General features: G+C 33.6%; 44 protein-coding genes and 1 other RNA gene (1 of these 45 only partly in view). 33 read left to right on the top strand and 12 right to left on the bottom strand.

Going from position 1 to position 57,671, the window contains the following annotated elements:
* The first annotated feature begins 48 nt into the window (after positions 1-48).
* The 12 genes from DFQ06_RS19265 (at position 49) to DFQ06_RS19210 (ending at position 19,790) form a co-directional block, all read left to right on the top strand.
* Positions 49-1,581 carry a sulfatase family protein gene (locus DFQ06_RS19265; protein WP_133969479.1) on the top strand — a complete coding sequence of 511 codons (1,533 nt, stop codon included), beginning with the start codon at positions 49-51 and terminating at the stop codon, positions 1,579-1,581.
* Between the two features lie 35 nt (positions 1,582-1,616).
* Entirely contained in the window at positions 1,617-3,047 is a 1,431-nt protein-coding gene (locus DFQ06_RS19260) for an arylsulfatase (protein WP_133969477.1), read from the top strand.
* 234 nt (positions 3,048-3,281) lie between these two features.
* On the top strand, positions 3,282-4,889 hold the full coding sequence (locus tag DFQ06_RS19255; RefSeq protein WP_133969475.1) for a T9SS type A sorting domain-containing protein: 1,608 nt from the start codon (positions 3,282-3,284) through the stop codon (positions 4,887-4,889).
* 92 nt (positions 4,890-4,981) lie between these two features.
* Positions 4,982-6,586 carry a sulfatase family protein gene (locus tag DFQ06_RS19250; protein WP_133969473.1) on the top strand — a complete coding sequence of 535 codons (1,605 nt, stop codon included), beginning with the start codon at positions 4,982-4,984 and terminating at the stop codon, positions 6,584-6,586.
* Between the two features lie 27 nt (positions 6,587-6,613).
* Positions 6,614-8,515 (top strand): glycoside hydrolase family 97 protein, encoded by a 1,902-nt coding sequence (locus tag DFQ06_RS19245; RefSeq protein ID WP_206672784.1) that lies wholly within the window; start codon positions 6,614-6,616, stop codon positions 8,513-8,515.
* A 32-nt stretch (positions 8,516-8,547) separates the two neighbouring features.
* Positions 8,548-10,047 (top strand): sialate O-acetylesterase, encoded by a 1,500-nt coding sequence (locus DFQ06_RS19240; protein ID WP_133969471.1) that lies wholly within the window; start codon positions 8,548-8,550, stop codon positions 10,045-10,047.
* Positions 10,048-10,378: 331 nt separating this feature from the next.
* Positions 10,379-11,353 carry a family 43 glycosylhydrolase gene (locus DFQ06_RS19650; protein WP_206672783.1) on the top strand — a complete coding sequence of 325 codons (975 nt, stop codon included), beginning with the start codon at positions 10,379-10,381 and terminating at the stop codon, positions 11,351-11,353.
* A gap of 73 nt (positions 11,354-11,426) precedes the next feature.
* Positions 11,427-13,970 (top strand): glycoside hydrolase family 2 protein, encoded by a 2,544-nt coding sequence (locus DFQ06_RS19230; protein WP_159140111.1) that lies wholly within the window; start codon positions 11,427-11,429, stop codon positions 13,968-13,970.
* Positions 13,971-14,080: 110 nt separating this feature from the next.
* Entirely contained in the window at positions 14,081-15,061 is a 981-nt protein-coding gene (locus DFQ06_RS19225; RefSeq protein WP_206672782.1) for a glycoside hydrolase family protein, read from the top strand.
* A gap of 153 nt (positions 15,062-15,214) precedes the next feature.
* Positions 15,215-16,249, top strand: coding sequence for a family 43 glycosylhydrolase (locus DFQ06_RS19220; protein WP_133969466.1), 1,035 nt, complete (start codon positions 15,215-15,217; stop codon positions 16,247-16,249).
* 72 nt (positions 16,250-16,321) lie between these two features.
* The gene (locus DFQ06_RS19215; RefSeq protein WP_133969464.1) at positions 16,322-18,619 is read left to right on the top strand and encodes a glycoside hydrolase family 95 protein; all 2,298 of its coding nucleotides are present in this window, start codon (positions 16,322-16,324) and stop codon (positions 18,617-18,619) included.
* A 49-nt stretch (positions 18,620-18,668) separates the two neighbouring features.
* Positions 18,669-19,790, top strand: coding sequence for a glycoside hydrolase family protein (locus DFQ06_RS19210; protein WP_133969462.1), 1,122 nt, complete (start codon positions 18,669-18,671; stop codon positions 19,788-19,790).
* A gap of 94 nt (positions 19,791-19,884) precedes the next feature.
* Here the strand turns inward: DFQ06_RS19210 and DFQ06_RS19205 are convergent, their stop codons facing one another.
* Positions 19,885-21,123: a leucine-rich repeat protein gene (locus tag DFQ06_RS19205; protein ID WP_133969460.1), complete on the bottom strand. Its 1,239-nt coding sequence runs from the start codon at positions 21,121-21,123 to the stop codon at positions 19,885-19,887.
* Positions 21,124-21,670: 547 nt separating this feature from the next.
* Between DFQ06_RS19205 and DFQ06_RS19200 the strand changes: the two genes are divergently transcribed.
* The 6 genes from DFQ06_RS19200 (at position 21,671) to DFQ06_RS19175 (ending at position 26,292) form a co-directional block, all read left to right on the top strand.
* A complete protein-coding gene (locus DFQ06_RS19200; protein WP_133969458.1) occupies positions 21,671-23,269 on the top strand; it encodes a reverse transcriptase domain-containing protein in 1,599 nt (532 codons plus the stop codon).
* Positions 23,270-23,421: 152 nt separating this feature from the next.
* Complete coding sequence (locus DFQ06_RS19195) at positions 23,422-23,985, top strand: hypothetical protein (protein ID WP_133969456.1); 564 nt, start codon at positions 23,422-23,424, stop codon at positions 23,983-23,985.
* Positions 23,960-24,517 carry a hypothetical protein gene (locus DFQ06_RS19190; protein ID WP_133969454.1) on the top strand — a complete coding sequence of 186 codons (558 nt, stop codon included), beginning with the start codon at positions 23,960-23,962 and terminating at the stop codon, positions 24,515-24,517. Before DFQ06_RS19195 ends, DFQ06_RS19190 begins: the two co-directional genes overlap by 26 nt.
* A 272-nt stretch (positions 24,518-24,789) precedes the next feature.
* Positions 24,790-25,278 (top strand): hypothetical protein, encoded by a 489-nt coding sequence (locus tag DFQ06_RS19185; protein WP_133969452.1) that lies wholly within the window; start codon positions 24,790-24,792, stop codon positions 25,276-25,278.
* A 27-nt stretch (positions 25,279-25,305) separates the two neighbouring features.
* The gene (locus DFQ06_RS19180; RefSeq protein WP_133969450.1) at positions 25,306-25,905 is read left to right on the top strand and encodes a WG repeat-containing protein; all 600 of its coding nucleotides are present in this window, start codon (positions 25,306-25,308) and stop codon (positions 25,903-25,905) included.
* Positions 25,906-25,920: 15 nt separating this feature from the next.
* Positions 25,921-26,292: a hypothetical protein gene (locus DFQ06_RS19175; protein ID WP_133969448.1), complete on the top strand. Its 372-nt coding sequence runs from the start codon at positions 25,921-25,923 to the stop codon at positions 26,290-26,292.
* A 56-nt stretch (positions 26,293-26,348) separates the two neighbouring features.
* Here DFQ06_RS19175 and DFQ06_RS19170 read toward each other — a convergent pair whose 3' ends face one another.
* A complete protein-coding gene (locus tag DFQ06_RS19170; protein ID WP_042499411.1) occupies positions 26,349-26,936 on the bottom strand; it encodes an RNA polymerase sigma factor in 588 nt (195 codons plus the stop codon).
* A 94-nt stretch (positions 26,937-27,030) separates the two neighbouring features.
* On the opposite strand from DFQ06_RS19170, the gene DFQ06_RS19165 reads away from it, so the two are divergent.
* The 12 genes from DFQ06_RS19165 to DFQ06_RS19110 all read left to right on the top strand — a co-directional run bounded on the left by DFQ06_RS19165 (position 27,031) and on the right by DFQ06_RS19110 (position 48,725).
* Entirely contained in the window at positions 27,031-28,185 is a 1,155-nt protein-coding gene (locus DFQ06_RS19165; RefSeq protein ID WP_133969446.1) for a FecR family protein, read from the top strand.
* Positions 28,186-28,375: 190 nt separating this feature from the next.
* Positions 28,376-31,882, top strand: coding sequence for a SusC/RagA family TonB-linked outer membrane protein (locus tag DFQ06_RS19160; protein ID WP_159140110.1), 3,507 nt, complete (start codon positions 28,376-28,378; stop codon positions 31,880-31,882).
* Positions 31,883-31,895: 13 nt separating this feature from the next.
* Entirely contained in the window at positions 31,896-33,239 is a 1,344-nt protein-coding gene (locus DFQ06_RS19155) for a RagB/SusD family nutrient uptake outer membrane protein (RefSeq protein ID WP_042505953.1), read from the top strand.
* A gap of 91 nt (positions 33,240-33,330) precedes the next feature.
* Complete coding sequence (locus DFQ06_RS19150) at positions 33,331-36,150, top strand: M16 family metallopeptidase (protein ID WP_133969442.1); 2,820 nt, start codon at positions 33,331-33,333, stop codon at positions 36,148-36,150.
* A gap of 171 nt (positions 36,151-36,321) precedes the next feature.
* Positions 36,322-36,945 carry a class I SAM-dependent DNA methyltransferase gene (locus tag DFQ06_RS19145; protein ID WP_074939840.1) on the top strand — a complete coding sequence of 208 codons (624 nt, stop codon included), beginning with the start codon at positions 36,322-36,324 and terminating at the stop codon, positions 36,943-36,945.
* Between the two features lie 259 nt (positions 36,946-37,204).
* The gene (locus tag DFQ06_RS19140; RefSeq protein WP_133969440.1) at positions 37,205-37,975 is read left to right on the top strand and encodes a LytR/AlgR family response regulator transcription factor; all 771 of its coding nucleotides are present in this window, start codon (positions 37,205-37,207) and stop codon (positions 37,973-37,975) included.
* Position 37,976: 1 nt separating this feature from the next.
* The gene (locus DFQ06_RS19135; protein ID WP_133969438.1) at positions 37,977-39,620 is read left to right on the top strand and encodes a sensor histidine kinase; all 1,644 of its coding nucleotides are present in this window, start codon (positions 37,977-37,979) and stop codon (positions 39,618-39,620) included.
* A 90-nt stretch (positions 39,621-39,710) separates the two neighbouring features.
* A complete protein-coding gene (locus DFQ06_RS19130) occupies positions 39,711-42,266 on the top strand; it encodes a zinc-dependent metalloprotease (protein ID WP_133969436.1) in 2,556 nt (851 codons plus the stop codon).
* A gap of 3 nt (positions 42,267-42,269) precedes the next feature.
* Positions 42,270-45,563: a SusC/RagA family TonB-linked outer membrane protein gene (locus DFQ06_RS19125; protein ID WP_133969434.1), complete on the top strand. Its 3,294-nt coding sequence runs from the start codon at positions 42,270-42,272 to the stop codon at positions 45,561-45,563.
* A gap of 10 nt (positions 45,564-45,573) precedes the next feature.
* A complete protein-coding gene (locus DFQ06_RS19120; RefSeq protein ID WP_133969432.1) occupies positions 45,574-46,890 on the top strand; it encodes a RagB/SusD family nutrient uptake outer membrane protein in 1,317 nt (438 codons plus the stop codon).
* Positions 46,891-46,977: 87 nt separating this feature from the next.
* Positions 46,978-48,003, top strand: coding sequence for a hypothetical protein (locus DFQ06_RS19115; RefSeq protein WP_042505947.1), 1,026 nt, complete (start codon positions 46,978-46,980; stop codon positions 48,001-48,003).
* Positions 48,004-48,083: 80 nt separating this feature from the next.
* Positions 48,084-48,725, top strand: coding sequence for a M48 family metalloprotease (locus DFQ06_RS19110; RefSeq protein ID WP_133969430.1), 642 nt, complete (start codon positions 48,084-48,086; stop codon positions 48,723-48,725).
* Positions 48,726-48,812: 87 nt separating this feature from the next.
* On the opposite strand, the gene ssrA is transcribed toward DFQ06_RS19110, so the two are convergent.
* Positions 48,813-49,207: a transfer-messenger RNA gene (gene ssrA / locus DFQ06_RS19105) on the bottom strand.
* Positions 49,208-49,490: 283 nt separating this feature from the next.
* Here ssrA and DFQ06_RS19100 point away from each other — a divergent pair.
* Positions 49,491-50,693 carry an NAD(P)-dependent oxidoreductase gene (locus DFQ06_RS19100; protein WP_133969428.1) on the top strand — a complete coding sequence of 401 codons (1,203 nt, stop codon included), beginning with the start codon at positions 49,491-49,493 and terminating at the stop codon, positions 50,691-50,693.
* A gap of 29 nt (positions 50,694-50,722) precedes the next feature.
* Positions 50,723-51,505, top strand: coding sequence for an SDR family NAD(P)-dependent oxidoreductase (locus tag DFQ06_RS19095; protein WP_133969426.1), 783 nt, complete (start codon positions 50,723-50,725; stop codon positions 51,503-51,505).
* A gap of 13 nt (positions 51,506-51,518) precedes the next feature.
* On the opposite strand, the gene DFQ06_RS19090 is transcribed toward DFQ06_RS19095, so the two are convergent.
* From DFQ06_RS19090 to DFQ06_RS19060, 7 genes are all read right to left on the bottom strand, one after another.
* Positions 51,519-52,190 carry a DUF1361 domain-containing protein gene (locus tag DFQ06_RS19090; RefSeq protein WP_133969424.1) on the bottom strand — a complete coding sequence of 224 codons (672 nt, stop codon included), beginning with the start codon at positions 52,188-52,190 and terminating at the stop codon, positions 51,519-51,521.
* Positions 52,177-52,563, bottom strand: coding sequence for a ribosomal maturation YjgA family protein (locus DFQ06_RS19085; RefSeq protein WP_133969422.1), 387 nt, complete (start codon positions 52,561-52,563; stop codon positions 52,177-52,179). The genes DFQ06_RS19090 and DFQ06_RS19085 overlap by 14 nt, the downstream gene beginning before the upstream one ends.
* A 4-nt stretch (positions 52,564-52,567) precedes the next feature.
* On the bottom strand, positions 52,568-52,870 hold the full coding sequence (locus DFQ06_RS19080) for a hypothetical protein (protein ID WP_042499362.1): 303 nt from the start codon (positions 52,868-52,870) through the stop codon (positions 52,568-52,570).
* A gap of 74 nt (positions 52,871-52,944) precedes the next feature.
* Positions 52,945-54,321 carry a cell envelope integrity protein CreD gene (creD, locus tag DFQ06_RS19075; RefSeq protein ID WP_042505938.1) on the bottom strand — a complete coding sequence of 459 codons (1,377 nt, stop codon included), beginning with the start codon at positions 54,319-54,321 and terminating at the stop codon, positions 52,945-52,947.
* Positions 54,322-54,398: 77 nt separating this feature from the next.
* Positions 54,399-54,692: a winged helix-turn-helix domain-containing protein gene (locus DFQ06_RS19070; RefSeq protein WP_042499358.1), complete on the bottom strand. Its 294-nt coding sequence runs from the start codon at positions 54,690-54,692 to the stop codon at positions 54,399-54,401.
* A 4-nt stretch (positions 54,693-54,696) separates the two neighbouring features.
* The gene (locus DFQ06_RS19065) at positions 54,697-55,032 is read right to left on the bottom strand and encodes a hypothetical protein (RefSeq protein WP_133969420.1); all 336 of its coding nucleotides are present in this window, start codon (positions 55,030-55,032) and stop codon (positions 54,697-54,699) included.
* A complete protein-coding gene (locus DFQ06_RS19060; protein WP_042499356.1) occupies positions 55,029-55,637 on the bottom strand; it encodes a hypothetical protein in 609 nt (202 codons plus the stop codon). The genes DFQ06_RS19065 and DFQ06_RS19060 overlap by 4 nt, the downstream gene beginning before the upstream one ends.
* 87 nt (positions 55,638-55,724) lie before the next feature.
* Between DFQ06_RS19060 and DFQ06_RS19055 the strand changes: the two genes are divergently transcribed.
* A complete protein-coding gene (locus DFQ06_RS19055; RefSeq protein WP_133969418.1) occupies positions 55,725-56,105 on the top strand; it encodes a DUF1801 domain-containing protein in 381 nt (126 codons plus the stop codon).
* 241 nt (positions 56,106-56,346) lie between these two features.
* On the opposite strand, the gene DFQ06_RS19050 is transcribed toward DFQ06_RS19055, so the two are convergent.
* Positions 56,347-57,201: a hypothetical protein gene (locus DFQ06_RS19050; RefSeq protein WP_074939878.1), complete on the bottom strand. Its 855-nt coding sequence runs from the start codon at positions 57,199-57,201 to the stop codon at positions 56,347-56,349.
* A 21-nt stretch (positions 57,202-57,222) separates the two neighbouring features.
* Positions 57,223-57,671 carry the 3' portion of a 3-deoxy-8-phosphooctulonate synthase gene (gene kdsA, locus DFQ06_RS19045; RefSeq protein WP_042499353.1) on the bottom strand. It continues 370 nt past the right edge of the window, so the window shows 449 of its 819 coding nt (coding positions 371-819); its start codon lies beyond the right edge, outside the window; the stop codon is at positions 57,223-57,225.

The raw sequence follows: 57,671 nt of genomic DNA, 5'->3' as shown, positions 1-57,671 counted from the left end.
TTCTTCACTTTAAAGTGAAGTTTTTATATAAAAGCTAAATTAAATAGAATGATAAAAAAGATAATACCCGTTTTAATATTCACCGCTACTTTAGTGTTTGCAGTTGTTAGTTGTAAAAGCAATACTCGGAAACCGGTAGTTAAGAACGATGTTGAAAAGCCGAAACCAAATATTGTTGTTATTTATTTGGACGATTTGGGGTATGGCGATTTAAGTTGTTATGGAGCTACAGAATTGCAAACACCCAATATAGATGCTTTGGCAGATGGTGGTGTAAAATTTACCAACGGTTACGCTTCGTCGGCCACTTGTACACCAAGTCGTTATGCATTATTAACAGGGATGTATCCATGGAAAAATAAGGACGCTAAAATATTACCAGGCGATGCTCCTTTATTAATTAGTACTGCGCAAACTACTTTGCCAAAAACGCTCGCTAAAGCAGGTTATCAAACCGCCATTATAGGTAAGTGGCACTTAGGTTTAGGTTCTGGAAATGTAGATTGGAATACAACTATTAAACCTAGCCCTAATGAGGTAGGTTTCGATGAATCGTATATTTTGGCAGCGACTCAAGATCGTGTGCCAACGGTATATATTGAGAATGGGAATGTGGTAAATCTTGATAAAAACGACCCGATAGAGGTTAATTATAAAAAGAATTTTGAAGGTGAACCTACTGCTAAAACAAATCCGGAACTGACCACCATGAAATGGCATCACGGACATAATAATAGTATTGTAAACGGGATTCCTAGAATTGGGTATATGAAAGGTGGTGAAGCTGCTAAGTGGAGTGATATTGATATGGCCGATCATTTCTTAGGTAAAGCACAAGACTATGTAAAAACACATAAGGGGAATCCGTTTTTTCTATACTACGCTATGCAACAACCACATGTGCCTAGAACTCCACATCCACGCTTTGTTGGTAAATCGGGCATGGGACCAAGAGGAGATGTTATTCTAGAAGCCGATTGGTGTATTGGTGAATTTATTAAGACTTTAGAAGAAGAAGGCGTTTTAGAAAATACTTTAATTGTTTTTTCTAGTGATAATGGGCCTGTGTTAAACGATGGGTATTATGATGATGCTGTTGAAAAACTTGGAAATCATGACCCAAAAGGAGGTTTGCGAGGTGGTAAATACAGTTTGTTTGAAGCGGGTACTCGCGTGCCCTTTATTACGTATTGGAAAAATGATATTAAGCCTAATGTCTCCGATGCTATTGTTTGTCAAATGGATTTAATGGCTTCTTTAGGAAATCTGGTTGGAGTTGATGAAAACACTACGGATAGCAAAAATTTATTAAGGGCATTATTAGGTGAAGCAGCGCAGGGACGTGAGCATTTAATTATTGAAGCGAAATCTAATACAGCTTTACGAAGTGGCGATTGGATTTTGATTCCTCCGTACAAAGGTGCTTCAATGAATAAGAAAGTAGGGACAGAAACAGGTGTGTCTTTAGAGTACAAACTTTTTAATGTTGTGAAAGATAAAGGGCAACAAAATAATTTAGCTGAAGTAAATCCTCAAAAATTGCAAGAGTTAATTCAGGTTTTTGAACAATTAAAACAATAACAAGTTTATTTCAGAATAAAGAAATCTAGAATATTATGCTTAATAAAACACATGCCGTAATTCTTATTCTCAATTTGTTGATTTTCAGTTGTAAAACTTCAGAAACAATAAAATCGGCAGCAAAGCCGAATATTATTTTTATAATGGCCGACGATTTGGGGTATGGCGACATTGGACCTTATGGGCAAACTAAAATTAAAACACCAAACCTCGATGAGTTAGCAGCTCAAGGTATGGTATTTACTAATCATTACGCAGGTTCTACAGTTTGCATGCCATCGCGAGCTAGTTTGTTAACGGGTTACGATCAAGGTCATGCTAGTGTTAGAGGAAATCCTGTTTGGACAGAAAGTGGTACTCCTGTAAATCTTAAACGTAATGAAATAACAGTTGCTACCGAACTTAAAAAAGCGGGTTATAAAACAGCTGTTATTGGTAAATGGGGACTTTCTGAAGGTGTAGATAAAGAAAATATGCCATCGGAACATGGTTTTGATTATTTTTTAGGATACAAAGAGCATCGTCATGCGCACCATTATTACTGGGACACTCTGTACCGTAATAGTGAAGCTTTTATTTTAAAGGATAATAATTTTGCTTTAAAACAAGGTAAATATACGCATGATGTTTTTGTGAATGAGGCTTTAAGTTACGTGGAAAACGAAAAGGAAAATCCGTTTTTTCTGTGTTTAGCTTTAACCATTCCTCATTTAGAATTAACGGTTCCCGAAGAATCAAAGAAACCTTATCAAAATTTAGGTTGGCCAGAACGTAAAATGAATACAAAAGGGCATTATAAAAATGACAAGGAAGGCAATACAACTTACGCCGGTATGGTATCTCGAATGGATAGAGATTTAGGCAAGTTGTTTGATAAATTGAAAGAATTAGGAATAGAAGATAATACCATTATTTTCTTTACAAGTGATAACGGACCTGAATACGAAAAAAAGGATCGGTTTTTTAATAGTAACGGCGATTTAAAAGGAGGAAAGCGAGATTTGTATGAAGGCGGTATTCGCATTCCGTTTATAGCTAAATATCCTGGAAAAATACCTGCAGGTTCAACAAGTACTCACGTGTCTGCTTTTTGGGATTTCTTACCAACAGTTTGTGAGTTCGTCGGCGTTAGACCAACTAATATAGATATTAACGGTATCTCTTTTGCGCCTGAATTACTAGGAAATAGCAAAGCACAACAAAAACACGATTATTTGTATTGGGAGTTTAACGAGAAGCAAGGCCCTATTCAAGCTATTCGTCAAAACAATTGGAAATTGGTTTGGAAACTTGAAGGTAGTCCTGAGTTGTATAATCTTTCAACAGATATAGGTGAAACGAAAAATCTTGCCTTAGAAGAAGCGGAGAAATTAAATGAAATGCTTGCGCTTCTAAAAACAGCTAGAACAGAACATGCAGAATTTCCTTTAATAACACGAAAAGTGGCGCTTCAAAAGAGGAAATAGATAACTTCATTATTTGTTTTTTGAACATGTTTATTTAAACTGTGGGTATTTTAAATAGCCTATTTATCTTCATTCACACTCATATTGCAACATATTGGTTCCTTAATTGAGAATTTTAAAATGCTAAAAGACCTTAGATTTGGTTTTAGAGGAAAGTGTTTATTTCATTCATATTAATTCTTTTTGAAATAGGCCTTTTCATTCAACTAAATAAACCAAACTAAACTTTAAATTATGAGATTAAAAAATTACTCAAAAAACATTAAAACGTTATGCATTGCTTTATTGATTTGCTGTTCGAGTTTTACGGTGTTTAGCCAAACTATTTACACCAACGATATGGAGTATGTGTTAGGTGATGTAAAACAAGTTTTTATTACCAATAAGGTTTTAACAGAAGCACATGCCGATAATTTATTGAAAGCATTTACCGAAATGAAAGTAAACGGAATTCGTATTCCGCTTTTTGGTAGAGATACAAATGGTGTAGATCTTAACCCGAATAAACCTATGTTCGATTATTTTTATACACAAGCGTTAGCACAAGGTTTTTTAATTTTTGCAAATCCAGCACAAGGTGGAGGCGGAGCGCGTGTAGCTAATAATATGCTTAATGGTACTGTGCCATCGGTTAACGGTGTGCAAGCGGCAACCGATGAGTTAATTGCAAGAGTTTTAGAGTTTTCATCAGAATATCCTGACTGTACATGGCTAAACCCTTTTAATGAAGATGGACGCGCAACTAGCAGTACTTGGAGCGTAGATCAAATACATGAAATTTATTCAACACTTCATAATAATGTAAATGGCGCAGAGCTTATAGGGCCTTGTACTTGGGGGCTTCCTGCAGCTATCGATATGTTTAATAATACCAATATAGAAGATTATATTACGGTGGCTGCATCTCATAATTTAGGCTTTAATCATGGGCAATGGTCTACGTTTATCAACTTAGCAAAAGCGAGAAACTTACCAGTTTGGGATTCTGAAGTAAACCATAATGATGCTAAAGGCACAGGAACGCGTTTGGAGAAGGCCATAGAAAATAAGGTTGATGGTTTAGTTTTATATAATGCTGCCAATGCTGTAAACTTAAATAATGGTACTTTAACCAATGCCGTTTATACTTGGATGGATTTGTATTTAAAAGATGAGGCGCAACCTGTTAATATCGCTCCAACAGGTATCGCTACGCAATCTTCTACCAATCCTTCATTTAATAAAGGACCTGAATTAGCAATAGATGGCGATACCAATGGAAACTTTGGGGGAGGTTCTGTAACCGTTACAAATGGGGAAGCAAATCCATGGTGGCAAGTCGATTTTGGTTCAGATAAAAGTATCGGAGATATTAAAGTTTTTAATAGAACAGATGGTTGTTGTAAGGCAAGAATGTCCAATTTTACAGTGTCTGTTATAAACAGTAATAACGAAACGGTGTATAGTAAAACCTATGCCGACTATCCAGACCAATATATTATCGCAGAAACAGGAGGCGTTCTAGGTCAAATTGTTCGAATAGATTTAGATAACGGAACCAATGCATTAACATTAGCCGAGGTAGAGGTTTATGCTTCGGAAATTACATTATCAACTACAACTATAGATAATGTTGAGGTTAAAATTTATCCAAACCCAGTGTCAGAAAAATTAATGATATCTGCACCTAATACTTCGTTTAAAAACTACACATTATATACTGTTAACGGACAGATTGTTTTAACTAACGAAATAAATACTAAAGATGTTGAGGTTAATGTAAGTACCCTTTCTAAAGGTCTATATTTATTAAAATTAGATGGCCTTAATGGTTCTAAAATGTTAAAAGTGGTTAAGGATTAACTTTCGATACATAATTTTTTACCTTAGCGGGTATATACAGCGTTTTCAACTTATTTAATTTAAAAATAGTACGATTAAAAGATTCTAATACAATGATAAAAACGTCAAGCACACTCTTAGTTTTAACCTCTGTTTTATGTCTTGTTTTTTCAAGTTTTTCAGATGAAACAAAACAGCAGAATAAAATAAGTTCTGATACGGAGTTAATGAAACCTAAAAAGCCGAACATCATCTATATTCTAGCAGATGATTTAGGTTATGGAGATTTAGAATGCTTTAATCCTAACGGAAAAATACCAACGCCAAACCTTAATAATATGGCGAACAATGGTGTTATGTTTACAGATGCACATACGTCATCTGCTGTTTGTACACCAACACGATATGGTATTCTTACGGGACGTTATAATTGGAGGAGTCGTTTAAAAAGTGGTGTGCTTGGTGGGTATTCTAAATCGTTGATAAAAGAAGATCGTGTTACTGTAGCAACCATGTTAAAAACACAAGGCTACAGTACGGCTTACATTGGTAAATGGCACATGGGCTGGGACTGGTCTTTTGTAAATGAAGAAACAGAAGCCACGCTTAGAAAACTACATACTAATCCAAAAGTAGATTTTTCGGTACCCATTAAAAATGGACCGTCAACACATGGATTTGATTATTCATTTGGGTTTTGCGGATCTTTAGATATGGCGCCTTATGTATTTGTTGAAAATGATATACCAACTATGGAACCTACAAAAACTACTATTTCGGTAGACGAAAAAGGTGTTTGGAGAAAAGGACCAACGTCCGACGATTTTGTTCACGCTAATATTTTGCAAGATCTAACAGATAGAGCTGTAAGTTATATTGAAGAAAAATCGACTGAGAAAGATCCGTTTTTCTTATATTTTCCTTTGCCTGCACCGCATACACCTATTTTACCAACTACAGAGTTTTTAGGAAAAAGTAATACCAATATGTATGGCGATTTTGTAATGCAGGTTGATGATGTGGTTCGCCAAATACGAGAAGCATTAAAAAAGCAAGGCATTTCAGAAAATACATTAATTGTATTTACTAGTGATAATGGGTGTTCGCCAAAAGCAGATTTTGAAGAATTGGCAAAAGTAAAACACGACCCCAGTTATGTGTTTAGAGGCATGAAAGCCGATATTTACGAAGGCGGACATCATGTGCCACTTATTGTAGAATGGCCAAGCAAAGGTTTAAAAAACTCTAAAACAGATAGAACTATTTCTACTGTCGATTTTTTTGCAACTTGTGCCGAGGTTTCTGGCTATAACATTAAAGACACCGAAGCGGAAGATAGCTATAGTATGCTACCTTTAATTGTAGGAGCTAATCAAGATGATATTAGAGAATATACAGTATATCATTCCATAAACGGGTCGTTTGCTATAAAACAAGGCGATTGGAAGTTGTGTTTAACCAACGGTTCTGCAGGGTGGAGTTACCCACGACCAAACGAAATAAAAAGTCAGAAATTAGATTTACCCGAGATGCAACTTTTCAATTTAAAAAATGATATTGAAGAAACTAAAAACTTAATAGCAGAGCACCCGGAAAAAGCTGTCGAGTTAAAAGTTGCGCTTAAAAAAATAATATTAGATGGTAGAAGTACAGCAGGGGAAAAACAGCAAAACGAAGGCATGGAAGGCTGGAAACAAATTGAAAGTATAATTAATTAAGACGAAAATTAAATTAAAATCTACAAAATGAAACAAGTTTCTCTAACGTTTTCAATGCTTCTGTTTATTGCGTTTTTCAATGCTTGCAGCGTTAAATCAAATATCAATGTAAGCTCTCCTGATAAAAAGGTAGAGTTAACTTTTGAGAATAATGAGGAAGGTTTAACATATCAATTAAACCGGAATAACGAGGTCTTGGTAGGTGTGTCTAGTATTTCGATACTGCCTAACATTCCTGTAAAAATATTAAATACAGAAATTAACTCAGTCGATACCAAATGGAATCCGGTTTGGGGGCAGTTTAGTGAAATTAGAGATTTTTATAATGAAATTGTAATTCATATTGAAGTTGACGGAAAAACAGGGAAATTACTCTCTCGTGTTTATAACGATGGTGTTGGTTTTAGGTTTGAACTGGATGATGTTACCGCAGAAGATCAATTAGATTTTTATGCTGAATATAATTTAGCTAGTAACGATGTGTTTTATTATACAGTCGGAGAACATCCTCCTGTTGGTCCTGTTGCTATAGGTAGTTTATCTGATGAGCAAGCAAAATTGTCAAAAATGTTGCTTCCTGTTGTTGTCGAAAAATCGAATAAAAATCATTTATCTTTTTTAGAATCCGATCTGTATTCATCTAAAGGTTTTAGTACCATGACGATGAATTTTAATAAAAAATCGGGAACTTTAGTATCTAGTAGTAAACCAAAATATATAAGCGAAAAAGTGGTTACGCCATGGAAAGTTATTTTGTTTGGAGACTCGGCAGGCGATTTAGTAACCAGTACCGTTACTGTAAATTTGGCGGCACCTTGTGAAATAGAAAACACCGATTGGATTAAGCCTGGTAAAACCATGTGGGATTGGCGTGTGCATGGCTATACGGCGCCCGATGGTTTTGTGTATGGTATTAATACAGAAAGCTACAAACGTTTTATAGATTTTGCAGATAAAAAAGGTATTGAGTATTTTTTAATTGATGCGTCTTGGTATAAACGTGCTACTAAAGGGCATTTTGAGTTAACTCCTGAGTTAGATTTAGAAGCTGTTATAGCTTACGCTGAAGATAAAGATGTTGAACTTATTTTGTATTACGATCGTAAATTTGGCGAATATGGAGATAAGGAGTTGTTTCCTTATTTTCAATCTTTAGGTATGCATGGTATTAAATATGGTTTTATGGGGAACAATGTTCAGTTTTCTCGTGATGCTATTAGTCAAAGTGCTGCTAGTGAATTACTAATCGATTTCCATGATAGTCCAGTGCCTTTTACGGGTGTTAGGCGTACATTTCCCAACGCTATTACCCGCGAATATTGCCATGCACAGCAAGATTCTCGTAAAGCGTTTACTCCCGAAACTTTTATTAAATTGGCTTTAGTTAATGCTATACAAGGGCCTTTGGATATGAATAATGGTAATTTTGATATCACCGGAATTAATGCTGGAAAACGACAAAAAGGCCCAAAGAAATTAAACTCTTATTTATCTACAGTGGTGTCTGAGGTAGCTAGAACTCTAGTTGTTTTTAGTGGTTTAGTTTGTATTCCCGATGCTCCAGAAGCTTATGAGGCTAAAGCCGATTTATTCGAGTTTATCCAAAAAATGCCTGTTGGTAAATGGGATGAGTCTCGAATTCTGAATTCAAAAATGGGAGAATATATTACTACAGCACGACGATCTAAAAACGATTGGTTTGTTGGTAGTGTTATGAATCAAAAAGGAGGCGTTTTAGATATTGACTTAAACTTTCTTGAAGAAGGAAAAATCTATGAGGTTACCTTTTACGAGGATACACCCGAAACCGATTGTAAAACAAACCCCGAAGCTTACCAAATAAGAAAGGCTAAAGTGAAAAAAGGAGATGTTATTAAAGCTAATATGGCTCCGGGTGGTGGACATTGTATGTGGATAAAATCAGAATAAAAAAGTATATTTAACGCTGAAACCTATTCCAGATGAAAAACCAATCCTCCTATTTATTGCTATGCGCTTTTACATTGTTATCAATGAGTTTATTTGCGCAAAAAATAAGAATTACAGAAGCTCCCGAAGATTATCAGTTATATGCTCGCGATAGCAGTAATACCGCTGAGGTTTTAATCTCTGGTAATATTAAGGGAACTCCAGATTTTAAAGAGTTTTCATTAAAAGTATTTAAAGATAATGTGCTTTATAATACACAAAAGGATAGTCTAGTTGATAAGCAGTTTTCAGTTTCAACTGAAATAAATTCGGGCTTACACGAGTATCGATTTGAGTTTTATATCAAAAAAAATAATGTCGATAGCCTATACTTTTCTGCCGATCATGTAGTCTGTGGAGATGCTTATATTATAACTGGGCAATCTAACTCTCATGCAAGTAGTAGCTTGTCGACTTACAGTAATCCATATTGCAGAAGTTTTGGGGTTAAAACAGGTTACGAAACTTACAACGACGACGATAGAAAAGTACGTTGGGGTATGGCTACAGGAAATTTAGAAGGTCTTGATGGTGTTGGAGGATGGTTTAAAAAGAACCCATTTGGTGTTGGTGCTTGGGGTATGGAATTAATGCGGTTAATTGTCGAAAAACATCAGGTGCCTGTTTGTATTATTAACGGTGGTAGCGGTTCATCTTCAATAGAAAAAAACATGTTATATCCAGAGCAACCATCTTTAGAAACTAGCTTTGGGCGTTTAGCATATCGTGTCGATCAAGCGGGTTTGAAAGATAAAATTAAAGCCATTTTTTGGCATCAAGGAGAGTCTAACTCGGTAAGTGTGGAAAGTTATCAAGGATATGCAGCTAATTTTGATGTGCTTTTGAATGATTGGAAACGTGTTTATACAAGTTTAGAAAAAGTTTATTTATTTCAAATTCATCCCGGTTGTGGTCGTAATCCAGAGAGTTATCTTTCTGAAATGCGTGAAGTTCAAAATAAAATAGATAAAAAGTACGAGATGGTAAATATTATGTCCACACTAGGTGTTACAGGTCATGATGGTTGTCACTTTTCTTACGATGGTTATTTAGAATTTGCCAAACGTATTTATCCTTTAGTGGCGCGGGATTATTATAACGAAAAGTTCGATTTCACGATAACACCTCCAAAATTATTAAGTGCGAATTATACAGGTTCTAAAAAGATTATACTAAACTTCGATCAGTCTATACTTCTAGAAGAAAAGCGTGAAGTAAATGGCGTGGTTCATTATTTAAAAGATCAGTTTTTTGCTTCGGAAGATTCAAATTTAGAACAAATGCCTCTTGAAGTTAAAAGAGTGGACGTTAAAGATAATTCACTTATTCTTACATTGAAAAAAGCATCTAATTATAAATTTATAACCTACCTACCAAGTAAGTTTTACGTAGGCACTCGCGATATTTATAATGGTCCGTGGCTATCTGGAAGAGAAAATAATATTGGTGCTTTAAGTTTTGATAGAAGGCCAATTACTCAACTTAAAGATTAAAATCTACTAAAATAATCTTCATTTATAGAGTAATAATTGTTGTCGTTTCTACAGCTTTCATGTTATGGTTAGGTCGTTCCTTATGGAATTTGGCTTAAATCATGAGGTTTTTTGTATGTTTATGATTATTAGTTTGTTGTGTTTATGTTGGAGTTGTTTTTATGTATTCAAATTCAACATTTATACCCCCTAATTGATAATTATAAGTTTTTGTTTTATAATAACTTTGGTAATTGCCGAACATAGACACATAACTGAATAGATCTGTGCGTATGTTTTCAAACAAAACAAACTAAAAGAAAATCCATAACTGTCTTTATAACTTTTACTAATGAAAAATATTTTTGTAATTATAATAATGCTGTTTTTAGGAATGGGTACTGTTTTTTCTCAATCGAACTTTAAATCGGTAACAGCATCATATTCTCCTATTGAAGCATTAGGTTTTGAAGAGGGCATAAAACGAGGCGACCCAAGTGATGTTATAAAGGTAGGGTCTTTGTATTATGTTTGGTATTGGAAAGTAGGAGATCATGTTAGATGGGCAACATGGTATGCAACCTCACCAGATGGATTTGTTTGGACAGAAAAAGGAGAAGTTTTACCTCCGGGAAAAGATGGCAGTTGGGATGATGAAGGTTGTTTTACACCTGGTATTTTAGTTGCTAACAATAAATATTATCTTTTTTATTCGGGAGTTAATAATCCGTATAGAACTAAGGATCTTGAAAAATCGAAAACAAGAATAGGCATAGCTGTTTCCGATTCTCCTGATGGTCCTTGGGTAAAACTTCCAACTAATCCGATAATGGTTCCTAGTGATAATGTTACTGAGTTTGATAGTCACAGAATTGACGATGCTAGTATAATTGTCCGTGACGGAAAGTATTGGTTATACTACAAAGGTCGCCAATGGGGTAAATCGCCACGTGAAACTAAAATGGGTGTTGCTATAGCCGATAATCCTGAAGGACCATATGTGAAATACGAAAACAACCCTGTTGTAAAAGGCGGTCATGAAGTATTAGTTTGGCCTCAAGGCAAAGGTGTTGCCACACTTATAGGGAAAGAAGGACCTGAGGATGTACGTAAATCTATTATGTATGCCGAAGATGGATTTAATTTTAAAAAGACACACGATTTTACAAATAAAAATGTACCGCTTGCACCTGGAGCATATCGTCCTGAAGCGTTTACTGATAATGGTAATGGTAAGTTGATAGAATGGGGCGTGCAGAGAGTTATTAATAAAAAGGGACAGTTTCTTGAAAGATTCGATTTAAAGGAGGTTCTGGGAAATCCTTAGTAAAAAGATAAAGTGTTTTATCAATCGGAGATATAATTTGAATTTTTACGAAGTTAAAATGATAAAAAGTTTAATGGATTTTAAAGTACCTATTTTAATAAGAATCTTATGTTTTATAGTCACAAGTTTTAGTTATGCCCAAAGCAATGAGAACATATCATTAAACGGTAAATGGTCCTTTAAAACCGATCCGTATGCGCAAGGAGAATCTTCTCAATGGTTTGCAAAAGATGTAAATACGGGGTCTTGGGGTACTATGGCTGTTCCTGGTAATTGGGATTTGGTAAACGAATATTCTGAATATGTTGGAGATGCGTGGTACACTAGAACTTTTACTGTTAAAGAAATACAAAGCACAGAGCAATTACGTTTGGTGTTTCAATCTGTGTACAACAATTCCAAAGTTTGGGTAAACGGGCATTTAGTTGGAGAACATGATTTTGGCTTCTTACCTTTTCATTTTAATATTTCAGAATATATAAACCCTGAAAAAGAAAATAGGTTAACCGTATTGGTTAATAACGTTTTTAAAAGCGGCGCTATGTGGAATTGGGGTGGTATCAGAAGGCCAGTTTGGTTAGAGTTAACATCTAAAACACGTATTGAGTTTCAACATATAGATGCCGTGCCCAACTTAAAAAAAGGAACGGCTCAATTAGATGTGAAAATTGTGAGTAGCAATGCTAGTAATACGCCTAGAAACGTACTATTTAATATAGACATTAAAAGTAACGGAAAGATTGTAGCTAAAGGTGAGGTGAAAACAATAGTTCCTGCCAATAGCAATAAACATATTGTAAAATGGGCTTATCACTTACCAAAATCTAAAGTGAATTTATGGCATTTTGATTTCCCTAATTTATATGAATCTACGGTTACCTTATCCGAAAACAAGGAAATTTTACATACAAATTCGGATAGATTTGGTATTCGAAAATTAGAAATAAAGGGTTTAAAACTACTATTAAATGGAGAAAGTATAAGGCCGGTTGGGTTCAATGTAGTGCCAGAAGATCGATTTACAGGCAATACATTACCTATAGAACGTATTAAAGAAGATGTTGATTTAATGAAAAGTTTGGGAGCCAATATGGCTAGATTGAGTCATGTAAATTTACCCAAAGAATACATCGATTATTTGGATGAAAAAGGAATTATGATTTTTGAAGAAGTTGGGCTTTGGGGAAAAGATATTTTAGTAGATCCAGAACATCCAAAACCAAAAGAATGGTTACAGCGAATTATCGAAAATAATTATAATCATCCAGCAGTTATAGGCTGGAGTGTAGGTAATGAATTGGGTATGGCATCTAAAAACCCAAAAGTAGATGCTTATATAAAGGGTGCTATAGAGATGGCTGAAAAATTAGATCCAAATAGAATAGCTGTTTCCGTGTCTAATTCGGCTAATAATTCGCCTAAAGAAGCAACAATGTACGCAGATTTAGCAATGCTAAATGGATATCAGAATTGGGGTAAAAAGGCAGATGGAACCTGGAAAAACCATAAGAAACCAATTTTTATGTCTGAGTTTGGATATGAATTAAATTCTGAAGATCCGAGTTTAGGTGATGTTCCTGCTGAAAAAATATTGAATCAATTACGAAATAAAGAATATGTTTTGGGTGCTTCCTTATGGACGTTTAATGATTATAGAAGTACATATCATGGTAAAGACGGATGGAAAACGCCTCCTTCTCAAAACAGAGCTTGGGGAATTGTAACTTCTTTTAGAGACAAGAAAAAAGGCTTTTATAGCGTTCAAAAGGAATTTAGTCCCATAAAAAACCTGACAGTATCCAATATAAACACCGCAGAAAGACATGCAAAAGTCACTATTCAACCAAGAGAAAAGTTAGATATTCCCGCAAATATATTGAGAGGTTATAAAGTACAGTACACGCTTTTTGATTCGGATTTTAAACCTGTAGAAACAAAAACAGAAAATATTAAAACTATTTTTCCTGGAGATGATACATTTGATGTTTTCCTTGAGTGGAGTGCTAAAGACAACTTAAGCATGATAGAAGTTAGTTTCTTAGATCCGCAAGGTTACAAAGTTTACACAGATGTTGTTAAGTTTCAAGTTCCGAAACAGCCTGTTATAACATTTGCAAATACAGCTAACAATGGTATTCGTGTTTTTTTCGAAAAAAGTAAAGATGCCGAGGCGTATTATGTTCGATATGAGAAAGACGGTTTGATTTTCAATACTAAGAAAACAACAAATAATTTTATTGATATTGAGGACAAAAAAATAAAGCAAGGTGATGTTTGGCAATATCAACTTATTGCTGTCAATAATAAAGGAGAAAGCGTACCCTCAGAAGTAAAAGAACTCATAAAAGATGAAGATGAACTTCCACCAATTATTTGGAATACAAAACACACCGAAAATGGTGTTTTTATTGCTTATAGTGTAAGCCCTTATGATTATTTATATGAAGTCCTTTATGGTACCAATCCTAATAAGTATAATCAAAAATTAACAACCAAAGTGAAAGGAGTGCTTAACATTCCTAATATTAAAAAAGGAATTCCTATTTATTACAAAATGCGAGTTATCAAACAATGGGGATTTGCTAGCGAATGGACACAAGAATTAAAGAGTGAATAAAAGCTTTAAGTAAAATGAATTATAATAAAAAAGTAAAAATGAAAACACAACAAATATTATTAACTGCATTGCTATTTGTTTTTCTTAGCTGTAACACCCAGGCTCAAAAAATGAAAATAGAGTATGTTGGCAATGCTGCAGCAAAAAAAGATATGCATGTTTGGGGATCTTCGCCAGTACAAGATAAAAATGGTAAAACACATTTATTTGCTGCGCAATGGTCTACCGCTTCGCAACCCGGAAATTTTAGCGGTTGGTTTAAAGATTGCGAAATTGGGCATTACGTGGGCGATAGTCCAGAAGGGCCTTTTGAGTATGTAGGTATCGCTGTGCCAGACAAAGATGGTTTGTTTAATTCGCCACACAACCCAACGGTTAGTAATATTGATGGGCAATATCAGCTTTGTTTTATTGTTAACGAAAACAACGATTTAAAAACACAACGTATTATAATGTATGTTGCCGATGATTTAAATGATACTTGGCGACCAGCAAAAGGAGCCGAAGCCGACTGTACTATTTTACGCCAAACTAAAAACCCCGAAGTGTGGAATTATACAGCAAGGTTAGGCGTTTCTAATCCATCATTAATTAAATACAATGGCAAATATTTTTTATATCACAAATCTGTGGTTAGAAAAGAACCTAAGGGCTATGTGTATTCTTATGGTGTTGTGGTTGCCGATAATGTTGAAGGTCCATATATACATCAACCAACAAGGGTAACCGAAGAAAAAATGCCTCTTGAAGATGCTTATGCATTTACAATGAAAGATTCTGTATACATGATTAGTCGTGATTTTAGAGCATCTTTAGGAAATAGCGGAGGTGGTTTATTATGGAAATCGGGCGATGGTTTTTCGTTTCCAGCTGAAAAAACAGAACGATCTTATGAAGATTTACAACACTATGTAGGAGAAGAATATCTAAAAGATGCCGTGTCATACCGAGGTAAAAAAGATGGCCATTTAGAGCGTGCACAAATCCTTTTTATAGACGATAAACCAGCCTATTTATATTTAGCAACAGGAGTTCAGGTAAAGCCAGGTTATGGCAGCAGTTCTCATGTTTTTAAAATAAGTTTTGAGTAAAACTAGTACAAAGCAGTAAGCTTAAGTTTACGTGTTTTTTTGATGCGTTTACACGGAAAGGTTTCGGAACTGTTAATTTCAAAGTAGAAAAAACATTCAATAAAAACGAACCTGTTATTTTAAAAATTCGTAATAATATCAAATAATTAATACATGCGTTATATAAACTTTCAAAAAGGGCAGTTCAAAATTATTATAGCTATTATAATTACTGTTTTTTCGGTAGGATGTAAATCAAAAACAACAAAGAAAAAGAATGTTGAAGATATTATAACCGAAACACCTTCAGTTAAATTTACCTATCAAGATATTACCGGTATCGGTAAAGATTCGCTTTATAATAGACGCGATAATAGCGATATTATTAAAGTCGATGGCACGTATTACGTTTGGTACAGCCGCATGGACAGCCCTATTACATCGGGGTATTGGGCTACTATTTGGTATGCAACATCTCAAGATGAAGGCCGTACTTGGGAAGAGCAAGGCATGGCTCTTGGTTTAGGAGCAGAAGGAGCGTTTGATAGCCATTCCGTTTTTACGCCTAATATATTGGTGCGTAATAATAAATACTACATGTATTATACAGGCGTAAAACCAACTCCTGGAAATAAAAATAAGGTGTTCGAAGGCAATTCTACTACCGATATCACGGCAATAGGTTTAGCAGTTTCCGATAATCCAAACGGACCATTTGAACGTGTAGAAAATAATCCGGTTTTGGAGATTAGCGATGTCGATTCAGATTTTGATAGCTTTCGTATAGACGATGCGAGTTTGTTGGTTCGAGATAATAAAGTTTGGTTGTTTTACAAAGGCAGGTCTATTGCCGATGGTAAAGCCGGGCCAAGTAAAACAAAAATGAGTGTGGCTTATGCAAATCAGCCAGAAGGTCCGTTTAAAAAACACGATGGCCCATTGTTAGATAAAAGTCACGAGGTGCTTATTTGGGGTAAAGATGGAGGCATAGTGTCGTTGGCATCAATCAATAAGACTTTAAATATTTCTGCCGATGGTGAGCATTTTTTTGTCTTGCAAGATAGCTTGAAAAACATTCCAAAAGCTCCAGGATTATATCGTCCGCATTTAGAAAATGGAAATCCGGAAATTAATGTGCCAGGTTGGGGCATTGCAATGATTCAGAAAAAAGGATGGGCTTATTTAGTGAGATTCGAAATGAATAATTAAGCTTTTTATAGATAAAACTAACCTTTGCTTTACATATTTCTGTTTTGGAGTGTAGAGCCAAATAAAACACATATGAAATATATAGTCGCATCCTTTTGTTTTTTGATGCTTTTTAATTGTTCTGAAAAAAAAGAGGAATCACCAAAAACACCTTTGAAAATTTGGTTTAATCAACCTACCAAAAAATGGAATCAAGGGCTGCCGATAGGTAATGGTAGTTTAGGCGCCATGATTTATGGGAATCCAAAAAATGAAATTATTTGTTTAAATGAAGAAACCATTTGGACAGGCGGAAAAGACTATAATCGAGATAAAAAAGATGCCGGAAAATATATAGATACCATCCAAAAACTTCTTTTTGATGAGGCGTATATGGATGCAGAAAAAATGGTTCAAGATAAAATTCTTAGCGATCGTTTACCATCGGGTGAAAACACGTATCAAATGCTTGCCAATTTATTTATTGAAACTCCGGGTTTAGATTCCATATCCAATTACAAGCGAGAGTTAGATATTAACACATCTTTGGTAACTACATCTTTCAGTAGTAATGGTGTTCATTTTAAACGCAATTACTTTTCTAGTTTTCCAGACAAGGTGATGGTTTATAAATATACGGCAGATAAAAAAGGTGAAATTAATATGTCTGCTTGGGTAAAAAGAAATGCTCAAACTAAAATATCGGTATCCGAAAATAAAATTGAATTTTCAGAACATGTTGGTAATGGTCATGGCGTGAAGTTTCATGCTACGCTTCATTTTGAAACAGTAGGCGGTACATCCGAAGTATTAGAAGGAAAGTTAGTGATTTCTAATGCCGATGAGGTTCTTGTAAAAGTTATTGCAGCTAGTGATTATCGCGGTTCTAATCCTGAAATAGACTGCGAGCAGATTTATAGAAACATAGCTTCGTCTTCATATAAAAAACTTTTAAATAGGCATACAGAAGATTATCAATCGTTATTCCATAGACTCGCTTTTAAAATATCTGATAATACAGGAGAAGATTTACCAACCGACGAGCGTTTAAAGCAAGTTAAAGCAGGAACAGAAGATAATTACCTTACGCAATTACAATATCAGTTTGGTCGATATTTACTTATTAGTAGCTCACGTCCGGGTACTTTACCAGCCAATTTACAAGGTATTTGGGCAGACGGATTTACACCGCCTTGGAATTCTGATTATCATATTAACATCAATGTGCAAATGAATTATTGGATGGCCGAAATGACAAACCTTGCCGAATGTCACGAGCCATTTTTAGAATTTATTGGAAACCTAAGGGAAATGGGACGTATTACGGCTCAAAAAACATATAACGCTAGAGGTTTTGTGGCGCACCACACAAGTGATGCTTGGCATTCTACAGCAGCTTTCGGTAAAGCAAGATATGGCATGTGGCCTATGGGTGCCGCTTGGTGTTGCCAACATTTATTTACACATTACGAGTATACTGAGGATAAAGAATATTTAAAAAATCAGGCGTATCCAATAATGAAAGAAGCCGCTTTGTTTTTTGTCGATTTTATGGTTAAAGATCCAAAAACAGGGCTTTTAGTTACGGGGCCGTCTATTTCACCGGAAAATAATTTTTTAACTAAAGAAGGTGAAAAAGCAACCTTGAATATGAGTCCGACGATGGACAGAGAAATAGTGCTCGAACTTTTTTATAACTGTATTGCTTCCGCAGAAATTTTAAATATTGATAAAGATTTTAGTGATTTGCTTAAAAGTAAAATAGCACAAATGCCACCGCTTAAAATTGGTAAAGATGGTAGATTGTTAGAATGGGTTGATGAGGTTGAAGAAGCGATGCCGGGACACCGACATATTTCGCATCTGTATGGTTTGCATCCGTCAAATCAAATTTCAAAAACTAAAACACCTGAGCTTTTTGAGGCAGCTAAAAAAACCATTGCAGGTCGTTTATCTAAAGGTGGCGGCCATACAGGTTGGAGTCGTGCATGGATTATCAATTTTTATGCACGTTTGTTGGAGGGTGATAAAGCTTACGAGAATATTTTGGCATTGCAACGAAAATCTACTTTACCGAATTTATTAGATGTGCATCCGCCATTTCAAATTGATGGAAATTTTGGTGTGGTTTCGGGTATTACAGAAATGTTAATGCAAAGCCAGAATGGTGAAGTGCATATACTGCCAGCTTTACCCAAAGCTTGGTCATCGGGAAGTATAAAAGGTCTTGTTGCTAGAAAAGGTTTTGAAATCGACATGACTTGGGAGTTAGGTAAACTGAAAACATTAGTGATAACTTCTAAATTGGGGAATACTTTAAACTTGCGTTATCAAGATGAAGTAAAACAAATTGAGACTAAAAAAGGAGAAGTTTTAGAGTTTAATTATTAAAAGCAGGATGGAAGCAATTACCCATCCAAACGCCATAAAAATAGTACTAATGAAAAGCATAAAAATAACAGTTTTAGCCGTTGCCGCTTTATCTATTTGTCTCTGTTCTTGTAAAGAAATTGATAAAAAAAATGAAACGGTTAAAATCGAAAGCATAAAAGATAGCGTGCAAGTGCCAACGGCAATGTCCGATCATTGGAAGTTTATCGGAGCATCTATAAACGAACCGGGTTACGATGTTTGGGGAAGTTCCCCAATTAGAGACGAAGCTGGAAATGTGCATCTTTTTAGTGCTAGATGGTCTTCTGCCACGCCGTTTAAAAAGGCGTGGAGGTATAATAGTGAAATTGCTCATTATGTATCTAAAAGTCCTGAAGGACCATTTAAGTTTGTGGAAGTTGTAGCGCAAGGCAAAGGTGATCATGCATGGAATGCCGCTGGTTTTCATAACCCAAGTATTAAAAAAATTGATAACCAGTATGTATTAGTGTTTATAGCTAACGATGGCGACGAAAATCATGGTCCGAGTCAAAGCATAGGCATGCTTGTGAGTAATAGCCTTAATGGGCCTTGGATAGAGAAACCAAATAAAAATAAACCTTTGTTGAGTCCGCCTAGCAATCCCTCTATTTGGTGTTTTGATAGTGGTCTTGGTGTCAATAATCCGGGACTTATAAAACACCCAAACGGAAAATATTATCTGTATTTTAAGGCCATGGCTGGTCCAAAAGGCAAAGGCGGAAAGGTGAGTATGGGACTTGCTATTGCAGAAAAATTAGAAGGCCCGTATGTTATTCAATCCAAACCTATTACAACAAACGAGGTTAGAATAGAAGATGGATATGCGTTTATTTGGAAAGATAAAATTTGTTTGTTAACTACAGATAATCACGGCATTTTAGAAAAAGGCGGCGGTTTACTTTGGGTGTCCGATGATGGACTTCAATTTAAAGCAGAACCACTTTCTGGGTTTCATAATTTTCAAAGTTTTTATTTAAACGGAAATGTTCCAGAAGGAGCAAATCCGCGTTATGGAAAGCATGTTAAGTTAGAGCGCCCACAATTACTTATGGATGTAAATAATGAGCCTGAATATTTGTTCTGTCCAAGTGGTGTTGCGCTCGATGGTAGTGATGGTACAAATAACTATGTTCTAAAATATCAGAGGTAAAACTTAATCAAGAAAGAATAAGTTATATCACATAAAAAAAGTCCGATTCACTAGAATCGGACTTTTTTGTGCTTAAATGATTATTAAGGTTTGTTTATTGCTTAGCAATGCGTTTTACAAATGCGCCTGCATCTGTTTTAACTTGAAATAAATAAATGCCGGTGTTTAAACTAGACAGATTAATTTCAGACTGCACATTATTAATCGTTTTATTTAGTAAAATTCTGCCATTTAAATCGAAAACAGTAATGTCTGCATGTTGCGATTGTGTGTTTTGTATGGTCACAACATCTTTTGCTGGGTTTGGGTAAAAATCCCATCCTTGTGCAGCTTCATGAGTGTTTACATTTAAAACAGGGGCACCAAAATCTTTCCATACATCTCCTGTAGTATAATCGGTAGCATTAACAGAAGAAGGAATTGTTAAAGTCGCTCCAAATACATCTGCAAATATTGATGTGTTTACAGAAGCGCCATCTGGGTTATATCCAAGCGGTATAAATGTGGTGTATTCTACAATTATATTGGCTAAACTTGTACAGCCTTTAAACATATTATAGTTGTTTTCGGTAAGTGAAGTTAATGTAGCAGGAAAAGTAATAGATTCTAGTGATGTGCATGAATTAAAAGCACCCGTATTAATCACTTCAACCAAAGGGAAATCTATAGTTTTAAGATTGCTTGCCTGCCAAAATACTAAACCCGAAGTAGGATCTGATGCATTACCTACATGAGTTAACGCAGGGAAACTTAAAGCTACTGCAGCCGTTTTTCTAAAAGTTTGCGCTCCAAGAGAAACTAAACTGCTAAAATCGGCATTTGTTAGTGTACCCGTATTTTCAAAGGTATTGTTTCCGGCAATAGTTGCACCACTCACATTTAGAGTTGTTAATGCAGAACAATTTTTAAAGGTGTTGTTACCAAGAGTACCTGTAACGCCACTAATGTCTACAGTAGTTAATGCAGAACAATTTAAAAAAGCACTATTACCAATAGAAATGGCATTTGGCAGATTTACAGTTTCAAGACCAGAACATGCATTAAAAGCTTGCAAGCCAATAGCCACTGCAGCCGTACTTGTTATCGATGTAATGTTGGTGTCGGTGTTAAATACGCCAGAAGGAAGTAATGTTACATTGTAATTATACGTGCCATCGGTAACTGTAGCAGGTATATTTAAATTGGTTACAGTATAGCCTATAACTTTTACTTCGGTAGTTGTTGCCGTAACCTCATAGGTGTAATCGCCTGCTGTAAATGTTGCACCTTCTGTTTGTGCATAAGTGAACGTTATACTTAGTAACGTAATAAATAATAGTAATGTTTTTTTCATCTTAAAAAGTTTTAAATGTTTAGTTATTGGATAATAGCTAAGTTATTTAAAGCTTTAGGATTCAAATGGTGTGTTTTGTAGCAAGAAAGGATGGAAAATGTTGCGGTTTATATGTAATGTAATATTTTGTTTACGTATTTAGTGTGTTGTTCTATTTAGAGAATTAAAATGAAGTTATTTAGTTTTTCAGTAGTATAGCTTTTTTATACCCAAATATATCTCAAGTTTAGAAGAAGAACTACAGATCTAAGCAACCCTAAATATGTTAAAAATGAATTTTAAAGCACTTTACGTTAACAGGTTTGCAAAATATATTTATATTTAGCCTGCAATACACCTTAAGCTAGTGTTTTGCCATTCTTCCCTAAAGAATATACATAGAAAATATAATAACCAAGTTTAGCATATTAGACTAAACCTTGTTTGCACGTTCCGTTGTTTTAATGTGAATGCGGTGAGCTTTGTTTTTGTGTTTTGTGCTGATTTAGTAAAGTAGTTGGATGGAGATTTTGGTCTTTGTTTGATAGTAGTAATTAGAAGGAACTAAATGGATATAAAAAAAGCGATACAATTAGCAATAAGTAATACTCTACAAGAAGGGTTGACAGATATTTTTCCAAGACCATTCGAAGTTGACCTGTTGAAAGATATCGCTTTTAAAAATAAAGTTTATGATTCTGTTAAGGATTCAATTGAAAAGGCAATTAATAAAGATTGTATTGAAAAAGGATTGGGACTTACTACATTAAAAATCCATCCAATTAGCCATGTCTTATATCCTAAAAAAGAGGCTTTTGATTTTCGGAAATGTGCTCTAATTGATCCTTTGGATACTATTAAATATTTGTCGCTTGCATTAATGTTAGTAGATGATATTGAGCGAAATAGAATTAATAAATCTAAAAATAGAATATTTTCTTATCGTTATAAAAAAGACTTAAATGGTAAATATGTTTTTGATCCAAAATTTAACTTTACTTCGTTTAATAATAATGTTAGTACTAAGATTAAAAAAAACACTGTTAAAGTTTTAGTTAAATGTGATATATCTAATTTTTATGATAGACTAAATCTACACAGATTAGAATCGATATTACTTTCGTTAAACGTTAATAAAAACGTAGTAAAGCTAATTAATGAAATATTACTTTTTTGGGCTAATCGTGATTCCTATGGATTACCTGTCGGTTCGAATGCTAGTCGAATATTGGCAGAGGCTGCTCTATTAGATATTGATAAGTTTTTGATTTCACATAAAGTTGATTTTTGCAGATTTGTTGATGACTATCGCTTTTTTGCTCCTGACTCAAAAACTGCTCATTACTGGTTATCATTGTTAGTAGAAAGATTGAGTATTGAAGGTTTGTATATTAATCAAAGTAAAACTTACATTGAAGATGTCTCAAGTAAAAAGAAAGAAATTACTAAAACTGAAATAGATGATATTAAATCTGACAGAAAAAAAGAGGTTAAATTAATATCTGGATATTCTGGAACAATTCCAACAAGATTTAGAAATGCTTCAGAGAAAGAAATTAGGAATATTCAAGAAAAATCAAGTGATAGTATCATAAATGGTATTGAAAATGCAAAAATCATCAAACCAGATGATTTTCGTGAATATTGTAGAGTTATTCTTTATAAAAAAGAATACACAAAATTTGTTGATCTTCCTAAGTATTTAGAGAAGTTTCCCCAATTCCACCCTTATGTCGTTGATTTACTAATCAAGCATTATAAAGAAATCCCTGAAGAGATTTGTGAATCCTTAAAATCAGATTTTAGTCAATTGTTAGCTCAGGCTCATTATTTACCAGAGTATATAGCAATAGCAATTGTGAATTTACTTTCGTCTGAGGGCTTCAAAAATTCGGAAGCTCTATTTACATACTTTCGTGAACTTCGCAGAAATGCTGGGGCATATATCGGGAGAGCAACTTTAGAGTCATTAGAAAAAATAATTGACCGTGGGCAAGTATTGGAAATTAGGCAATATTATAGCAGGGCTGATCTTTGGGAAAAGAGACAAATAGTAAGAATAATAGATAGAAAATTACACTTAGAAGAAAAAAATGCGTGGTTTAAAAATATAAAAATGAACGAAGCTGAAGAGTTGTTCTTGATAGGTTCGATATCTAAGAAATAATTATTGCCTTTTTATAACCAAGAAAATAACGCGAGTTGTTTCTCAGTTATAGATTTGGGTGTTACTAAATTGTCTTAAAAATTAGCAGCTTCTTTTATGCTAAGTTTCATGTGAAAAAAAATGTTTGATGCTATTAAAAAAAAATATCTGGAATGGATATAATTGAATTAATTAAGAATAATCCGAAATTTGCTTTTACGGCAGTAGTGGCTATCATAGGGGTGTTTTTTGCTTATAAAAGACATAGTATAGCTAGTAAGAAATTAAGAATGGATACTTCTGATTTTCAAGAAAAGAAGAATAAATTCAAATTATACTTAGCTGATAGCTACAGTGTCTTAACTAAAAAGGAAAAGTATTTAATATTTCAAATAAAAATCACAAATCAGGCTAATAGTAAAAATTCATTCACCGGTGATTTAGATATTCAATATTTTAATGAAAAAAAAGATATAAATGTTGTAAAACTAAAACATCAATCAGAATTATTTAATTCAATCCAACATAAAGGCTTGAATGAATTAGATACGAATATTAGAGTAAATGAAAAAGAAATAAAATCAGGTTGGTTAATATTTAAATGCCCTCAACATTTAATTAATTTTAGAGTAAAGAAATTTGTTATTACAATTTCTGATGTTGAGAATAACTCATTAAGTATTGATGTTTATCTTATTAAAGATCTAGTTTATGAAGTTGAAAACAATAAATCTTAATACTTATTATGTTCGTGAAAACGGATTAATTTCCTCCCCGACTTTGGGAGAGGGACGAATGATTCCTGCTTTAGTAGTTTCTAAAGAAAATGACAAAAGCTTAAAAGAATTAATAAATATTCACTTAGACACTCCTCCTGGTGATGCGGTCGTTCAATGGGGAGCTCCTTTTATTCATTATTTTAGGCCCAAAATCTGGCATTTGCATATAGCGTTTAGTCAGCCAATGGATTATAAGTTTGAAATAGAATTTAATTTAGAAAAAGATTATTCTTTAATAGATGCTATCCATCTTTCAAGAGCTTTATATCTAATTTATGGTGAAAAAGGAGAAAAGGTTTCCCAAAAAACAGATGAAATGATTTTGGTTGAAATACCTGAGATGCATTCAGATGTTTTATGGAATAAAACACTTAATAACATATTAAACAGAAAATTTAAAAAAATCGGAATACCTAAAAAAGAGATAAAAAAAGAAATTAAAAACCATATATCGAATATGAGAAAATTACTGTTGTTAAGAAAAGAATAAAAGCTAGCTTCCATTTAATATACCTCATCCAAACAAAAACACACAACCTCAAACTCTCACACAACCTCATAATTCTAGTTGTACTTGTTTTTAGCTGCTGTTCTCAACAAAAGCATACGTTTTCAAAAGAAGATTGTACGGACAGATTATACAGTGCATAAATATATTCAGTTGTAAAAACATGAGTTTTAAGATAAGCTAAAGTGAGTGATATTTATTTTTAATAGTTACTTTGGCTTTAAAACAAAGAACAAAGAACAAATAACAAATAAATGAGAAAGTTAATACTGATTGCTATATGTGCTGTTTTTGTAACATCTTGCAAGGACGAAGCAAAACAAAATTCTAATATTGAAACCACCCCAATTGAAGGTTTAACACAAGGGCCAATAGTGCATAAGGCATTAACCGACGAACAATTGGCGAAAATTAAAGATATACAAGAAACTTTTAATGAGGTTTACCCAGTTTCTCTAGATGAAACAATTACAAATTTTAAGCGCGACCAAAACCCAGATAACGAAATAAATATTTGGCAGAATATGGCGAGTGCCTACAAACCGTATGCTTTAAACAACGGAGGAGAAGAAAAACTTGGTGCTAGAAGAGAGGCTTTTAGATTAATTTTAATGCGCTCTATGATGCCTGATAAAGAAGCCATAAGCAGTTCGGAATTAAAAATACTGAGTGAGAGTGAAGCTCAAGAAATTTTAAAAAATTACACCTTAGAGGCTAAGCCCGTTAAAGTAGAAAAGCGATAAGCACTTTAGTTTAGATACTATATTACAATGCAAATAAAACCAATAACCTTATTAATTTTTAGTGCCTTTGTAGCGCTTTCGTGCAAGGAATACGTGGGTAAAGATGTTACTAATTATCGGTATTTTGATGTCGCGTTGGCAGATACTATTCCGGATAGTAAACTGAAAGCAGTTACAGACATGGAACATCTAGAATATGGTGTAAGTGTTGCTTATGTAAACGAAAATAATGATACTATAATTCCGTTTGGTAAATACGCGTACTACGGCACAGATATTTTAGAGTTTTATGCCAATGTTATGGAGCATCCTAACGATAGTACGTATGGACGCCAAATGGCGATAGACAAAAACGAGAATATTCTATTCGATCTTGTGATGTATGATAATGGCTTAGAACCGTTTAATGATGGGTTAACGCGAGTAATCCGAAACGGTAAAATGGGATATGCTAACAAATTCGGACAGGTTGTAATTGCTTGCGAATACGACTATGTAAAATGGTTTGAAAACGGAAAAGCCGAAGTAACTTACAGCGCTAAAGAATATTTTGATTTAGATGAACACCGTGTTGTGGAAAGTGACAATTGGTTCTCGATTGATAAAAAAGGAAATCGGGTAGACTAACCTTAATTAATAACTATGATTGATACCACTGTAATTATAGCATTAGTTATTATTTTAATCTGTCATTTAGCAGCGATTTCCATTGGATATAAAACAAAAAAGACCGCATTATCTATTGCTTATGTAAATGCGGTTTTTGTAATCGGGATGCTTATTTCTTGGGCTGTCGATACCGTGAATATAAAAACGCATCACTTCGAAACGAGAGAATGGTTTGTACTCGGTTTTGAGGTTTGTGTTTTATTATGCGCTATATCTTCTATTACAAAATTCTATAATAAAACTTTTGTGAACGTGATAACCTATATTGGGTTTTGGTTGCACGTATTGGCTTTAGTGGGGATGCTTGTTTTTATGTGGTGGTTTAAACTAGAGCGCTTGTATTAAGTAGAATATAAGTTTACTGAAGTTGTACCTAGCTGTGCTTAAAAAAAGAGAGCGGTTTACTTTAAGGCGTGTTTACCAAATAGCAAGAATAAAATTCCGCTAGTTTTACTGCCTATATTTTTTCTAATAATAGAGAAGGCTTTTGTGATTTGAGCTTCTACCGTTTTAATAGATACCTTTTGATATTCTGCAATTTCAACGTTAGTTAAGCCTTCTTGTCTACTTAAAATAAAGGTTTGTTTACATTTTGGAGGCAGGTTTTGTATTTCTTGTTTTACTAGGGAAATTAAGTTTTCTATGTTGTTATCTTGATCTTCAACTACAGTATCTAAGGCCTCTATATATTTTTTTTCTAAAGCTATAGTTGCTTTTTCTTTTCTGTAAAGGTCAATAAACTGGTTGTATATAGATTTGTATAAATAATTTTTCAGGTTAAAATCATCTTTTAATTTCTCTCGCTTTTGCCAAATACTCACAAATACATTTTGTACAATATCTTCTGCTGTACTATGGTCGTGAGTTAAGCTATAAGCATAAACGCAAAGTTTTTGGTGAAACAGGTCTACCAACTGGGTGTAAGCCGCTGTGCTGCCCTTTTTTAACCCTTTGATTAGTGTTGCGTTATTTATTGAGAAATCAGTCATTCAGTGAATTTTCTTCTGCTAATTTAAAAAAATGTTGATAAAAAGTTAGGGTATTGGAAATTTACTTCGTTATAATATAAAACAGAAGGGGATAATGGTTTCTAAAGAAATAGAAAATATTATAGTAAAATACTTTACTAATCAGGCATCGTTAAGCGAGTTAGATCAATTAAATCAATGGCTTAAAGCACCAGGGCATGGACCGTTGTTTGATAACTACGTAAAAACGAATTACGCTATTAACCATACTATTAAGGAGTACAACGCTATGCAAACAAAAAAGCATTTGTTGGATATTATTAGTAAAGATAAAAAGGCAGAAAAAGTATTTAAAATTAAACGTATCGCTTTTAGGTATGCCGCTGTTTTAATACTGTTTTTAGGGTTAGGCTATGTGTTGATGCAAGGTTTTTTTAGTACGCCTAAAACCTTAGAGTTAGTAGAAGAGCAAATAGAACTTCTATTAGAGAATGATAAAGCCGTAGTTGTTATTAATAAAGATGATGTACAAGAAATTATAGGTAGCGATGGTAAGGTGATAGGGACGCAACGAGGAGATAAGCTAGTTTATAATACTGACGTAGTAGATGGTAAATTGATATATAATACCTTAAGTGTACCGTATGGAAAACGTTTTGAGCTTAAACTATCCGACGGGACTGTTGTTACTTTAAATGCCGGCTCGTCATTAAAATATCCTGTTAATTTTATTAGTGGTCAAAACAGGCAAGTGTTTTTAAAAGGGGAAGCTTTTTTTAATGTAACTAAAGATGAAAATCATCCTTTTATAGTGAACGCGAATAATATTGATGTTAAGGTGTTGGGTACAAAATTTAATGTATCATCTTATTCTGAAGATGAAAATATAAGTACTGTTTTAGTAGAAGGCTCTGTAGATGTGTCTAGAAATGGAACGCAAAACAAAGAGTCTGTTATTCTAAAGCCAGGTTTTAAAGCTGCCTGGAACAAGTATAGCAATGCTATTGATGTAGAACAGGTAGATGTGGAACCACATGTGGCTTGGCTCGATGGCCGATTAATTTTACATGAGGTTGCTTTTACCGATATATTAAAAAAACTAGAGAGGCAGTATAATGTTAGTTTTATTAATAAAGATAAAAAGTTAGAACAACGTTATTTTACAGCCAAATTTGATACAGAAGATATTTACGAGGTATTAGAAAGTTTAAGCACCTCCGGAAATTTTGAATATGAATTTAATAAAGACAACATTATAATTAATCCATAAAAACAATAAAATTAATGATTGAAAACTGACAAATTAGAACACAATTTCAAAGAAAATTAAAGTTGCTATTTTACAGTTTACTACAACAGCAATTGTAGTATAACATAAAAAAAATCGGAAAATGCAGCAACACGTTCCGATTTAGTAAAAAGTGATTCCAATGTCTAACACATTAAATCAAACCAAAAGTATGAAAAAATTCATTATTGAGATGGGTGAAGTACTATCTCTCTCTAAAATTAGTTTAAAAATGAAGCTAACCTCTCTATTGCTCTTTTTTACGTTGTTACAAATTCATGCCAATACGTTTTCTCAAAATGTAAAAATTACATTGACATGCGAAAATATGCATGTTGAAGATGTTTTAAGTGAAATTGAAAGAAAAACAGATTTTAAATTTCTCTACGAAAAGAACGTTTTTGTGAAAAGTAAAATCACAAGTATTACTTCTGATAAAGAAAAACTAGAACATGTTTTAAAAAGACTTTTTAAAAGCTTAAATGTTGATTACAAGGTTGTAAATAAACAAATTGTTATAGTAAAAAAAGAAGAAAGTAAACCGCTTATACATACTATAAAAGAAGCGGTAAACAAGTTTGTACAGCAAAATTTACAAGGTAAAGTTACCGATGAAAATGGTGCGCCTCTACCAGGAGCTACAATTGTCTATAAGGGGCTTAGAAATGGTACCAGTACAGATTTTGATGGTAATTTTAAATTACCTTACGTTAAAGGTGCTACAGCAATTGTGGTATCGTACGTGGGGTATGAAACTCAAGAAGTACAAATTAATAATAGAGCCACTATTGATATTAAGTTACAAAGTTCTGTAACAGGTTTAGAAGAAACGGTAATTGTTGCATATGGTAAAGTTAAAAAAGAAGCTTTAACGGGTGCTGTTGGTGTTATCGATGTGTCTGCATTAGCACTACAAGGAACCATAATTAATGTTGATCAGGCTTTGCAAGGTCAGGTAGCAGGTGTTCAGGTAAGTAGTCCAAGTGGAAAACCAGGTGCTGCGGCTCGAGTTCGTATTCGTGGTAGTTCGTCTCTTTTAGGAACCAACCAACCGTTATTTGTTGTAGATGGTATACCTATTACTCCAAATACAGAAACTCCCGGATATGCTGGTTTTATTGATAGTATTAGTAATAATGAATCTACTACGTTAGAAAATGAAGGTTTTAATAACGATTTAGGTTTTATCGATTTTAATAATATAGAGGCTATTACCATTTTAAAAGATGCGACAGCCACTTCAATTTATGGGTCTCGTGCTGCAAATGGTGTTGTTATTATTACTTCAAAAACAGGAAGAGGAGCCAGAAAACCGGAGTTTCAACTTTCTATTACACAAAGAGCAAATCTAATTCAAAAAACAGATGTGCTTAATTCGGCTCAGTATCAAACACTTTATTCTGAGGCTATTAATAATTATGTAAATTCTGGAGGTACTGTACCAACTACAGATTCTTTTGGGCAAGGTATTTTGGCAGGAACAGAAGTTGATTTAACCACTAATACCGATTGGCAAGATTTATCTGTGAAAACATTTACAAACACCTCCAATTATGCTTTAAGTGTTAGAGGTGGTGGCGATAATGGTTCATACTATTCATCTTTAAGTTTGCAAAATGATAATGGCGCTATTATTGGTGATAAATTAACGAGGTATGCTTTTGGTTTGTCCTTAAATCAAAAAATAAAAGATAATTTAAAGTTTACTACTAACATTAGTTTAGGTCGTGTAGAAAGTGATTATGCTTTAAACAGCCTTAACTCAACTTTAGAAGCAGCAACCTATTTACGACCAGATGTAACACCTTATGATGAAGATGGAAATCTTGTGTCTCGTTTTGGAGATATTTATAATCCGCTAACTTCTAAAGATAGAAGAGTAACTTCAACTAACTTTTCTATGCTTGCTAATATGGGAATTGAGTTTGAGCCTATTAAAGATTTGTTTATTAAAACTACAGGAATACTTCAGCAAATAGATTCTGAAAGTTATAGCTTCTACCCAAGCTACTCTGTAAGTGGTGCTACTACTAATGGTAAAGGAGCTTTGGTAAATAGAAAAACCATTAACCCTTCTGTAGAAACAACTGCTACTTATGATTTTTCTTTAGGAAAAAGTGATTTTAATGTTTTAGTTGGTAACACCTTTCAAAATGAAAACACGGAGACTATTAATTTTTATGGTGAAAACTTCCCGAATGATGATACGTTAACGGGTATTAGTTATGCTGGTGAAAGTCTTTCTGCACAGGAAGCCGTTACAAAAAGTACTTTAGTGTCGTTTTTCTCTCGTTTTATTTATAATTATGATAATAAGTACATTTTAAATTTTTCAGGAAGAACAGATGGTTCTTCTAAATTTGGAGCAAATAATAGATGGGCAAGCTTTCCTGCTTTAGGTTTAGGTTGGAATATTCATAACGAAAAATTTATGGATAATGCCTATTGGTTAAACTTTTTAAAGATTAGAGGTAGTATTGGGCAATCGGGTAATGTTACCTTCGATCCTAACCAATCTTTTAGTTTATACGGTGCTTTAAACGGAACTAATGGAGTGTATAATGGCGATACAGGTGTTGTGCCATTGCGTATTGGTAACCCTGATTTAAAATGGGAAATTACAACGCAAAAAGATATTGGTATTGAGTTTGCTGTTTTAAATAATAAAATAAAAGGTGAGTTTGGATACTACCAAAAAGACACAAAAGATGTATTGTATCAAACGGAATTAGCGTCTTCTAGCGGCCTGTATACTGTAATTTCTAATTTAGGAAATACACAGAATAATGGGATAGAGTTAACCTTAAACTTTGACCTTATCAATAAAAAAGATTTAAAGTGGAATTTTGGATTTAATGCTGCTACAGCAAACAATAAAATAGTAAAATTAAATAGTAGTTATAAAGATGAGTATGGTGCTGTTTATTTAAACGGTTTGTATTTTAAAGAAGGTGAGTCGCTTGGTTTAATTAGAGGGCATGTGGCAAACGGACTTTTTGAGTCTCAGGAACAAATAGATAATTTAAATGCTGGTGCGCCAAGTGGTTTATATCAGTCATCATTAACAAGTCCTGGAGATGTTTATTATGCCGATTTAGATGGCGATGGCGAAGTGAGTTCTTCTGCATCTGGCCCTGATGTTACAAATATTGGTAGCATTGAACCTGATTTTTTTGGAGGTCTTAATACCAATATAAACTATAAAGGTTTGTCTCTAAATATTTTCGCAAATTATAGTCTTGGTAACGATATTTACTGGAAGGCAGGAGAGAATACTTATAGCTATACGTCACTAAACGACCAAGGGAATAAGCAATTGATAGCCTTAGATCGTTGGACGCCAGAGAACTTAGATGCTGAATACCCAAGAGCGGTTTACCGAACTAATTTAACAGGTGGGAACCAAAATAGCAGACAGTCTAGTTTATATGTGCATAAAGGAGATTACTTGCGTATTAAAACAGTAACATTAGGTTATAACTTAGATAGTCAAGCGTTGAAAAATATCAATTTTCAGGGGCTTTATTTATACGTAACGGCAACCAACTTGTTTACTATTACCAATTATCCGGGTGCCGATCCTGAGTTTGCAAATATTGCAAGCTTTAGAACACCAATAGATAGTAACAAGTACCCTGTATCAAAGCAGCTTATCGCTGGAGTAAGGTTAACCTTTTAAAAGATTTAAGACAATGAAAAATAACATCATATTATTCACAATTTTAACAGGCATCCTTTTTAGTTCTTGCGATGCGGCGTTAGATGTTCAGCCAGAAAATTATTTATTCGAAGATCAATTAGTTACCGATGATAAAAGTGCGCAAACCTCGTTAGTAGGGGTTTATACACAGCTAAACTGGACTTACTATCAGTATCTGGAAGTTATGTTGCCTTTAATGGATGGTTCGCTAACAACAACAAATTCAACTTGGATTTTTGGCGAAGCTTCAGACAATAGTTTCGATTCTAGCCAAGTTTCTTTAAACACGGTTTACGAGTGGCCGTATTATATTACTAACTCTGCCAATGCTACAATTTCGGCAGTAACTGATAATGCATCAGTTTCCGCAGGCGAACATGATAGAATTCTTAGTGAAGCCTATTTTCTAAGAGCCTTTGGTCACTATGTTGCGCTAAGAAGTTTTGGTCAGTTTTTCGACCTGTCTAGCGACTATGGTATTGTACTTCAAAATACGGTGTCTACTGTTGAAAATAGTAAAATAGCCAGATCTACAGTACAAGAAAGTTACGATTTTATTTTAGACGATTTAGATAAAAGTATTGAGCTTAATGCGGCTTTTACATACAATTATTACGCATCTTCAATAGCCGCGAAGGCTTTTAAAGCAAATGTTCTGCTGTATATGGGTGGTCAGGAAAACTACGAAGCGGCTGTTCTATTAGCCGATGAGGTTATTAACTCTGGCGATGTAGAATTAGAATCTAATTTTGAAGATGTTTTTGAAAATGGTGTAGCAAATAGCGAAGTAATATTTTCTAGAATAAATGGAGAAGGGCAAGCTAGTAAGTTATCATACTATTATCAAAGTTTAGTTAAGGTTTCTCCTTGGCTTCAGGACTTTTTAGTAGACGATCCAAGAAAAGAGGCATCATACAATACGAGTAATTTGTTCCTTAAAAAAATATACACGAGTGGTGTAAGCGGTGGACCAGCAAATTATATGCGTTTGGCCGAAGTTTATTTAATAAAAGCAGAATGTCAGGCACGTTTAAATTTACTCGCTCAAGCGGAAGAAACTCTTAATGCTGTGCGTAATAGAGCGTATGGCGGTGCTGCTCCAGATTTAGAGTATACCTCTCAAGAAGAATTACTTGATATCATTTTCGACGAGTATGTAAAAGAACTTTGTTTTGAAACTGGGGCCGTTTGGTTTGCTGCCATTCGCCATGGTAAAATTGAAGAAATTAAAACAAATGTTACCAGCTCCAATCAGTATATTTTTCCAATTCCTATTAGCGAATTAGAAAATAATACACTCTTCGGGCCACAAAATCCAGGGTATCTGGGTATTTAAAAATTAATTTTTTCAATTATTTAGTCAGTATAGTGCTTCAGGCTATATAACAGTCTGAAGCTCTATTTTACTATTTTTTATTTCCTAAAACATGAACATTAAAAACATAGTTTTTGCAAATATCTTGTGCCTATATAGCATATGCGGTATTTCGCAAAACATTAATTTAAATAATAAAGTACCGGCCGATGCTACCGTTAAAATGGGTACACTAAGCAACGGACTAAAATATTATATCAAACATAATGCAAAACCTCAAAATAAGGCTGAGTTTAGATTGGTTATTAAAGCCGGATCTATTTTAGAAGACGATGATCAACAGGGTTTAGCTCACTTTGTAGAACATATGGCTTTTAACGGAACCGAAAGCTTTGAGAAAAACAAACTTATAGATTACTTACAAGGTTTAGGTGTGGAGTTTGGAGCAGATTTAAACGCACATACTAGTTTTGATGAAACCGTTTATAAATTATCTGTACCAACCGATACCGAAACATTTAATACCAGTTTGCAAGTTTTAAAAGATTGGGCAAATGGTATCACGTTTGAAAATGACGAAATCGATAAAGAACGTGGTATTGTTGCCGAAGAACTTAGAGCAAGAGGAGGCGCAGGTATGCGAATGTATTACAAGTCTATAGGTGAGTTAACCAATAATTCGCGCTATGCTGAGCGCGCTCCAGCAGGGAAATTAGATGTTATTTTAAATTCGGATTATGATGCCATGAAACGGTTTTATAGAGATTGGTATCGTCCAGATTTAATGGCCTTAGTTTTGGTTGGAGATTTTGATGTGCTAGAAGCCGAAAAAAAGGTAAAATCCCTTTTTAGTAGTATTGAGGGTCCCGAAAACCCTAAGGAAAGAATCTATTATAAAATTCCAGAAAACAGTTCTCCTGTGGTATCTGTAATTACAGATGAAGAAACACAAGGCGCTAGTGTTTCTGTTTATGTTAAAAAAGAAGAGACGCCAGTAACAACCTTACAAGACTATAAAATAGAATTATTAAAAAGCTTTTATTCTGGTATGCTACGCCAAAGATTATCCGATGTAGTGCTAGAAGCAAATTCTCCTTTCTTATCTACAAATGCGGGTATTGGAAACTTTTTAAGCAATATGGATAGCTATTATTTAAATGCTAAACTAAAGGAGGATAAAATTAATGAAGGCATAACGCGCTTGTTGATAGAAAGCTCGAGGGCTAAGCAATTTGGTTTTACAGAAACAGAACTGGAACGTTATAAAAAACTTTTATTGAATAATGCTGATTTACGTCAAAAAGAGACAGGTAAAATTTCTACAAAATATTATGTAGAGCAATACATTGATAACTTTACAGATGCTAAACCTATACCTAGTGATGCATTTGTATATCAGTTTTATACAGAGGTTTTTCCTTCTATTACAGTACAAGATGTTAATAACATAGCTACAGAATGGGTAAGAGATGATAATATGACTGTATTGTTAAAAGCTGTAGAGAAAAGTGATTTAAAATTGCCAACAGAGCGTGAGATAGAAAGCATATTAACACAGGTAAAAACTAAGTCTATAGAACCTTATAAAGATGAATTGGGTGATATTCAATTAATGCCGGAAAAACCAAAGCCAGGTAAGGTTTTAAAAGAAACGTATAATAAAAAGATTAATACAACAACTTGGGAGTTATCCAACGGTATTACAGTGGTTGTAAAACCAACCGAGTTCCAAAATGATTTAATATCACTTAACGGGTTTAGACCAGGAGGAAGTTCTGTGGCTCCAGATTCACTTTATGTTTCGGCTAGAAATGCTAGTAGTATTATTGGTGCTAGTGGTGTTAATGGTATATCAGATGCTGATTTGAAAAAGCTCAACATGGGGAAAACCCTAAAGCTTAAAACCTATATTAATTATTATAACGAATTGGTATCTGGTAATAGCTCGTCTGGAGATTTGGAAAGTATGTTGCAAATGGTAAACCTATATTTTACTAAGCCAAACAAAGATGCTGCTGTATTTAATACAAAAAAAGAAAGTTTAAAGTCGTTGTATAAAGATTCGGATAATAATCCTGGCGGTTTTTTTGAAAAGCGTATAACCGAAGTTATGTCTCAAAATCATTTAAGAGCTATACCAGAAACTGTAGAGCAAATAGAGAGAGAATTAGATTTAGACGAGGTTTACAGTTTTTATAAAGAGCGATTTTCATCAGCAAATGGCTTTTTGTTTGTTGTTGTTGGTAATGTTGATTTAGAGGTGCTTAAACCACTTGTAAATCAATATTTAGGAAGTTTGCCATCTAATTTAAATGAAAAAAGTACTTGGAAAGATACTGGGCTGCGCTATGCAAAAGGCGGTATTAAAGAAACCGTAATAAAAGGCTTAGATAATAAAAGCCAAGTTGATATGCGTTTTACAGGTACATTTAATTTTTCGTTAGAAGAAAAAGAGAAAATTAGCTTGTTAGCAAAAGTGCTTAAAATAAAATTAACGGAAGAGTTAAGAGAAAAAATGGCAGGTGTTTATGGTGTTAAAGTTTCTGGGTTTGCCTCAGATATTCCATACAAGTGGTTTAGACTTAATATAAGGTTTTCTTGCGATCCTGAAAATATCGAAAAATTAAAGGCTAAAGTTTTTGAAGAAATAGAAAAAATTAAAAAACATGGTCCGTCTCAAGAAGATGTTAATAAAATTAAGGAAGCTGAATTAGCAAATGCTAAGGAGTTTTTAGAAGTAAACTCGTTTTGGCTTTATAAACTTAAAACTGCTTATGAATACGATTTAAACCCAGAGTCTATTTTAGATTTTGAAAGTAAAATTAATAAGTTGAACTCTAAAATGTTTAAAGATGCGGCCAATAACTATTTTGATATGAAAGATTATGCCGAGTTTATTTTATTGCCAGAAGAATCCTCGAAAAAAGAGTAAAGATAAATACCCTAACCCTAATTAATAGTTACTTGAAAAGCTTCCTTTATAATTTTAAAGGAAGTTTTTTTTTGTTAAACCCTTGGCGTATTTTCTAAATGAAATATATTTCATAAATTAGTTACAGAAACTACAGCGTTCATTTTTTAGAGTACAAATAAAGAGTACAGCATGAGCATAGAGCAAGCCTATAATATTTGGGCCAATCAATACGACACCAACGAAAACCGCACGCGAGATTTAGATAAAAAGTGCACCATTGAAACCTTAAGTAAATATAAGTTTAGCAATGTGCTAGAGTTGGGTTGTGGCACAGGTAAAAATACCGAATGGTTATTGGCTCATGCGCAACAGATTATAGGTTTAGATTTTTCAGAAGAAATGCTGAACAAAGCAAAAGAGAAAATAGTAGACAGCAAGGTTACTTTTAAAAAAGCAAACTTAACCCAAAATTGGGGCGTCGATAATAATTTTGTCGACCTTATCACTTGTAGTTTAACGCTAGAACATATAGAGAACTTAGATTATATTTTCAATCAAGCATATTTAAAATTAAAAAAGGAGGGGCTCTTTTTTATAAGTGAATTACATCCTTTTAAACAATACTCGGGTAGTAAAGCTAGATACGAAACCGAGGCAGGCACTAAGGAACTAGAAGTTTATATTCATCATGTTTCAGAATATATCGATGAAGCCAAAAAAAATGGATTACAATTATTAGAGTTAAAAGAATGGTTTGATGTTGGTGCGGAACACGGATTACCTAGATTAATTTCTTTTGTCTTTAAAAAATAACATGTGCTCAGTTTCTGGTAAAAAGCTAAAAGTCGAGTTTGTAAGTCGCTAAAAACAAAAAGGTTTTTGTATTGTTAGTTTAAAATAAGATTAGACTTATCTTTGCATCTTTAAATTAGTATCTATAAAGGGCGGAGCACCTTCTGCCATGTATTTAATTTTTTTTATACCCAAAAAAACGTGTTGATAGCTGTTTATAACATTATCGTGTAGCACGTGTTTTTTGTGTTTTAAAAATGATAGAATAAAACCAATTATAATGGAGGTTGTTATTATTGAAGATGAAGATTTAGCAGCAGAATCTTTAGAGAAGTTGTTGTTAAAAAGTGAACATAAGCTTACTATTAAAAAACGCTTAGAAAGTGTAGCGCAATCTATAGAGTGGTTTAAGAGTAATAGTTGCGATTTAATTTTAAGTGATATTCATTTAGGTGATGGTGAAAGTTTTGAGATTTTCGAAACCTTAAAAATTACGACTCCTATTATTTTTACAACAGCATTTGATAAGTATGCTATACAGTCTTTTCAGTTTTTTGCCATAGATTATTTATTAAAGCCTTACGACAAACATAAACTGGATAAGGCGCTTGGAAAGTATGTAGATTACACAGCAACACCAACTGCAGATTATGGCCAAATAGAACATTTATTGGCGCATTTAAAAGGGGCAACAGATAGTAAAATCGAGCAGGAACGCTTTTTAGTTTATAGAGGCGACAAGTTGTTATCTATTACTCATAAAGAGATTGCTTATTTTATGGCCGAAAATAAATCACTTTTTTTATATACAACTACAGGCGAAAGTTATTTGTATGATGATACCATATTGAATCTAGAATTAAAATTATCGAAAAAAGATTTTTTTAAAATAAACAGAAAATTTATAGTTAGGCATAATGCCATAAAAACGATTGTAAAATACAGTCAGAATAGATTAAAAATAGAACTAGAGCCCTCTCCAAATATTAAAGATTTTATTTTTATTAGTTCTAAAAATGTTAATGCTTTTAAAGCGTGGTTAAATAAATAATATGCAGTCATCCAAATTCTGGACACGCTTAAAAAAACATCAACAGTACCTCTATATAAGTATTTTACTTATTGCTGTTTTTTTTATAGGCAGTTCGTTAATAACTCCAAAAATAACCTCGGTTACCGAAGATTTAATTCAAGATATTATTCAGGGTAATTTAAAATCAAAAGAAAATATTGTTGCCTTCGAATTTAATCAGTTAAATGGCGGATTAAAAAAGGCGCAAAAAATTATTCAAAATTCAGAAAATAATACTTTTGGATTTCTAAGAGAGAAGTTGCTTTTTACGGCAGATTTGGTGATAGAGCACCATAGCATACATAACAGTTTTGTCTCTTTAACTCTAGAAAACAGTGTGGATGAAACATATTTTTCTAATAAAAAGGACGCTGGGTATGCTGAAGAGATACAGATCCTTTTAAAAGATATTCGGTTTGTAAATCGGGATGTTTTAATAGATACTATTATCTCTAAAAATGAAAAGGTAATAAACCGAAAAATTTATGCCAAAAAGTTGCCAGATGATACAGTAATCTATTTTGGTTACGATGTGGATTTAATTGCGTTTTGGACATATTTCTCTGAAACCTATAAAGGTGATGGTGGTTACACAGTAGTGACCAATAAAGATGGTGTTTGTGTTTTGCATCCCGATACAAAATATATTGGCAAAAAAATAGATATGTATTTCGATACTATTTCTATTGAAACCATTTTAAAAAGTTCTCTAAAAATTAACGGTTATTATGTGCCAGAAAATGTAAACTCGCTAAAAGATAAAGCAACTTCTGAGTTTTTGGGCTTAGAGGTATTACGTTATTACGATACCATAAAAACGGGCGATACACCTTTAATTGTTATTGTGAGTTTTCCGATAGATATTCACTTAAAAGAAACTACAAAAAATATACAACGGTATTTTTCATGGATTAGTTTTTTGGCATTTTCTACCTTTATGTTGCTTTTGTTGGCTTCTAGGTTGCAAATGAAAAAGGAGTATGTAGAAAATTTAAAAGTTTTAGAAGAGAAAGAGCATCTAATAAACGTTAACGAAAAGTATCAAAAAGAAAATGCGGTGCTGCAATTAAATCAATTAAAGAAAAAGATAAATCCACATTTTTTATTCAACAGTTTAAATTCTTTACATGTTTTAATAGATTTAAATCCCGTGCTCTCTCAGCAATTTGTTTTAAAACTTGCCGATGTGTATAGGTATCTTTTAGATGAAAGGGATGGGAATTTAATTTCATTAAAAAACGAACTGACATTTTTAGAGCAATATGTGTTTTTACAAGAAATTAGATTTAATAAAAGTTTAAAAGTATCTATTATAAATAATTGTGATGATAAAGTTTTACTTCGGAAAATTCCATTTTTATCTTTAGAAACCTTGGTGGAAAATGCGATAAAGCATAACGAAATAACGAAACAAAAGCCCTTAATCATAGATGTTATTATTAATAGCGATTTTATTACCGTTAAAAATAACTTTACACCAAGAAAGCATAAAGCTAAAGATAGCCACCACATTGGGCTCAATTATTTAGGAAACACGTATCAATATTATCAAATTTCTACCTTTAAAACTGAGGTTATTAATGGCGAATTTGTGTGTGTATTACCGTATATCAGTTCAAAATAGTATTTCACTCCCTTGTTTAATGAGTTCACTCTATTCTGTTTTGTTAACCTGTTAATTTCGTGCAAATTTGGTTTCTTAATAAAATCAATTATGAGGTTCTCTTCTTTTAAAGGTGAGTTATTGGGTAAAGTTTTAATGCTTTTTGTTTTGTTAGTTACCAGTTTTTCTGGCTATGCTCAAGACAAAAAAGAAAAAAACGACAAAGAAAACCAAGTAGAAAGCGATTCTATAGATTCTACGGATGATAAAAAACTAACCTATAAGAAGTTTTTAAAAGACGGCCATGTTAAAAAAGGTCTGTTCAATGTATATTCTATTAAAGAAGATTATTATTTTGAAGTACCAGACTCGTTGCTTTCCAGAGATTTATTAATTGTAAATAAAGTGTCTAGCGTGCCTTATGCTTTAAATGGCCATGGCTTAAATAAAGGTATGACTTTTGAAACCAAGTTGGTTCGTTTTTATAGAGATACCGTGCTTAATAAGGTTTGGGTTAAAACTGTAAACCCAAGAGTGCAATCTCCAAAAAACGATGCTATTACCTTATCTGTGAAAGATAATTTTGGAGAATCTATTATAGAAGAATTTAAAATTGAAACAAAAAATACTGACTCTACTTCTGTATTTATTAAAGTAAATAAAATATTTAACGGTAAAGAAAAGAGCTTTAGTGATTTGCTTACTAATATTGGTTTAGGAGGAAGTGTAAAGGCAAATTTATCTATTTTAGAATCTATTAAATCTTTCCCAGAAAACGTTGTTGTAAAATCGCTATTAACAACTTCGGTTAGTGAAGGCGGAAGTCCAGCTTTACCTTTAACCATTGGTGTAACCACAAATATTGTTTTATTACCAACAGATGTAATGAAACCTCGTTTTTCAGACAAACGTATCGGATATTTTACAAAACCGATGGATTATTTTTCTGATGAGCAGCAAGAAGTGGAAACTAGAGGTATGATTACGAGATGGCGATTAGAACCTAAAGAAGAAGATATAGAAAAATATAAGCAAGGCGAATTGGTGCAACCCAAAAAACAAATTGTTTATTATTTAGATCCTGCAACTCCAAAACAATGGAGACCGTATATAGAACAAGGGGTTTACGATTGGAATGTTGCTTTTGAAGCCGCTGGTTTTAAAAATGTAATAAAAGTGAAGTTTCCTTCGGAAGCAGATAAAAATTTTGATGCCGATGATGTGAGATATTCGGTAATTACATACGCTGCCTCCGAGAAGCAAAACGCTATGGGGCCTTCTGTAGTCGATCCACGAAGTGGTGAGATATTAGAGTCTGATATTATTTGGTGGCATAACCTAATGAAAGGTTTGCATTCCTGGATTCGTGTACAAACAGGGCCAATAGATCCTAAAGCAAGAGCGAATACATTTTCTAATGAGCATATGGGCGAGGCTATTCGTTTTGTGTCTTCGCATGAGGTTGGTCATACATTTGGTTTAAAGCATAATATGGGAGCATCTTTTAGCTACCCTGTAGATTCGTTACGTTCTAAAACGTTTACCTCTAAAATGGGCGGTACAGCACCTTCAATTATGGATTATGCGCGTTTTAATTATGTAGCGCAACCAGAAGATAACGTTACTGATATTACACCTAAAATTGGGGTATATGATAAATATGCTATCGATTGGGGATATAGATGGATTGAGAACACAACGGCACATCAAGAAATACCCTTATTAAATCAATGGATTCGTAAACATGAAAACGATCCGTTATATTTTTATGGCGCACAACAAGCTGAGGTGGTAGATCCACGATCGCAAAGTGAAGATTTGGGAGATAATGCCGTTAAAGCTAGTGAGTACGGACTTAAAAACTTAAAGAGAATACTGCCTAATATTTTAGATTGGACGGAAGAAGAAGGTAAAGATTATTATAAAGCATCAAAACTGTACAAAGCAGTTATAGATCAATGGGGCACCTATAATGGTCATGTTATGGCGAATATTGGTGGCGTTTATGTTAATAATACCGTTTATGGCGATGGCAAAAACACCTTTGAGCCCGTACCTGCAAAAATACAAAAGGAAGCTTTAAAATATATTATTGATAATGCCGTTTTACCCCAGAAATGGTTGTTTATGCCAGAGATTATTAATAAAGTCTTTGCCGTTAGAGATGCTCCAGATGGTGAACGCTATTATTCGCCAGTATCTATGTTGCGTATTCACCAAACCAATGCCATTTATGCTTTAATAAAAACGGATAGGTTAATGCGTATTACCGAAAATGAAGTATTAGCCGATAAAGATAGTGAGCCTTTTACGGAACAGTATGTTTTCGATAGGTTGTTCGATGCCATTTTTGCAAATACACAAAAGGGTAAATCTTTAGATATGTTCGATCGTATTACTCAAAAAAACTACATCGATGTTTTAACGGTAGATCGAAATAAATTATTAGAAAAAACGAAAGAAAAAACAATTTCCGAAGAAGATAATAATTTTAAGAATATACATTTTTCATATTTGCCAAGAGTTGCAGATATAGGCACTAGTAAAAGAGCTGCGCTAGAAAAAGTGTTGAAGCTTTTAAAGAAAAAAGAAAATAAAGGAGACCGAGCTACCAAGGCACATTATAGAGACTTAATAGCAAGGATTGAATATAATTTGAAAAACTAAATCATGAAAAAATTAATATACCTATTAATTTTTATTCCAAGTTTACTAATTGCTCAGCAAGGTAAAGTAATCGAAGGAACGGTAATAGATGCTGCGTTGCAAATGCCAATAGTTGGAGCATCTGTTTATGTGTCTTCGGCAATTATTGGTAACGAAACAAATACAGAGGGCGTTATTCAAGGTTCTATGTTAGGGACTACTACCGATTTTGATGGGGCGTTTTCTCTAAGAGTGGGTGCAGATGCTAAATTTATTTTAGTGTCTTACATGGGGTATGAAACGGAAAAAATAGATATCTCTGCTGTAACTAAAAAGTTGTCTGTAGTTTTAAAAGAAAGTCCAGAGAATCTACAAGAAATAGTACTTACGGGCTACCAAAAAATTGAAAAACGAAAAATGACTTCTGCTTATGCTAAAGTAGAAATGACGGATATTAACCAAGCAGGAGTTTCTAGTGTAGATCAAATGTTGGTTGGTCAACTTTCTGGTGTGGTAGTGCAGCCTACTAGTGGGGCACCTGGTGCGCCTTCAAAAATTTCTATTCGAGGAACAGCAACTTTAAATGGATCTTCAGATCCGTTATGGGTGTTAGATGGTATTCCTTTGGAAGGGAATGATATTCCTCAAGATTTTAGAGATAAGGATAATATAGATAATTTACAGTCCTACCCAATTGCAGGTTTAAACCCTGAAGATATTGAAAGTATAACGGTTTTAAAAGATGCTTCTGCAACGTCAATTTACGGGGCTAGAGCAGCAAATGGTGTTATTGTAATTACCAGTAAAAATGGTAAAAAAGGAGCTATGCGTATTAATGTTAATGCGAATGTGTTTGTAACGCAAAAGCCAGATTTTAGTAAGTTGAATTTAATGAATTCTTCTGAAAAAGTAGACTTCGAATTACTTTTGGCGAGTCGATCCGATTTAAAGTATCAACAAGATAGAGGAGGAGTTGCTCGAATTTTAAATAACTATGGTGAGTATAATAATTTTAGAGATAATGGTTTTGCAAGTATTTCTTTAGATGCTCAAAACGAGATTAACAATCTAAAAAACATTAATACCAACTGGGGAGACGAGCTTTATCAAATGGCTATAAACCAGCAGTATGGTGTAAGTATCTCTGGAGGGAATGAAAATAATAACTATTATTTTTCAACAGGTATATTTGATGAAAAAGGAGCTACAAAAGGAACAGGGCAAAAGCGTTACAATATTACTTTAAAAGATAATTTTAATGTCAATGATAAGCTAAAAGTAGGTGTTGCTTTATTTGGAAGTCAGAACACAACATCGTCTTATATTACAGGTGCTGATGCTTATACAAATCCTTCGTTTTATTCAAGAAATGCTAATCCGTATTTATCATTAAAAGATGCCGATGGCAATTATGTTTACGATCCCGATTTGGTAGAGCGATCTGATTTAAATCTAGATTATAATGTTTTAGAAGAGCGAGAAAATACCAATTACGAGTTAGTTGCAAGTTCTTTAAAAGCCATTTTTGACGTTGGGTATAAATTGAATAAGGAGATTCATTTTAACACACAACTAGGCTTACAATTAGATTTCGATAAGACCGAGAAATATAGTGATGAAGAAAGTTACTATACACGTAAGTATGAGCAAAGGTCTCAATATACATCTTCTGGAGAAACACTATACTACATGCCTAAAGGCGGTATTATTCAAAACTGGAATGCAGATGGATTTCAGTATAACTGGAAAACTACAGCCAATTACAATACATCATTTAATACTATTCACGAACTGGATGTGATGTTGGGAACAGAATTTCGTAGAAATAAAAGAACCGAAATTCACACCAAAGGATTTGGTTTTAATTCTAATACATTAACCACCACAGCTATTACAAATGAACTCGCTTTAACGAACTCTTTGTTCGATGCTTACGGTAAAACGTATAACGAAAATGCATATGCTTCATTTTTTGGAACAGCGTCTTATACCTATGATAAAAAATATACCGTTTTTGGAAGTTTAAGGTATGATGGGTCTAACCTATTTGGAGTAAATCCTAAGTATAGATATCTTCCTATTTGGTCTTTTGCGGGATCTTGGAATGTGTATAAAGAAGATTTTATGTATGATGTTGATGCTATAAGCGATTTAAAAATAAGAGCATCATACGGTGTACAAGGAAATATTGATAAATCGACTTCACCTTTTGTTATTGGTGAGTATTATACAACATCGGTGTTACCTGGAGTAAGCGAAGAAATTATTAGAGCATTAAGTGCACCTAATGGTAATTTAAGATGGGAGAAAACGGTATCGTCTAATATTGGTTTGGATTTAGGATTGTTAAATAATAAAATTTACATCTCTGGAGATTATTATGCTAGAAAAAGTACAGACTTAATAGGGTTAAGGTCTGTGCCTTTAGAAAGTGGTTATAATTTTATTAATACCAATTGGGCAACAGTTAGCAATAAAGGATTCGAATTGTCGATAAGTACCACTAATATTGATACACCTCATTTTAAATGGACAAGTGGATTCAATATTTCGCATAATAAAAGTATAGTAGATGCTATCGAGAATAGAGAAGAAGATTTTAAACCATCTTTAAAAGGCTATAGTGTAAACGCCATTTTTGCTATTAAAACCGCAGGATTGGATAGTAATGGTTTGCCTTTGTTTTGGAAAGATGGTGTAAAAGTTTCAGCAGTAGATTTTTATAATTTGGAAGAAGGCACAGACGGTAGTCAATTAACAAGAGAAGAACATCGAGATTTATACACTTATGTAGGTGATGGTACTCCTAAGTTTAGTGGCGGGTTTAGAAATAGTTTTAAATATAAACAGTTTGATTTAAGGGTTTTAACCAATTTTAATATCAAACAAACGGTTAAAACCACACCTAGCTATAACCCCGCTTTGGCACAACCCGGAAATAATTATAACACAGATATTTTAAAAGCGGGTACAGGCAGTTATCCTGCATTAATTGGGCTTACTTCACCTGGTTTTGATACCGATTTGGTTTATACTTGGTTTAATTCTTCCGATGACGGAAAAACGTATAACGATTTGGATATTTGGGTAAAAGATATCTCTTATATCCGTGTGAGTAGCATTAAGTTGAGTTATGCTATCCCAAAAAGTAAACTAGAAAAATTTAGCTTATCAAGTTTTAATTTTAATATAGAAGGACGTAATCTATTTGTTTTAGGAACAGATTACAATGGTTTTTTTGATCCTGAAACTTATGGAAGTTTATATGCACAGCCTATTCCTAAAATAGTATCTGTTGGATTTAATCTTTCATTTTAAAAAAGCATTTATGAAAAAAATAATATACATCACCTTCATAGCTTTAGGTTTTATTAGCTGTGATAATTATTTAGATATTGAGCCCGTAGGGCAGGTAATACCTAAATCGGTAGAAGAGTATAGAAGCTTTTTAACTTCAGCTTATGATATAGCAAAAGATTACAAGGTTTTAACAACTTTTAGAACAGATGAGTTGGCTTTAAGCACCAGCGCATTAGGTGTAGAACAGTACGAAGATGTTTTTATATGGAACGATGTAAATCCTAGTCCGTTAACACGAGTTTTCCCTTATGCAAGTTTGTATAATACTATATTCTACACCAATCATGTTATTAATAGTGAAAGCACTATGGAAGGCACCCCGTCGGACATAGAGCAATTGGTAGGTGAAGCTTATGCTTTAAGAGCGATGCAGTATTTCGAGTTGGTTAACTTATATGGGAAACCTTACAACAAAGCAACAGCAATTACAGATGCAGGTGTGCCAATTACTACAGAATATGATGCCGAAAAAGATTATCCTGTAAAAACAGTTGAAGAGGTTTATACCTTAATTTTAGACGATCTGGATAAGGCAGAATCGCTTTTAAATATTGAGAAACAAGATTTAGGATATAATTATAGGTTTTCTACAGTAGCGGTAAAAGCATTTAAAACTCGAGTTTATTTATATCAACAAGAATGGCAAAATGCTATTGATTTAGCAAATGAAGCTTTGGCTATTAATGCAGAACTTCAAAATTTAAATTCTAATGTATCTATTATGCCTTCAGAATATAATGCTGTAGAATCTATTTTGGCTTTAGAAACCATAGCATCTTTTGATATGGTTAATAATACCACTATTTCTAATAGTTTAATAACGGCGTATAATCAAACGGACGATTTGCGTTTTTCTTTATACTTCAATAAAAACACAGACGGTAGCTTTAGCTCCAAAAAAAGCGCGGAAACTAAGTTAAAAGTATCGTATAGAACAGCGGAATTGTACCTTACTATTGCGGAGTGTTTAGCAGAATTAAATAATATTGATTTGGCTAAAGAAACATTAATTGCATTTACCGAAAACAGGTACACATCTTCAGGTTGGGATATTTACAAAACATATGTGAATGCTTTAAGTCTTGCCGATTTAAAAGAAGAAATACAGGAAGAACGTCGAAGAGAATTTGCTATCGAAGGACAAAGATGGAATGATTTAAGACGAACAACTCAACCAGAATTAACAAAAGAATTTGATGGTGTAACTTATGTTTTAGAGCAAAACGACGATAGATATGTTATCCCTTTCCCGAACGATGCTATTATTAATAACCCTAATTTATAAATAACAAACCGTTATAGCTTGTTGTTATCTTATGAGCTATAATTGAAATTAAAAGATAAAATCAATCCCTATTAAATATTTTAAATTATGAAGAGAATTTTTTCTATCCTTAGTGTATTTATAGCTGTAGCTATTTCTACCGTATCATGTTCAAGCAGTGACGATTCACCTGCATTATCATCTTTAGCAACTATTACCGATTTCTCAATAACTATTGATGGAGTAAACGCAGAAGATATTAACTACGATTTAGGTACAAATATTGACGTTACTGTACCATTCGGTACAAGTTTGACTGCTGTAGTTCCAACAATTTCTGTTTCAGAAAATGCTACAGTTTCACCAGTTTCTGGAGAAGAAGTTACTTTTGTAGATGGTGAAGCTAAAACTTTTACAGTAACAGCAGAAGATGGAATAACAACTAAAGATTACACGGTAACAGTAAGTATTCGTGGTGAAGTTGGTAGCGGGTCTAAGCTAGAAACTTATGTGCTTGCAGATTTATACGGAGAAAACTCAACAACAACGTACACGTATAATGAAGCTAATTTTGTAAGTGAATATACAAAAGTACAAGACGATTGGGGCGATATTTCAACTACAGTTTACACATTGGTTTACAATGATAAAAATCAAGTTATCGAAAAAACAGCAGAAGATGAAAGTACAGTTTATACTTACGAAGATGGCCAAATTGTAAAGAGTGAATATAAATATAACGATGAGTTAGTTTATACATACACGTATAGCTATAATGCAAATGGTGATTTAAGTTCAGAGAAACGCACAGATCACACATCTGAAGATGCAATAACAGAAGTTTTATTTACAATTGTAGATGGTAATGTAACAGTAGAAAATAGATTTGGAGACGATTATACGGCTGCTTACGATACAAAAAACAATCCTTTTAAAGGGCTTTACCCAGCGGCTTACGCAGCAATTAATGTAGGTATTGCTTCAGTAAACACTAATAACCCAGTATCAGGTACTTTAGCTGATGATGTGGTGACTTACGAATACAACGCTGACGATTACCCAACAAAAGCATCTTACACTTATTTTGATGGTTTCGCAACTGTTGAAAAAACATTTACCTATTACAGTAATTAATAGCAAATTACCCCTCTTTTTTTATTGACATAAACACCCTTAATTTTAAGGGTGTTTATTTTTATATCCATTATTCTAAAATGAAGACATACTTTCTATTACTTTCTCTCTTTTTAATGCTTGCCTGTAATACCAATTCTTCAAACGAAGAAGGTGATCATAAAGATGAAGACATTGTATTAACCAAAGAAGAACAAATTATTAAAACATATAACGATGCTGTTTTACCTTTATTTAGAGCCTATACAAGTGTCGATATTCCAACCGAGTTTGTAATTGACGAAAATGATTTAGGTATCAATGCAGGAGCTGCCTTTGGTTATGTAGAAATTAGTCAAGGTTTAGTGAATTTGCCAAAAGTAAATGTTCAAATATTTGCTTTATCTCATGAGGTTGCCCATATTGTAACCATTCCTCAGGCCAAAATTTTTGGTTTAGAAGGAAGTGTTCCAAAAGGAATTAAAACAAACGATTACCAAAAAGCAGAGTATCTAGCAGATTTAATCGCTATATACCTCATAAAAACAAACGAGCCTAAGAGGTTTGATACGCTATTTTTAAATTTTCCATACCTACAAAATTTATTTGGTAATGGTACGTTTACTCATCCATCAGGTTTAGAAAGAATTGAAGCTTTAAACAATTTTCTAGAAAAAGCCAAGTTGCAAGGAGATGATAAAGCTTTCAAAACAAGTTTTATAGGTATATGGCAAATGGATTAGATTGTAATTTTTACCGTACAGAAATTGTATGTTTTTACTAAAATAAAAACCCTAAAACATTAATTATTAATGTTTTAGGGTTTTAAATAGTGGAGTCGGAGAGAATCGAACTCTCGTCCAAACAAGTAACCAAAGAGCTTTCTACACGTTTATTCTTTTCTTGGGTTTTCGATTATAAGCTGGTTAAAGACAACCCACTCATAACTTATCTTCTTTAGTTTCGTAAAAGCATCAAAGCAGTGCTCAAACTATATTGACATTTACGATATCTCAAAATGGAACGCCGTCAATCAAGGCTTTCCGGAGACATAAAGCTTGTACACCTTGTGTACCTAGGCAAATTCTACTATAATTCGAATTATGCAGCTAAAGCGTAGTTATTCTCGCCGTTTAAAAGTTGGTCTAGCCTTTTACGTGTTTCAATGCCATTACACGACGTGCTTACCGTTTCGTTAATCTCGCTGTCAAAACCAGTCGACCCCAGATTAAATAAAGTAGTAAAATATATTTTGGCGTTACCACAAGGGTCGGGCTTTCGGCAGTCGCTTTTTTTGAGAAAAACAAAAAAGAGCTTCAACAATGCCTCAATCCCTAACGCACAGTCTGCAAAGTTAATTAAAACTTTTAAACTAGGTGGTAATCCGTTAACATAAATCAAAAATTATACCAATATCAATGAGACGCAAATCTGTCACATTAAAAATATTTAAGAGAATGATACAAAAATTTCAATAAATTCCCGAAATTACACCTAAACAATAAGCCATGAAGTTTGCCATTATAAAAGAACGTAAAAACCCACCCGATCGCCGCGTGGTATTCTCTCCATCAAAATTAGCCGAAGCCCAAAAACAATTTCCGCAGGCCAATTTTAAAGTAGAAAGTTCCGATATACGCGTATTTCCAGATCAAGACTATAAAAACGCAGGATTTGAAGTTAGCGAAAACGTGTCAGACTGCGATGTCATGCTTGGTGTAAAAGAAGTGCCTATCGAAGCCTTAATTCCGAATAAAAAATACTTTTTCTTTTCACATACCATAAAAAAACAACCCTATAACCGTAAGCTGTTAAAAGCCGTTTTAGATAAAAAAATAGAACTTTACGATCACGAAACTATAGTGAGCGAAAAAGGATTCCGATTAATAGGTTTTGGTCGTTACGCTGGTATCGTTGGTGCTTACAATGGTTTTAGAGCTTGGGGATTAAAATTTAATACATGGCAACTACCAAAAGCCGGGCCATTACCAAACCAACAAGCCTTAATAAACGAGCTGAATAACTTAGCACTGCCAAACATAAAAATATTACTAACCGGTAGCGGTAAAGTAGCAAATGGTGCACAAGAAATGCTCGATGCTATGAGTATTAAAAGTGTATCGGTAACCGATTATTTAAACAGCAGCTTTAATGAGCCCGTATATTGTAAAATAGACGTACTAGATTATAATAAACGTAAAGACGGACAGGTCATCGATAATCAAGATTTTTTCGATAATCCACAAGATTACGAGTCGAGTTTTATGCGTTTCGCAAAAGTAACCGATTATTATATTGCAGGTCATTTTTACGGCGATGGTGCGCCGTATTTATACACACGCACCGATGTTAAATCTCCAGATTTTAATGTCAAAGTTGTTGCCGATGTAAGTTGTGATGTCGATGGGCCAGTAGCTACAACGCTGCGTGCATCAACCATTGCAGATCCTATTTATGGTTACAATCCTGAAACAGAATCGGAAATTGATTATAAAGATAGCAAAGCCATTGTGGTTATGGCAGTAGATAATTTACCATGCGAACTTCCACAAGATGCAAGCGAAGGTTTTGGCGAGATGTTTTTAAAAGCTGTAATTCCTGCTTTTTTTAATAACGATGCCGATGGTGTTTTACAACGAGCAAAAATGACAGAAAACGGCAAGCTTACCGAAAATTTCGCCTATTTGCAGGGATATGTTGACGGAAACTAATAAGTTTGCAATAATTACAAAATACCTACATTATTAAAACAGCATTAGTAACAGGAGCAGCCTCAGGATTGGGTTATGAGTTAACTTTATTATTAGCAAAAGACGCGTATAAGTTAATACTAGTCGATATTGATTCAGCTAAATTAGCCGATGTGCAAATCGAAGTAGAAACCCAATTTAATGTAGAGGTTATAACATTAATTAAAGATTTAAGTTTACCCAACATCTCTCAAGATATTATTAACGATATTGGAGATGCATCTATAGATGTGTTAATAAACAACGCCGGTTTTGGTTTGTTTGGTACTTTTGCAGAAACCAATTGGGAACGCGAATCGGCTATGTTAAATGTACATGTTATGACAACCACACATTTAACAAAGTTGGTGCTCGAAGGCATGGTAAAACGTGGCTCGGGTAAAATATTAAATATGGCATCTTTAGCAGCTTTTCAGCCAGGGCCTTTAATGTCTATTTACTATGCTTCAAAAAGCTATATGCTATCTTTTTCCGAAGCTATTGCAAACGAGTTAAAAGGCACAGGTGTAACGGTAACTGCACTTTGTCCTGGACCTACAAAAACTGCGTTTCAAGAAACCGTTTCTGAAGATGCTAACGATAATAAAATCACATTCAACATGGCATGTGCAAAGGAGGTTGCGCTTTACGGTTACAAAGCCATGTTAAAAGGAAAAAGCTATGCTATACCTGGCCGTTTTAATAAGTTTTTAGCTGTTATTCCAAGGTTTATTACACGTAATGCTGCTACATCTATTGTTAGAAAACTTCAGGCTAAAAATAGAGCAGAATAAAGTTTTTTTATTCTTAATCCATATTTTTAGATTCCATATTTATATTGGTAAATATCCAGTATCCTAAAGAGAAAAAAGCACCAAATAATAAAGTAAAAAGCCAAACTTCCTTGTTTCCTAATGGCTGTACAATCATGTTTATTATGTCAATAAATAAAACTTTTGGGTTGGTTAAAATCTCCCAAGAGTTATAGCGTAGAAAGCGACCTAAATACACGCCAAATGCGGATATAAAAAATACAAATGTCAAAATGAAACTAGTCTTTCTTTTGTTTAAGAACTTTAATAAAACAGTTTTCATGTCGGTAACCGAAAAATAGAAAAGCATCATACCATCAAAAGCAAAGGCAGAAATTAATAAAATATCTAACCAAAATATATGTGGTTCGTTATATCTCAAATGCCACATATCGGTTAGTATATAAGGTGCATTCGGAAGGAAAAGCAACCATACACCAAATGCCAAAAGCAACGTTATTTTTTTAAGCTTGGGAACACTTACTAAATAAATTGTAATGGCATATGGAATGGCTGCTAAGAATAGGTTCCAAACTAAAAAAAGATAGTTATCGGAGTGCGCGAGTTTCATTCTAATCATAAGTAAAATTAGAGTAGAACCTATTGAAACGCTTAATAACGCTAGAGATTTATAACGATAAGATATAAGGTTGTTAATGTAATTCATGAGGTTTAGAGTTTAATTGTTCTATTATTAAAACGGTAATAATTCCGAAGGTATAGGCCACTAAATCGCCTACTTGAAATGTACTACCTAATATGATGGTTAGTAGTTTGTGGTCTTCAAGGTTTAATAATTTTAATAGATTGAAGTATTGAGCAAATTCTATTAAAAAAGCAAAAACTAATACTCCGGCGCCCAGTTTAAAATGATTTATTTTTAAGAAGCTTTTAAAAAAACAGTAAAGTAAAATTACCGATAGAAAATCTCCGACCGTGTAACGTATAAATCCTGTTTTAAGGTAAACAGCAATTAATATTTCGGTTAATAAAAAGAGGAACGCTAAGGCTAAGCAGGTTTTGTTGAGTTTGTATGTCATTTTGTTATAATCTAATGTCGTTTAAGGAAATAATAATGTAGAAGTATAGAATGGCTATAGGTATATTCATTAAAATAATACCACAAGTTTTTAAGTTCTCATATCTATCGGTTTCATAAATAAGACTCGCTATAAGGTTGGAAACAAGTAATATCGCATTTACGGTAATAGCCACTCCAATGAATCCTAAACCAACGCCTATTGGTATAAAAGTTTCTCCGAAATAAAGAAAAAAAGAAAAGAGCGTAGTGCCAATAATAAAACTAAGAATAGCAACCGCTCTTCCTATGTTAGAAATGCTGTACATAATTTTCGTTTTGTATTAATAATTGAAATAGAAAAAGCGTTACTCTTTTTTTTTAGAAGTAACGCTTAATTAAATTATCCGTTATTCCAATCTATTTTTCTCGATACGTACATCACGATAGTAAGTATTAAAAATAGACCAACACTACCAACAAGAAGCGCGTAGTTTTCTAATTGAATAATAACATAAATAAAGGCGTATAAAGCAGAAAGGGATAAGCCAATAAATAAAGGGAACTTAAGTGTTTTAAGTATAGATTTTGAGTACAAGGTGATTAACACAATAACGGAACTTCCAGCTATTAAATAAGCTTTTAGAAAATTACTATGCTCAGATATAGAAACTAGTAAAGTGTAAAACATAATGAGAGCCAGTCCAATCATTAAGTATTGAAATGGATGAATATTAATTTTACTCAAGGTTTGTATTAAAAAGAATATTAAAAAAGTAAGACCTATAACTAGGAAACCATATTTGGCAGATCGTTCACTTTTTTGATACTCATCTACCATGACCATAAATTTAGTCCCGAATGCAAATTTGTTAAGGTTTGGTATTTTATTTAAATGTTGTTGAGAAAAAGCACGGTTGATGTGAAGTACTTTCCATTCAGCATTAAAGCTATCTTTTGTTATGGTTTTAGTTTCATCGTTAGGAAGATAGTTTCCAATAAAACTTGGGTCGGCCCAATTAGAAGCCATTTTCATGGTAGTCGTTTTTCCGATAGGAATAAGTTCTATTTGCTTACTACCATTAAAGGCCATTGATAAACTAAACGGTGCATCGTTTTTACTCGATAAATCTATTGGGTTTATAAAACCAGATTCGAGCACATCTAAATAATCACTGTTTTGTGTAGAGTTTTCATTGAAGTTTGTTTGAAAAGAGTAGGTGTTTTGGTTCAATTTTAAAAGCATTTCACTTTTGATGCCTTTTAGGTTCGAGGTTTTTAAAATTACGGTGGCCTTATCCCAAATTATATCTTCATCTTTAATGCCTTTAGAAGTTAAGTTGGTTGGGATATAATGTCCAGAAAAATCCATGGTTGTAGTAAATACAGCCGATTCAAAATTACCACGTTTTAAGGTTTTAGAATCTACATTTACATCTGCATTTAAAGATTCAGGGAAAATGTATACGTTTTTTATATGTGTTTCTACTTCAGTGAAAAAGGTTTTTGTTTTTTCGTTATACGTTTTTGTTTCTGTATATGTTTTGTATGGGATTTTTAAAATAGGTCCATAAACAAGTACATTTTCGCCCCACTTTTCGTTAATCTCATTTACTACATCACTTTGCCTAAAGGCACGTTCGGTAATTAAGGAGTTAATAAAAGATAGAGGTATGAGTAAGATAATGACTAAAAAACCTACCATAAGCATCCTTGCTGTGATTGATGTTTTTACCCAATTTCCGAATTTGTTTTGCTGTGGTTTGTTTGTGTTTTCCATAATGTTAATTTAAAGTACTTTGAATTTCAAAGTAAAAGATTAAAAAAAAGATTTTGTTGTTTTCGTGAGACTAAAGTCTAGCTTTTATTAATTAATTTTTCGAGTGCATTAATGTGTTTTTTAAACTCGGCACGACCTAAATCGGTGGTGGAGTAGCGGGTATTCGGTTTGCGGCCTATAAACTGTTTTTCAACCTTTATATATTCCACTTTTTCTAGAGCTTTGGCATGGCTAGCAATGTTGCCATCGGTGGCGCCTAAAAGTTCTTTTAGCATATTAAAATCGGCAAATTCGTTCACCATTAAAATAGACATAATACCTAGCCTAATTCTATGATCGAATGCTTTATTTATATTGGTTATTATGCTCATAGATCTAAGCTCGTTTGCTTTTAGATTTTATTATTTCGTTGTCATTAATGGTTTTAATTTTAGCAAAAAGAAATGTTACTGCAAATGCAAAAGCACCAATAAATAATGAAAACGGAATTAAAACAATAGCACCTTCTTTTATAGTTTTTCGTTTTGCGCCTTGAGCTGTAATATTTTGAGATTCTAAAGTGAGCTCTTCTTTATCTATAACTCCATTTTTATTGACGTCGTAAAGTGCGAACTCTTGCTCGTAACTTTCATTGGAATAATATAAGTATGCTAATCCGAGGCCGTAAATAATAACTGAAGTCACTATTGCAATTAGGAGTGTTTTGTTCATTTTGTATCGTATTTAAAGTGCATAATGCTACCGTATATAATGTGCATTACTCCAAAGCCTAAAACCCATAACCAAAATCCATAACCTGGAAGTAGGGTAGCAATTAAACCTAAAACTATTTCTGTATATCCTAAATAGCGAATATTACCAATGCTATATTTTGATGCGTTTACCAAAGCTAAACCATAAAATATAAGCATTAAACCTCCGGTCTGACCATATTTGCCATTGCTTAAAATAATTAGGATATACAAACCGCCTGCAATTAACGGAATTAAAAAATTAATGACCAATCGTTTTGATGTGGCATCCCACATTTTTGCTCCTGTTTTTTTAGCTTTTTTTGCCGAAAGTATATAGCCAGTAACGGCGCTAAATAGGGCCACTAATGCTAAAATAAGCATGACAGATCTAAATATTTGACCATCTAGAATTAACGTGCCGTAGCTGTATTTATTAACAAGCCAATAAGCGGCAGCGGCACCAATAAGGGCATAAGTTCCGGCTAAAATTCCAGATAAACCACTTAAGGAAATAAATCGAGAAGATTTATTCATTAAATCTTTAATGTCCGATATGTCTTTTAAATAATCTTTTGACTCCATGTAAAAGTACTTTGAAATGCAAAGTAAATAAATATTTCTGAATTTTCGCCTACTTATTTTATTAAATTTGAAAATAAACTTCTTACTGTGAATCCGATAGATAATTATTTTTTAAGTCAGAAAGAACCTTATCAAGCTATTATGTTGTTTGTGCGAGGTGTGATTTTGAGTACGTTACCTGAGGTAGAAGAGCGGTATAGTTATAAAATTCCGTTTTATAATTGCCATAAGAAGCCTATGATTTATCTGAATATTTTAAAAGGAACCGATTATGTTGATGTAGCTTTTGTGCAAGGTGTTTTGCTAGAAAAAGAATTTTCTATTTTGAAAAATGATAATAAACGAAAGCAAGTGCGCTCCATTCAATTAAAAACCTTGGAAGATTTGGATTATGATGTTTTTGTTGAATTACTGCACGCAGCCTCCAAGTTATTAAGCGAAAGTAAACGCGCTTGGTTTATTAATTGATGCTTTTTGGGGAAGTCTTTAATTCGCAAATAGACTAACATATTCTGTTTGTACCGTACTTGGCTGGTAAGTGCGGGAGCGATAGTAGCGGCATCCTTTTTGTAAAATAAAAATGCCATAAACCTCAGTTTTAACTATGGTTTATGGCATGTACATATTTTTTAGTGTATGGCTACAGCTTTACAAAAAGATATAGCGGATAGCGCGGTTTTTATTTTTCTTAAAAACCCGCCCAAATATTTTAAATTCTAAAAATCCCTCCGAAAGAAACAATGCGCTGCAAGTAAGTGAAATGTTGCGATGCGCGATCGGCTGGGTCTGGCGTGGTGCGGATATTTGGCATATTTATGTAACCACCTTTTAGGTCTAGTTGCATAAAAAAGTGCTTGAAAAAAGTGAAATTAATACCTGCACGAGCCGAAACACCGTAGCCCGATAAATGAAACTCATCGTTTCTTTCTTTAATTAATAGTGTGCTGTTTGTTTTTGGTAATAAAAAACCACCGCCTATACCTTCGGTTAAATTTATTTGAAATTTATCGGTATTTGGTAGGTTAAATAATGCCGAAATATCGTCGTGTCTAGCAATTTCTGTGTAGATATAATTTAATCCATCTGTGTGCTCGAAACCTAGAAAATCTTCTGGTAAAAAGGTTGCCTCGTTGTTGTATATACCGTTAAATTTTGACCCTTCTTCCGTGGTTGGTAAATCGATATAACCACTTAAAGTTCGGGTTTTTTCGTTTTCCATAACGTATTTCATATGATCTAAACCAAGAGAAATGGAATATTTATCTGAAATGAAATATCCCATTTTGAAATTGGTTTGAGGTATCGTCATTCTAGTTGGGTTTATATAATCTAAGTGCCAACCTTTAGGTTTATCGCGCGCTGTGGCATCTTTTATGGTGAAATTATAATTGTCTCCTTCAAAATGAATGTCCGATTTGCTAAAAGAGTCTCTATTGCCGCCCCAGCTTACAAAAAATTTTCCTTTGCTTGATGCGGTGTATTTTACAGCGTTGGTATCTTGGGCAAAAGCGCTGAAATTAATAATACTTAAAAAAAGCACTATTAGGTGTAGGTTTGATTTCATTATTATTTGGTTTAACTCGTTTTACAGAGCTTGTATTGTTTTTCTAATTTTAACGAGATTGCTTAGTAAGTTTTCTAGGTTATCTAGATGAAGCATATTGGCACCATCACTTTTAGCATTTGCTGGATCGAAATGCGTTTCGATAAATAAACCATCAACATTGTTTACAATACCTGCGCGTGCAATGGTTTCTATCATGTCTGGGCGACCACCTGTAACGCCTGCAGTTTGGTTGGGTTGCTGTAGAGAATGGGTAACATCTAAAACGGTTGGTGCAAATTGGCGCATGGTTGGAATGCCACGGAAATCCACAATCATGTCTTGGTAGCCAAACATGGTACCACGATCTGTAATCCAAGCTTTATCGCTACCAGCATCTTTTACTTTTTGCACAGCATGTTTCATGGCCTCCGGACTCATAAATTGCCCTTTTTTAAGGTTGACCACTTTTCCTGTTTTTGCAGCAGCCA

It is taken from the genome of Algibacter lectus (assembly GCF_004368925.1).
Classification (GTDB): Bacteria; Bacteroidota; Bacteroidia; order Flavobacteriales; family Flavobacteriaceae; genus Algibacter; species Algibacter lectus.
Note: the sequence above shows the minus strand (reverse complement) of the source record. Positions and strands in the feature narration are given on the sequence as shown.

Bases quoted from the DNA above. Each gene is read 5' to 3' on its own strand.
- DFQ06_RS19085 (WP_133969422.1), bottom strand. From the start codon at position 52,563: ATGACATACAAACTCAACAAAACCTGCTTAGCCTTAGCGTTCCTCTTT.
- DFQ06_RS19090 (WP_133969424.1), bottom strand. From the start codon at position 52,190: ATGAATTACATTAACAACCTTATATCTTATCGTTATAAATCTCTAGCG.
- DFQ06_RS19215 (WP_133969464.1), top strand. From the start codon at position 16,322: ATGAAATATATAGTCGCATCCTTTTGTTTTTTGATGCTTTTTAATTGT.
- DFQ06_RS19140 (WP_133969440.1), top strand. From the start codon at position 37,205: ATGGAGGTTGTTATTATTGAAGATGAAGATTTAGCAGCAGAATCTTTA.
- creD (WP_042505938.1), bottom strand. From the start codon at position 54,321: ATGGAAAACACAAACAAACCACAGCAAAACAAATTCGGAAATTGGGTA.
- DFQ06_RS19185 (WP_133969452.1), top strand. From the start codon at position 24,790: ATGAGAAAGTTAATACTGATTGCTATATGTGCTGTTTTTGTAACATCT.
- DFQ06_RS19070 (WP_042499358.1), bottom strand. From the start codon at position 54,692: ATGAGCATAATAACCAATATAAATAAAGCATTCGATCATAGAATTAGG.
- DFQ06_RS19100 (WP_133969428.1), top strand. From the start codon at position 49,491: ATGAAGTTTGCCATTATAAAAGAACGTAAAAACCCACCCGATCGCCGC.
- DFQ06_RS19250 (WP_133969473.1), top strand. From the start codon at position 4,982: ATGATAAAAACGTCAAGCACACTCTTAGTTTTAACCTCTGTTTTATGT.
- DFQ06_RS19150 (WP_133969442.1), top strand. From the start codon at position 33,331: ATGAACATTAAAAACATAGTTTTTGCAAATATCTTGTGCCTATATAGC.
- DFQ06_RS19170 (WP_042499411.1), bottom strand. From the start codon at position 26,936: ATGACTGATTTCTCAATAAATAACGCAACACTAATCAAAGGGTTAAAA.
- DFQ06_RS19060 (WP_042499356.1), bottom strand. From the start codon at position 55,637: ATGGAGTCAAAAGATTATTTAAAAGACATATCGGACATTAAAGATTTA.
- DFQ06_RS19115 (WP_042505947.1), top strand. From the start codon at position 46,978: ATGAAGAGAATTTTTTCTATCCTTAGTGTATTTATAGCTGTAGCTATT.
- DFQ06_RS19120 (WP_133969432.1), top strand. From the start codon at position 45,574: ATGAAAAAAATAATATACATCACCTTCATAGCTTTAGGTTTTATTAGC.
- DFQ06_RS19260 (WP_133969477.1), top strand. From the start codon at position 1,617: ATGCTTAATAAAACACATGCCGTAATTCTTATTCTCAATTTGTTGATT.
- DFQ06_RS19240 (WP_133969471.1), top strand. From the start codon at position 8,548: ATGAAAAACCAATCCTCCTATTTATTGCTATGCGCTTTTACATTGTTA.
- DFQ06_RS19080 (WP_042499362.1), bottom strand. From the start codon at position 52,870: ATGTACAGCATTTCTAACATAGGAAGAGCGGTTGCTATTCTTAGTTTT.
- DFQ06_RS19160 (WP_159140110.1), top strand. From the start codon at position 28,376: ATGAAAAAATTCATTATTGAGATGGGTGAAGTACTATCTCTCTCTAAA.
- DFQ06_RS19155 (WP_042505953.1), top strand. From the start codon at position 31,896: ATGAAAAATAACATCATATTATTCACAATTTTAACAGGCATCCTTTTT.
- DFQ06_RS19165 (WP_133969446.1), top strand. From the start codon at position 27,031: ATGGTTTCTAAAGAAATAGAAAATATTATAGTAAAATACTTTACTAAT.
- DFQ06_RS19125 (WP_133969434.1), top strand. From the start codon at position 42,270: ATGAAAAAATTAATATACCTATTAATTTTTATTCCAAGTTTACTAATT.
- DFQ06_RS19205 (WP_133969460.1), bottom strand. From the start codon at position 21,123: ATGAAAAAAACATTACTATTATTTATTACGTTACTAAGTATAACGTTC.
- DFQ06_RS19210 (WP_133969462.1), top strand. From the start codon at position 18,669: ATGAAAAGCATAAAAATAACAGTTTTAGCCGTTGCCGCTTTATCTATT.
- DFQ06_RS19220 (WP_133969466.1), top strand. From the start codon at position 15,215: ATGCGTTATATAAACTTTCAAAAAGGGCAGTTCAAAATTATTATAGCT.
- DFQ06_RS19255 (WP_133969475.1), top strand. From the start codon at position 3,282: ATGAGATTAAAAAATTACTCAAAAAACATTAAAACGTTATGCATTGCT.
- DFQ06_RS19135 (WP_133969438.1), top strand. From the start codon at position 37,977: ATGCAGTCATCCAAATTCTGGACACGCTTAAAAAAACATCAACAGTAC.
- DFQ06_RS19230 (WP_159140111.1), top strand. From the start codon at position 11,427: ATGGATTTTAAAGTACCTATTTTAATAAGAATCTTATGTTTTATAGTC.
- DFQ06_RS19225 (WP_206672782.1), top strand. From the start codon at position 14,081: ATGAAAATAGAGTATGTTGGCAATGCTGCAGCAAAAAAAGATATGCAT.
- DFQ06_RS19245 (WP_206672784.1), top strand. From the start codon at position 6,614: ATGAAACAAGTTTCTCTAACGTTTTCAATGCTTCTGTTTATTGCGTTT.
- DFQ06_RS19190 (WP_133969454.1), top strand. From the start codon at position 23,960: ATGAAGTTGAAAACAATAAATCTTAATACTTATTATGTTCGTGAAAAC.
- DFQ06_RS19200 (WP_133969458.1), top strand. From the start codon at position 21,671: ATGGATATAAAAAAAGCGATACAATTAGCAATAAGTAATACTCTACAA.
- DFQ06_RS19145 (WP_074939840.1), top strand. From the start codon at position 36,322: ATGAGCATAGAGCAAGCCTATAATATTTGGGCCAATCAATACGACACC.
- DFQ06_RS19050 (WP_074939878.1), bottom strand. From the start codon at position 57,201: ATGAAATCAAACCTACACCTAATAGTGCTTTTTTTAAGTATTATTAAT.
- DFQ06_RS19180 (WP_133969450.1), top strand. From the start codon at position 25,306: ATGCAAATAAAACCAATAACCTTATTAATTTTTAGTGCCTTTGTAGCG.
- DFQ06_RS19130 (WP_133969436.1), top strand. From the start codon at position 39,711: ATGAGGTTCTCTTCTTTTAAAGGTGAGTTATTGGGTAAAGTTTTAATG.
- DFQ06_RS19265 (WP_133969479.1), top strand. From the start codon at position 49: ATGATAAAAAAGATAATACCCGTTTTAATATTCACCGCTACTTTAGTG.
- DFQ06_RS19110 (WP_133969430.1), top strand. From the start codon at position 48,084: ATGAAGACATACTTTCTATTACTTTCTCTCTTTTTAATGCTTGCCTGT.
- DFQ06_RS19650 (WP_206672783.1), top strand. From the start codon at position 10,379: ATGAAAAATATTTTTGTAATTATAATAATGCTGTTTTTAGGAATGGGT.
- DFQ06_RS19175 (WP_133969448.1), top strand. From the start codon at position 25,921: ATGATTGATACCACTGTAATTATAGCATTAGTTATTATTTTAATCTGT.
- DFQ06_RS19065 (WP_133969420.1), bottom strand. From the start codon at position 55,032: ATGAACAAAACACTCCTAATTGCAATAGTGACTTCAGTTATTATTTAC.
- DFQ06_RS19195 (WP_133969456.1), top strand. From the start codon at position 23,422: ATGGATATAATTGAATTAATTAAGAATAATCCGAAATTTGCTTTTACG.